The 56315-nt window shown below is 61.3% G+C and carries 54 protein-coding genes; 20 read left to right on the forward strand and 34 right to left on the reverse strand.

The window, feature by feature from the left end; translation table 11 throughout:
• Positions 1–59: 59 nt before the first annotated feature.
• From ASD32_RS15350 to ASD32_RS15370, 5 genes are all read right to left on the reverse strand, one after another.
• Positions 60–521 carry a GNAT family N-acetyltransferase gene (locus ASD32_RS15350; RefSeq protein WP_060638926.1) on the reverse strand — a complete coding sequence of 154 codons (462 nt, stop codon included), beginning with the start codon at positions 519–521 and terminating at the stop codon, positions 60–62.
• Between the two features lie 4 nt (positions 522–525).
• Positions 526–1254, reverse strand: a complete 729-nt coding sequence (gene pth, locus ASD32_RS15355) for an aminoacyl-tRNA hydrolase (RefSeq protein ID WP_060638976.1) — start codon at positions 1252–1254, stop codon at positions 526–528.
• Positions 1255–1370: 116 nt separating this feature from the next.
• Entirely contained in the window at positions 1371–2111 is a 741-nt protein-coding gene (locus tag ASD32_RS15360) for a transporter substrate-binding domain-containing protein (protein WP_082546784.1), read from the reverse strand.
• 22 nt (positions 2112–2133) lie between these two features.
• Entirely contained in the window at positions 2134–4515 is a 2382-nt protein-coding gene (locus tag ASD32_RS15365) for a bifunctional diguanylate cyclase/phosphodiesterase (protein WP_060638927.1), read from the reverse strand.
• A gap of 235 nt (positions 4516–4750) precedes the next feature.
• Entirely contained in the window at positions 4751–5365 is a 615-nt protein-coding gene (locus ASD32_RS15370) for a 50S ribosomal protein L25/general stress protein Ctc (RefSeq protein ID WP_060638978.1), read from the reverse strand.
• Between the two features lie 343 nt (positions 5366–5708).
• Here ASD32_RS15370 and ASD32_RS15375 point away from each other — a divergent pair, with 343 nt between their 5' ends.
• Positions 5709–7802, forward strand: a complete 2094-nt coding sequence (locus ASD32_RS15375; RefSeq protein WP_082546785.1) for a bifunctional diguanylate cyclase/phosphodiesterase — start codon at positions 5709–5711, stop codon at positions 7800–7802.
• A 6-nt stretch (positions 7803–7808) separates the two neighbouring features.
• Here ASD32_RS15375 and ASD32_RS15380 read toward each other — a convergent pair whose 3' ends face one another.
• The gene (locus ASD32_RS15380; RefSeq protein ID WP_060638979.1) at positions 7809–8987 is read right to left on the reverse strand and encodes a benzoate/H(+) symporter BenE family transporter; all 1179 of its coding nucleotides are present in this window, start codon (positions 8985–8987) and stop codon (positions 7809–7811) included.
• A 213-nt stretch (positions 8988–9200) separates the two neighbouring features.
• On the opposite strand from ASD32_RS15380, the gene ASD32_RS15385 reads away from it, so the two are divergent.
• The 3 genes from ASD32_RS15385 (at position 9201) to ASD32_RS15395 (ending at position 12440) form a co-directional block, all read left to right on the forward strand.
• Positions 9201–10148 carry a helix-turn-helix domain-containing protein gene (locus tag ASD32_RS15385; RefSeq protein ID WP_060638928.1) on the forward strand — a complete coding sequence of 316 codons (948 nt, stop codon included), beginning with the start codon at positions 9201–9203 and terminating at the stop codon, positions 10146–10148.
• Positions 10149–10327: 179 nt separating this feature from the next.
• On the forward strand, positions 10328–11836 hold the full coding sequence (gene adh, locus ASD32_RS15390; RefSeq protein WP_060638929.1) for an aldehyde dehydrogenase: 1509 nt from the start codon (positions 10328–10330) through the stop codon (positions 11834–11836).
• Positions 11837–12053: 217 nt separating this feature from the next.
• Complete coding sequence (locus ASD32_RS15395) at positions 12054–12440, forward strand: DUF779 domain-containing protein (RefSeq protein WP_060638930.1); 387 nt, start codon at positions 12054–12056, stop codon at positions 12438–12440.
• 50 nt (positions 12441–12490) lie between these two features.
• Here ASD32_RS15395 and ASD32_RS15400 read toward each other — a convergent pair whose 3' ends face one another.
• The 6 genes from ASD32_RS15400 to lgt all read right to left on the reverse strand — a co-directional run bounded on the left by ASD32_RS15400 (position 12491) and on the right by lgt (position 18724).
• Positions 12491–13423 (reverse strand): ribose-phosphate pyrophosphokinase, encoded by a 933-nt coding sequence (locus ASD32_RS15400; protein ID WP_060638931.1) that lies wholly within the window; start codon positions 13421–13423, stop codon positions 12491–12493.
• Positions 13424–13713: 290 nt separating this feature from the next.
• Positions 13714–14580, reverse strand: coding sequence for a hypothetical protein (locus tag ASD32_RS15405; RefSeq protein WP_060638980.1), 867 nt, complete (start codon positions 14578–14580; stop codon positions 13714–13716).
• A gap of 87 nt (positions 14581–14667) precedes the next feature.
• Complete coding sequence (locus ASD32_RS15410; RefSeq protein WP_060638932.1) at positions 14668–15819, reverse strand: Xaa-Pro peptidase family protein; 1152 nt, start codon at positions 15817–15819, stop codon at positions 14668–14670.
• Between the two features lies 1 nt (position 15820).
• Positions 15821–16615 carry a peptidoglycan editing factor PgeF gene (pgeF, locus tag ASD32_RS15415; RefSeq protein ID WP_060638981.1) on the reverse strand — a complete coding sequence of 265 codons (795 nt, stop codon included), beginning with the start codon at positions 16613–16615 and terminating at the stop codon, positions 15821–15823.
• A 169-nt stretch (positions 16616–16784) separates the two neighbouring features.
• Positions 16785–17879, reverse strand: coding sequence for a class I SAM-dependent methyltransferase (locus ASD32_RS15420; RefSeq protein WP_060638933.1), 1095 nt, complete (start codon positions 17877–17879; stop codon positions 16785–16787).
• Positions 17879–18724, reverse strand: a complete 846-nt coding sequence (lgt, locus tag ASD32_RS15425) for a prolipoprotein diacylglyceryl transferase (RefSeq protein WP_060638934.1) — start codon at positions 18722–18724, stop codon at positions 17879–17881. Before lgt ends, ASD32_RS15420 begins: the two co-directional genes overlap by 1 nt.
• Before the next feature lie 190 nt (positions 18725–18914).
• Here lgt and ASD32_RS15430 point away from each other — a divergent pair, with 190 nt between their 5' ends.
• The 5 genes from ASD32_RS15430 to ASD32_RS15450 all read left to right on the forward strand — a co-directional run bounded on the left by ASD32_RS15430 (position 18915) and on the right by ASD32_RS15450 (position 21869).
• A complete protein-coding gene (locus tag ASD32_RS15430; RefSeq protein ID WP_060638935.1) occupies positions 18915–19175 on the forward strand; it encodes an accessory factor UbiK family protein in 261 nt (86 codons plus the stop codon).
• Positions 19176–19610: 435 nt separating this feature from the next.
• A complete protein-coding gene (locus ASD32_RS15435; protein WP_037098689.1) occupies positions 19611–20111 on the forward strand; it encodes a YbjN domain-containing protein in 501 nt (166 codons plus the stop codon).
• Positions 20112–20113: 2 nt separating this feature from the next.
• Positions 20114–20932: a pyrroline-5-carboxylate reductase gene (gene proC / locus ASD32_RS15440; RefSeq protein WP_060638936.1), complete on the forward strand. Its 819-nt coding sequence runs from the start codon at positions 20114–20116 to the stop codon at positions 20930–20932.
• 15 nt (positions 20933–20947) lie between these two features.
• Complete coding sequence (locus tag ASD32_RS15445) at positions 20948–21289, forward strand: tRNA-binding protein (protein ID WP_060638937.1); 342 nt, start codon at positions 20948–20950, stop codon at positions 21287–21289.
• Between the two features lie 22 nt (positions 21290–21311).
• Positions 21312–21869, forward strand: coding sequence for a dual specificity protein phosphatase (locus ASD32_RS15450; protein WP_060638982.1), 558 nt, complete (start codon positions 21312–21314; stop codon positions 21867–21869).
• Here the strand turns inward: ASD32_RS15450 and ASD32_RS15455 are convergent, their stop codons facing one another.
• The 3 genes from ASD32_RS15455 to ASD32_RS15465 are packed head-to-tail and all read right to left on the reverse strand — an operon-like array spanning position 21870 to position 24473.
• The gene (locus ASD32_RS15455; RefSeq protein WP_060638938.1) at positions 21870–23249 is read right to left on the reverse strand and encodes an ATP-binding protein; all 1380 of its coding nucleotides are present in this window, start codon (positions 23247–23249) and stop codon (positions 21870–21872) included. It lies immediately after the preceding gene.
• A gap of 27 nt (positions 23250–23276) precedes the next feature.
• Complete coding sequence (locus ASD32_RS15460) at positions 23277–23978, reverse strand: response regulator transcription factor (RefSeq protein WP_060638939.1); 702 nt, start codon at positions 23976–23978, stop codon at positions 23277–23279.
• A gap of 45 nt (positions 23979–24023) precedes the next feature.
• Entirely contained in the window at positions 24024–24473 is a 450-nt protein-coding gene (locus ASD32_RS15465; RefSeq protein ID WP_060638983.1) for a MarR family transcriptional regulator, read from the reverse strand.
• Positions 24474–24779: 306 nt separating this feature from the next.
• On the opposite strand from ASD32_RS15465, the gene ASD32_RS15470 reads away from it, so the two are divergent.
• Positions 24780–25670, forward strand: a complete 891-nt coding sequence (locus tag ASD32_RS15470; RefSeq protein ID WP_060638940.1) for a branched-chain amino acid aminotransferase — start codon at positions 24780–24782, stop codon at positions 25668–25670.
• A gap of 102 nt (positions 25671–25772) precedes the next feature.
• On the opposite strand, the gene ASD32_RS15475 is transcribed toward ASD32_RS15470, so the two are convergent.
• Positions 25773–26042, reverse strand: coding sequence for a hypothetical protein (locus ASD32_RS15475; RefSeq protein WP_060638941.1), 270 nt, complete (start codon positions 26040–26042; stop codon positions 25773–25775).
• Positions 26043–26360: 318 nt separating this feature from the next.
• Here ASD32_RS15475 and ASD32_RS30285 point away from each other — a divergent pair, with 318 nt between their 5' ends.
• Together ASD32_RS30285 and ASD32_RS15480 are read left to right on the forward strand one after the other, a co-directional pair.
• Positions 26361–26525: a hypothetical protein gene (locus ASD32_RS30285; RefSeq protein ID WP_200953604.1), complete on the forward strand. Its 165-nt coding sequence runs from the start codon at positions 26361–26363 to the stop codon at positions 26523–26525.
• A gap of 108 nt (positions 26526–26633) precedes the next feature.
• Complete coding sequence (locus ASD32_RS15480; protein ID WP_060638942.1) at positions 26634–27275, forward strand: MBL fold metallo-hydrolase; 642 nt, start codon at positions 26634–26636, stop codon at positions 27273–27275.
• A 59-nt stretch (positions 27276–27334) separates the two neighbouring features.
• Here the strand turns inward: ASD32_RS15480 and ASD32_RS15485 are convergent, their stop codons facing one another.
• The 5 genes from ASD32_RS15485 to ASD32_RS15505 all read right to left on the reverse strand — a co-directional run bounded on the left by ASD32_RS15485 (position 27335) and on the right by ASD32_RS15505 (position 33126).
• Positions 27335–27781 carry a BA14K family protein gene (locus ASD32_RS15485; protein WP_060638943.1) on the reverse strand — a complete coding sequence of 149 codons (447 nt, stop codon included), beginning with the start codon at positions 27779–27781 and terminating at the stop codon, positions 27335–27337.
• A 144-nt stretch (positions 27782–27925) separates the two neighbouring features.
• Positions 27926–28141: a cold-shock protein gene (locus ASD32_RS15490; RefSeq protein ID WP_060638944.1), complete on the reverse strand. Its 216-nt coding sequence runs from the start codon at positions 28139–28141 to the stop codon at positions 27926–27928.
• Positions 28142–28788: 647 nt separating this feature from the next.
• Positions 28789–29937, reverse strand: coding sequence for a PQQ-dependent sugar dehydrogenase (locus tag ASD32_RS15495; protein ID WP_060638945.1), 1149 nt, complete (start codon positions 29935–29937; stop codon positions 28789–28791).
• Positions 29938–30041: 104 nt separating this feature from the next.
• The gene (locus ASD32_RS15500; protein WP_060638984.1) at positions 30042–30725 is read right to left on the reverse strand and encodes a class GN sortase; all 684 of its coding nucleotides are present in this window, start codon (positions 30723–30725) and stop codon (positions 30042–30044) included.
• Positions 30726–30750: 25 nt separating this feature from the next.
• Positions 30751–33126 carry a marine proteobacterial sortase target protein gene (locus ASD32_RS15505; RefSeq protein WP_060638946.1) on the reverse strand — a complete coding sequence of 792 codons (2376 nt, stop codon included), beginning with the start codon at positions 33124–33126 and terminating at the stop codon, positions 30751–30753.
• Between the two features lie 462 nt (positions 33127–33588).
• Between ASD32_RS15505 and ASD32_RS15510 the strand changes: the two genes are divergently transcribed.
• Positions 33589–34791: a pyridoxal phosphate-dependent aminotransferase gene (locus tag ASD32_RS15510; RefSeq protein ID WP_060638985.1), complete on the forward strand. Its 1203-nt coding sequence runs from the start codon at positions 33589–33591 to the stop codon at positions 34789–34791.
• Positions 34792–34985: 194 nt separating this feature from the next.
• Positions 34986–36185 carry an MFS transporter gene (locus ASD32_RS15515; RefSeq protein WP_060638947.1) on the forward strand — a complete coding sequence of 400 codons (1200 nt, stop codon included), beginning with the start codon at positions 34986–34988 and terminating at the stop codon, positions 36183–36185.
• Here ASD32_RS15515 and ASD32_RS15520 read toward each other — a convergent pair.
• Positions 36170–37063 carry a LysR family transcriptional regulator gene (locus tag ASD32_RS15520; RefSeq protein WP_060638948.1) on the reverse strand — a complete coding sequence of 298 codons (894 nt, stop codon included), beginning with the start codon at positions 37061–37063 and terminating at the stop codon, positions 36170–36172. The genes ASD32_RS15515 and ASD32_RS15520 overlap by 16 nt on opposite strands.
• A gap of 90 nt (positions 37064–37153) precedes the next feature.
• On the opposite strand from ASD32_RS15520, the gene ASD32_RS15525 reads away from it, so the two are divergent.
• Complete coding sequence (locus tag ASD32_RS15525) at positions 37154–38182, forward strand: NAD(P)H-binding protein (RefSeq protein WP_060638949.1); 1029 nt, start codon at positions 37154–37156, stop codon at positions 38180–38182.
• Positions 38183–38198: 16 nt separating this feature from the next.
• Here ASD32_RS15525 and ASD32_RS15530 read toward each other — a convergent pair whose 3' ends face one another.
• The 7 genes from ASD32_RS15530 to trxB form a co-directional block, all read right to left on the reverse strand.
• A complete protein-coding gene (locus tag ASD32_RS15530) occupies positions 38199–39140 on the reverse strand; it encodes a lytic transglycosylase domain-containing protein (RefSeq protein WP_156383197.1) in 942 nt (313 codons plus the stop codon).
• A 64-nt stretch (positions 39141–39204) separates the two neighbouring features.
• Positions 39205–39708, reverse strand: coding sequence for a GNAT family N-acetyltransferase (locus tag ASD32_RS15535; RefSeq protein WP_060638951.1), 504 nt, complete (start codon positions 39706–39708; stop codon positions 39205–39207).
• Positions 39709–39790: 82 nt separating this feature from the next.
• Positions 39791–40591, reverse strand: coding sequence for an aminoglycoside phosphotransferase family protein (locus ASD32_RS15540; RefSeq protein ID WP_060638952.1), 801 nt, complete (start codon positions 40589–40591; stop codon positions 39791–39793).
• 480 nt (positions 40592–41071) lie between these two features.
• A complete protein-coding gene (locus ASD32_RS15545; RefSeq protein ID WP_060638953.1) occupies positions 41072–42196 on the reverse strand; it encodes an alkene reductase in 1125 nt (374 codons plus the stop codon).
• A 63-nt stretch (positions 42197–42259) separates the two neighbouring features.
• Positions 42260–42553, reverse strand: a complete 294-nt coding sequence (locus tag ASD32_RS15550) for a metalloregulator ArsR/SmtB family transcription factor (protein WP_060638986.1) — start codon at positions 42551–42553, stop codon at positions 42260–42262.
• A 636-nt stretch (positions 42554–43189) separates the two neighbouring features.
• A complete protein-coding gene (locus ASD32_RS15555; RefSeq protein ID WP_060638987.1) occupies positions 43190–44086 on the reverse strand; it encodes a LysR family transcriptional regulator VtlR in 897 nt (298 codons plus the stop codon).
• Between the two features lie 113 nt (positions 44087–44199).
• Complete coding sequence (gene trxB, locus ASD32_RS15560) at positions 44200–45174, reverse strand: thioredoxin-disulfide reductase (protein WP_060638954.1); 975 nt, start codon at positions 45172–45174, stop codon at positions 44200–44202.
• A 324-nt stretch (positions 45175–45498) separates the two neighbouring features.
• On the opposite strand from trxB, the gene ASD32_RS15565 reads away from it, so the two are divergent.
• Complete coding sequence (locus tag ASD32_RS15565; protein WP_081927807.1) at positions 45499–45969, forward strand: Lrp/AsnC family transcriptional regulator; 471 nt, start codon at positions 45499–45501, stop codon at positions 45967–45969.
• A 29-nt stretch (positions 45970–45998) separates the two neighbouring features.
• Here the strand turns inward: ASD32_RS15565 and ASD32_RS15570 are convergent, their stop codons facing one another.
• Together ASD32_RS15570 and greA are read right to left on the reverse strand one after the other, a co-directional pair.
• Positions 45999–47060, reverse strand: coding sequence for a glycosyltransferase family 4 protein (locus ASD32_RS15570; protein ID WP_060638955.1), 1062 nt, complete (start codon positions 47058–47060; stop codon positions 45999–46001).
• Between the two features lie 90 nt (positions 47061–47150).
• On the reverse strand, positions 47151–47627 hold the full coding sequence (gene greA / locus ASD32_RS15575) for a transcription elongation factor GreA (RefSeq protein ID WP_037098620.1): 477 nt from the start codon (positions 47625–47627) through the stop codon (positions 47151–47153).
• A 301-nt stretch (positions 47628–47928) separates the two neighbouring features.
• Between greA and ASD32_RS15580 the strand changes: the two genes are divergently transcribed.
• The gene (locus ASD32_RS15580; RefSeq protein WP_060638988.1) at positions 47929–48282 is read left to right on the forward strand and encodes a hypothetical protein; all 354 of its coding nucleotides are present in this window, start codon (positions 47929–47931) and stop codon (positions 48280–48282) included.
• Between the two features lie 37 nt (positions 48283–48319).
• Complete coding sequence (locus ASD32_RS15585) at positions 48320–49300, forward strand: SDR family oxidoreductase (protein ID WP_060638956.1); 981 nt, start codon at positions 48320–48322, stop codon at positions 49298–49300.
• Here the strand turns inward: ASD32_RS15585 and ASD32_RS15590 are convergent.
• Positions 49294–49905, reverse strand: a complete 612-nt coding sequence (locus tag ASD32_RS15590) for a TetR/AcrR family transcriptional regulator (protein ID WP_060638957.1) — start codon at positions 49903–49905, stop codon at positions 49294–49296. The genes ASD32_RS15585 and ASD32_RS15590 overlap by 7 nt on opposite strands.
• A gap of 79 nt (positions 49906–49984) precedes the next feature.
• On the opposite strand from ASD32_RS15590, the gene ASD32_RS15595 reads away from it, so the two are divergent.
• On the forward strand, positions 49985–50620 hold the full coding sequence (locus tag ASD32_RS15595) for an NAD(P)H-dependent oxidoreductase (RefSeq protein ID WP_060638958.1): 636 nt from the start codon (positions 49985–49987) through the stop codon (positions 50618–50620).
• A 190-nt stretch (positions 50621–50810) separates the two neighbouring features.
• Entirely contained in the window at positions 50811–52184 is a 1374-nt protein-coding gene (locus tag ASD32_RS15600) for an MFS transporter (protein WP_060638989.1), read from the forward strand.
• 44 nt (positions 52185–52228) lie between these two features.
• Here ASD32_RS15600 and ASD32_RS15605 read toward each other — a convergent pair whose 3' ends face one another.
• Together ASD32_RS15605 and carB are read right to left on the reverse strand one after the other, a co-directional pair.
• Complete coding sequence (locus ASD32_RS15605) at positions 52229–52423, reverse strand: DUF2283 domain-containing protein (protein WP_060638959.1); 195 nt, start codon at positions 52421–52423, stop codon at positions 52229–52231.
• 260 nt (positions 52424–52683) lie between these two features.
• Positions 52684–56169 (reverse strand): carbamoyl-phosphate synthase large subunit, encoded by a 3486-nt coding sequence (carB, locus tag ASD32_RS15610; protein WP_060638960.1) that lies wholly within the window; start codon positions 56167–56169, stop codon positions 52684–52686.
• Positions 56170–56315: the final 146 nt, after the last annotated feature.

Consider the following 56315-nt stretch of genomic DNA (forward strand, 5'->3'; position numbering starts at 1 on the left):
GCCCTCTTCCTGACAAAAAATCCTTCCGGCAGAATGCGCCTCATTTATCGTACGAGGCTCTAAAGACCGGCTGGCCGTCTGATCTGAAAACCGGTCTTGTCCTGCAAGAACCCGCATCCCCTGTAGAATGCCAGCGTCGCTGCGTCCTTCGAGCCGGTCAGCAGCATGACCTTGTAACAGCCCCGTTGCCAGGCCGACGCGGACGCGTGACGGATCAGCGCCCCCGCATGGCCGCGCTTGCGGTAATCCGCGTGGGTGACGACATTTTCGATCAGCGCATAGGGCGCGCCGCCGCGCGTGAGGTTCGGGATCACCACCAGCGTCACGGAGGAGGTCAGGACGCCGTCCAGGAGGCCGATCAGCACGGTCATGCCGGGCTGGGCTGTGATTGCGGCAAAACGCTCGATGGCGATATCGGGCGCAATCTCCGGGTCATCCGCATTGAGATGGCGGTAGAGCGCCAGCAAGGCCGGCAGATCGTCCGGTTCTGCCGGGCGGATGTCGAGGGCGCCTGCTTGCATCTGTCTACTCGTCCTTGTTGCCGAACAGCTTTTTCAGCATGTCGGCCATCGGCCCGGTCGCCGGCAGGATTTTCGGCTGGGCGTTGTTGCGGGCCTGGCGGATATGGGAGTTTCCGGCTGGTTTGGTGGAGGCCGGTTTCGCTGCTGCCGGTTCAGCGTCCGGCTTGCCGCCGGTGGCAAGCGTCAGCTTGTTCAAAAACTGCGAATCCTCCGCTTTCACCAGCATCTCCGCATTGCCGGCAAGCGCCTCCAGCAGCGGCTCCAGCCAAACCTTGTCGGTCTTGGAAAAGTCGCCGAGCACATGATTGTGGACCCTTTCCTTGGATCCGGGATGGCCGATGCCGAGGCGCAGGCGGCGGTATTCGCGGCCGCAATGGGCATCCAGCGACTTGATGCCGTTATGGCCGCCATGGCCGCCGCCGGTCTTGATCCGCGCCTTGCCCTCGATCAGATCGAGTTCGTCATAGATCGCCAGAATATGCTTCGGCTCCAGCTTGTAGAAGCGCATGGCTTCGCCGACGGCCTCGCCCGACAGGTTCATGAAGGTCTGCGGCTTCATCAGCAGCACGCGTTCGCCGCCGATCTCGCCCTCCGAGATCAGTGCCTTGAATTTTTTCGACCAGGGCGAGAAATTATGGCGCCGCTGGATCGCATCGACGGCCATGAAGCCGATATTGTGGCGGTTGCCGGCATAGTCGGCGCCGGGATTACCAAGACCTGCGAAAATCAGCATGGACATATCTCTACAGTCGGACAGACCCGTCTTGCACCGCGTTGTCACGCGGATGTCAACCGTCTGGCTGAGGCATGCGCTATTTTATGAGCGGGTTTCGCCGTCGCCTTCTGATATCAGCGGTGCGAGCGAATTCCGTATTTGGCGAAGATCCGGTCCTGGGTGCCGTCGGCAATGAGCTTTTCCAGCTGCGTCTGCATGCCTTTTACCACTGTATCCGGCAGGGCAAGGTTGCAGGCAAAGCCGTAGAGCTTGCCCTCAAGCAGGAGGGCGGGTTCGACCGCCTTGCCCTCGTCGCGCATCGCCTCGAAGGTCTTTTCGGAGGTGACCATCAGATCGATGCGGTCTCCAAGCAGCTTCCTGAGCGTCGTTTCGATATCGGTCGCCAGGTCGATCTTTGGAAAGGCATGGTTCTCGAGAAAGGTGCTGGAGAAATCGCCGCGCTGCGTTCCGATGGTGAAGCGCTTGGCCTCTTCGATACCGGCGGGATTGATGCCCGAGCCGATCTTGCGCAGCATGACCATGCGATCGACCAGCAGCGGCTCCACCCATTTGAAACGCTTGTGCCGCTCCTCGTCATGCCCCGTCGTGAAGGCGCAGGTCCAGGGCTGGCTTTCAGCCAGTGACAGCGCCCGCGCCCAGGGAAGGATGTCCAGCGCATAGGGCGTGCCGAGCGCCTTCATGATCAGTTCGGCCTGCTCGACGGCGGCGCCGGTGATCACGCCATCCCTGGTGAAATTATAAGGCGGGTATTCCTCGGTCAGCAAGGTCAGCACTTGCGCATTTACCGCGCCGGCCGTGCAAGACAGAGCCGTGCCCGATAAAAGGAGAGCGAGTGCGAACGCGATGTGTTTCATGTCCGTTCTCCCGTCATGATCGTCATGCGAGGCTGGTGGCCTTTGCTTCCGATTCCATTTCCAGCATCAGCAGCATGTTCTCGATCGGCATCGGCCGGCTGAAGAGATAGCCCTGGCCATAGTCGAGGCCGAGCTTGCGCAGCAGTTCACACTGCTCCTTGGTCTCGATGCCTTCGGCCACCACGGTGCAGCCCATCTGGTGGGAGATCGTCCGGATGCCCTTGATCAGCATGCGGCTCTTGCGGCGCACATCGGCCGTCCCGGTCGTCAGGGAGCGGGTGAAGGACTGATCGACCTTGACGATATCGACCGGGAACCGGTTGAGATAGCTCAGCGACGAATAGCCTGTGCCGAAATCGTCGAGCGCGATACGGCAGCCGAATTCGCTAAGCTGCTTCAACACGGCATGCACATCGGGATTGTCGAGCATCAAGACTGCTTCGGTGATCTCGATGACGATGCGGGCCGGCGAGATGTGATGCTTGAGCAGCAGCGCCGCCAGCTTGTGCGGCAAGGTCTCTTCGAACTGCAGCGGCGAAAAGTTGACGGCGAGATAGGTTGTCTCCGTCCCCTCCAGCTTCGTCAGGCGGGCGAGGTGGCTGATCGCCTTTTCCAGCACGCGCTCGCCAATGCGGGCGATCGAACCGGTTTCCTCGGCAATGCCGATAATCTTGGCAGGCGGCAATATGCCCTTTTCCGGGTGGTTCAAGCGCATCAGCGCCTCAAAGCCGGCAATGCGGCCATCGCTGAGGCTGACGATCGGCTGCAGATAGGCTTCGAACCGGTCTTCCTTGAGGCCGGCCTCGATATTCTGTTCCATTTCATGACGTTCGCGGGCGGTGTCGAGCATGCTGGTATCAAAGAGCAGCATGCCGTTCTTACCGTCGCGCTTGCGCGCATACATGGCCATGTCGGATTTCAACAGCAGTTCCGCCGCGTTTGCCGCGTGATCCGGATAGAGCGCGATGCCGACGCTGGCGCTGACCGACAGTTCGGCACCCTCGACCAGGATCGGCTGGCGCAGGCTGGCGCAGATGCGGTCGCCGATTTCGCTTGCCAGCGCCTCGACATCCTCGGCGCTGACCAGGATGGCAAATTCGTCGCCGCCGAGCCGCGACATCGTATCGCTGGGGCGAAGCGTCGTGCGGATACGGGCAACCACCTGGCGCAGCACTTCATCACCGGCAGCATGGCCGAAATTGTCGTTGATCCATTTGAAGCGGTCGAGATCGATGAACAGGCAGGCGAGCTGCACCATGGTCTCGTCGGCCTGATGGATGCCCTCGTCGAGGGCGGCTTCAAAACCCTGGCGGTTGAGAAGGCCGGTCAGGTGATCGGTGATCGCCTGCGCGTGGTTGCGGCTTTCGGCCTGCTTCAGTTCGGTCACGTCGGTCATGACGGAGAGGGACAGGCCGCCGCGCTCGCCGCTCGCCGCACTTTTCATCTCAAGAATGAGAACGGTCATGGTTTCGCCGTCCGCCCTGATGAACGGAACGGTGACTTCGCAGATATTGGCATGGTGGGTGTTGCCGTTGCGGCGGCGTGCCCGGTAGGTTTCGTGCCAGTGCTCGTCGACGAAATCGGTAAAGACGCGGCCGATGACGTCGGAGCGGGCATAGCCGGTGGCGGTCAGCCAGTAGTCGCTGACGGCGGTCAGGCAATTGGCGGGATCCAGAGAAAACAGCATGGAAGGGGTGAGATTGTAGATGTCGGTGGCGCGGCTATGGGCGAGCTTCAGCTCGGTTTCCTCGCGCTCGAGCTTGCTCTGCATCTCGTTGAAATTATGGGCAAGCGTGCCCATCTCGTCGTCCGAGGTCCAATCGACATGATGGCGCGAGCCGAGCCGGCGCGTGGCCTCGATGGCTGCCGTCAGCCGCATCAGCGGCCGGATGACGGTCAGCCGGTTTCCGAGGATGGCCGCCGCAAAGACGATGGCGACGGCGACGATCAGGATGAAGAAGATGCTCAGCTCATCCTTGCTGAAACGCGACAAAAGGCCGGGTGTGGCGACCCAGAGTTCCAGAGTGCCGACGGTTTTTTGGCCGTCCTGCGAATTATAGAGAATGTCCCTGGTCAGAACCGTGTGCGGCAGGCTGGCATCCACGGGACCTTTCGGCAGCGTGACGGAAATCGAGTGGGAACTGTCTTTGACCTGCACGGACATGATGGCGGCATCGCCGATCAGCGATTTTGCAATCTGCTCGACACCATCCGTATCGAAATCCCACAGCGGCTTGGCAAGCGCCTGCGCACCGGCCTCCATGAGAACCTGCGTGTTTTGCAGGCTTTCACGCGCCACGCGTTCCGACGACAGGGTCAAAAACAGCACGATCAAGGGCGCGATGAAGACAAGCATCGCACCGCAGACGATCGCAATAAAACGATTTTCAACAGAGTGCATCACGCGATGCCCCCGGTTGTGTCACCACTTTCAAGTCTCATTAGGATTCTCGTACACTGAAGCCGGGCAATCCCCCAGCGGACAACACATCACGAAAATCTTAAATGTTGTTGAAACCTTGAGACGAAAATAAGCGAGCGGAAGGACGCCCTTGGGCGGCCGCTAGTGCCTTTGGCAGCAAAAAGCCCGCTTCACCGGGTGAAGCGGGCTTGAAATCCAGGCCGTCAGGCCGGAATCCTTATTCGGAAGCGGGTGCTTCTTCTTCTTCTTCTTCCGACGTCCCGCCAGCCGGCTGCGCGATCGTCGCAATCGTGAAGTCGCGGTCGGCGATAACCGGTGTCGCGTTTTCAGGCAGCGTGATGTTCGAAATGTGGATGCCGTCGCCGATCTTCAGGCCCGACAGGTCGGCCGTCAGGAACTCCGGAATGTCGTCGGCCGGAACAACCAGTTCGACTTCGTGACGAACGATGTTCAGAACGCCGCCGATCTTGATGCCCGGGGACTTTTCTTCGTTGACGAAGTGAACCGGAACTTCAACGGTAACGACGCTGCCCTTCGAAACGCGAAGGAAATCGACATGCATGGTGAAGTCACGGACCGGATCCAGCTGGTAGTCCTTCGGCAGGACGCGGATCTTCTCGCCGCCAACGTCGATCGTGGCGATGGTGGTCATGAAACCACCGGCGTGAATCTTCTTGGTAACTTCCTTCGTGGAGAGGGCGATGGAAATCGGAGCCTGCTTGTCACCATAGATGACTGCAGGAATAAGACCGTTGCGGCGAAGTTCACGGGAGGACCCCTTACCAACCCGTTCGCGCGTTTCGGCCTTGAGCTCATAGGATGCGTGGCTCATGGTCTTAACCTTTCTGGTGTTTTTGGAGAGCTCATCCGGCAATTTGCAAAGACAGGATGAACCGAGACGTTTGACCGTCTCATCCGCGTTTGCCTCCAAGGGTGTCTGCGCGGACGCGCGTCCATAACCGAGAACGCCCGCAATTGCAAGTAAAGCCGGGTTTTGCGGCACAAACGGATAATTCGTTTGAAAACCCGCCCAAAGGTAGCATTGCAACTCGACCTGCACGCGCAGCGTGATACCCTACAGAACTTGATAACCGTCGAATCAATGAAAACACGCGATGTTAATCTCTTTTTATTCTTGCATGGCAAATTGCGCCCACGTTTAAATCAGGTGTTCCATGATCAAGGTCCTCTCCTGCATCGCCATTGACCATCATTACGGTCTGCTGGCGCTTGCAACTCTCGTCTGCATTCTCGGCTCTGTCCTGACCATGCGGCTGTTTGCCCGTGTCCGGCGCACGGTCGGCGTGCAGAAGCTGAACTGGCTGTTTCTGGGCGGAACCATTGGCGGCTCGACGATCTGGACGACACATTTCATCGCCATGCTGAGTTTCAGGCCCTCGCTGCCGCATGCTTACGAGCCGATCCTGACCCTGGTATCGCTGGGTGCTGCGATCGTCATCACGACATTGGGCTTTTCGGTCACGGCCATGCGCAAGACGGGTCCGGCCATCGAGCTGGGCGGCGCAATCGTCGGCGCGGGCATCGCCATCATGCATTACATGGGCATGATGGCCTATCAGATCGGCGGTCGGGTGGAATGGGATTTCACCTATTATGCCGCGTCCATTCTTCTGGGCGTCGGTTTCGGCGCCCTGGCCACCAGCCGGGTTGCGCGCCCGGTCACGCGGTTTTGCAAATATGGCGGCGCCATTGCGCTTATTCTTGCGATCGTCAGCATGCATTTCACCGGCATGGCGGCCATCACCATCATTCCCGATCCGATGATCCAGCCCTCGGCGGCTCTCATCCCCGACAATCTGCTGATCATCATGGTCATGGCGATGATGTGCCTGATGCTCGGCCTTGGCGCCTCGACCTATATTATTGACCTGCATTCCAGCCATCTGGCCGCCGAACGGTTCCGCCACCTGTCGCTGCACGATCCGCTGACGGCCCTGCCGAACCGGGTTGCCTTCGGCGAACATCTGGACGACATCATCCGGCGGCAGAAGGACGATACGGCCCGCGTTGCGGTGCTGTCCTTCGATCTGGACCGGTTCAAGGATGTCAACGACGTCCACGGGCATGCGGCCGGCGATGCGGTTTTGCGGACGATTTCCGGACGCATGGCCAAGGTTCTGGGGGACGGCGAATATGTCGCCCGCATCGGCGGCGACGAATTCGTGGCGCTGACGTCCAATTTCTTCATGAAAAGCGATGCCAAGGCATTTGCCGCGCGGTTGGTTGCCGAGATCGGCAAGCCCGTCGAGTGGCAGGGCGCGACGCTTCTGGTCGGGACCAGCGTCGGCATCTCGCTGTTTCCCGTCAATGCCCGCACGCCGGAGGAGCTTTTGGCGCAGGCGGATCTTGCCATGTACCGCGCCAAGGCCGCCGGCTCGAACTCAATCCGGTTCTACGAGCCCTCGATGGACGATGCGGCCCGCAGCCGCAGCGTGCTGGCCATGGATATGCGCCAGGGGATCGAACGCAACGAATTCGAACTCTATTATCAATATCAGAACAACTCTCTGACGCGCGACGTCATCGGATTTGAAGTGCTGTTGCGCTGGAAACATCCGGTGCGCGGCATGGTGCCGCCGATGGAGTTTATCCCGATCGCCGAGAAGAACGGCTTCATCCACGAACTCGGTGACTGGGTGATTTTGAATGCCTGCCGCCAGGCGGCGTCCTGGGATAATCCCATCAAGATCGCCGTCAATGTCGCACCCGCGCAGCTCGCCGATACGAATTTCCCCACCCGTGTCAGTGAAATCCTGAAGGAAACCGGGCTCGACGCCGGCCGTCTCGAACTGGAGATCACCGAATCCGGCATCATCGCCGACCAGCAGCATGCGCTTCACATCATCCGTCAGCTGAAGCTGCTCGGCGTCAAGATCGCCATGGACGACTATGGAACCGGCTATTCGTCGCTCTCGACCCTGCAGAACTTCCCGTTCGACAAGATCAAGATCGACCGCGCTTTCATCGATGGCGTCACCAGCAACCGGCAATCGGCTGCGATCGTCCGCTCGACCATCATTCTCGCCCAGAGCCTGGATATCCCGGTGCTGGCCGAAGGGGTGGAGAACGAGGAACATATGGATTTCCTGCGCAGCGAAGGCTGCCTGCAGGTGCAGGGATATCTGTTTGGAAAGCCGATGCCGCTGAGCGCGATCGATCATGTCGTCAACAATACGCAGCCGGTGATCGCAGCCCCGGTGCCAGCGGATGATGACGCCGTGCGGGGCGGGCAGTCCGAAGCGGCCTGAGGCCCGTCAGCGTGATTTGGTGAAGCGGGCGAGAGCCAGCATCAGTCCCCCCGCCAGCAAACCCCAGAATGCGCCGGAGACGCCTGCGAAACTGACCCCGGATGCGGTGACCAGAAATGTCACGGCGGCGGCCTCGCGGCCGTCTGCCTCCTTGAAGGCGGCCATGGCAGATCCGGCAAAGGCGCTGATCAGGGCAAGGCCTGCGACGGCCTGGATCAGGACTGGCGGCGCAAGGCTGACGAAGGCCGTCACCGTCGCCGCCAGAAGTCCGAAGACGATATAGCCGGCACCGGCAACGATTGCCGACCAGTAACGCCGGGCCGGATCGCGATGTGCGTCTTCGCCCGCGCACATGGCAGCGGTGATTGCCGCCAGATTGACGGCATGGCCGCCGAACGGGGCGCTGAGGACCGAAAAGAGGCCCGTGGCGGCAAAGAGCGGCCCCGGCTGCGGCTCGTAGCCGTTGACCTTCAACACGGCAATGCCCGGAATGTTCTGGGATGCCATGGTGACGATGAACAGCGGCAGGCCGATGCTGACGAGGCCCGCGACCGTGAACGCCGGCGTGACCCATTCGATATGCGGCACCAGCGTTGTCGAAAGCCGCGTCATCGCATCGGCCGGCATCTCGACCCCGAAGGCCAGCACCAGAATGAAGGCGAGAAGAGCGGCGGGCACGGCAAACAGCCGGTTGATACTGCCGACGACGGCCCAGGCGAGCACGATCGGCAGGCCGAACAGCGGATTGAACGCGATGGCCTTGACCGGCGCAAAGCACAGCCCGATCAGCACCCCCGCCAGCATCGCATTGGCGAGAGCCGCCGGGATCGCGGCAACGGCCCGGCCCAGCGGTTTCCACAGGCCGGCAACGACGATCAGTGCGCCGCAGATCAGGAAGCCGCCGACTGCCGTGTTGAAGCCACCGGCCACGGCGCCGGAACTTGCGAGCAATGCACCGCCCGGGGTCGACCAGGCAATGGAGACCGGCATGCGCGTGGCAAGGCTGAGCACGATCGCGCACACGCCCATCGCCACCGACAGTGCCATCAGGCCGGACGCCGCCTGCGCCTCGCTTGCGCCAACGCCGGTCAGTCCGTGCAGCACGACGGCAAAGGAACTGGCAAAGCCGACAAACGCGGTGAGCAGGCCCATGAACAGGCTCTGAAGGGAGAAGTCACGTAACATTGCGCGGGGACCATGCTGGATGCGGGAATTTCGATCAGACGATTTGCCTATCATATCGTCATATTCGTGCAATAGCATGGACCTTGCACCGCCGGTCATCGGGTCCTGACGCGTCTTTGACCTTTGTCCAACTGGACGCCTGTCATCGAACCTTGATATTGCTGCCTTTGCATCTATGATGAGGTTTGCGTCTGCCCTCAGGGAGGAGAGCCGATGAAACATTCTGACCATGTTCAAGCCGTTGCGCATCACGTATCGGCAGCCGCCAGTTCGCCGGTTGCCGCGTCCTGGCGCCGTTGCCTGACCGTGCATGGGCTTTCGCCCGAGGATGCCCGCTCGCCGCTCAGACTGTCGGAACAGGAGTTCCGGGCTGCGCGCGAAAAATCCGGACATCTGATCGAGGAAGCGCAGGGCGAGCTGGACCGGCTGTTTTCGACTGTGGGCAAGGCTGGATGCTGCCTGCTCCTGACCGACGAAAACGGCATCGCGCTGGAGCGCCGCGGTGCGCCGGGAGACGACCACGATTTTCGCGGGCTTGGCCTCTGGTCGGGTACCGTGTGGAGCGAGGCCAGCGTCGGCACCAACGGCATCGGCACGGCGATCGCCGACGAGCGCGCCGTCGTGATCCAGCGCGACCAGCATTTCCTCAGCTGCAATACCGGGCTTTCCTGCGTGACCGCGCCGATCCGCGATCATCTCGGACGCGTCGCCGCCGCCATCGATATTTCCACCTGCCGCGACGATGCCGGGGAGATGGCGATGCTCCTGTTGTCGCAGGCCGTGCGCGATGCCGCCGCCCGCATCGAGGCCAACCTGTTCCACCGCGCCTTCAACGGCGCACGCATCCTTCTGGTACCGGCCGACGGCAAAAGCACGCCGGCGATGATCGCCATCGACCGCGACGATCTTGTGCTGGGTGCGACCCGCGCAGCCCGGTTGAAGCTCAACCTCGACGACCGGCGCATTGCCAACGGCGTCCCGGCCGCCGATCTCCTCAACGAGACGCCGGTGGGGCAGGGCGAGGATCTTCTCGACGCGGAACGCGCAGCCCTTCGCCGCGTCCTGTCGCGGGCGCAGGGAAATGTGTCTCTGGCTGCCGATACGCTGGGGATCAGCCGGGCGACGCTGTACCGGAAAATGAAGAAGCTCTCCGTCAATTGACGAGAATGTGTGCGGCGTGGTGCTGTTTGCCGCGCTGCAGCATGTTTGCTGCAAGTCACCTGTCGCACATCTGAAACACTTGGCGGCCTGCGCGGGCAGGGTGGCTCTACGCGTTCCAGGCATTCTGGCGCACCTTCCCTATCAGCAGATGTTGGAGTCTGTTCAGGAGGAGAAATCATATGTTGCATCAAAAGATTGTCGAGAACCCGTTCAAGCAGAAATATGGCAACTATATCGGTGGTGATTGGCGCGAACCCGTCAGCGGCCGCTATTTCGACAACACCACCCCGGTCACCGGCGGCGTGTTGTGCCAGATTGCCCGTTCGGAGGCTGCCGATATCGAGCTGGCGCTGGATGCCGCCCATGCCGCCAAGGAAAAATGGGGCCGCACGTCCTCGACCGAGCGCGCCAATATCCTGATGAAGATCGCCCAGCGGATGGAAGACAATATCGAGCTTCTGGCCAAGGCCGAGACCTGGGACAACGGCAAGCCGCTGCGCGAAACCATGGCCGCCGATATGCCGCTCGCCATCGACCATTTCCGCTATTTCGCCTCCTGTGTCCGCGCCCAGGAAGGCACGATCGGCGAGATCGACCACGACACGGTCGCCTATCATTTCCATGAGCCGCTCGGCGTCGTCGGCCAGATCATTCCCTGGAATTTCCCGATCCTGATGGCCGCATGGAAGCTGGCTCCGGCACTGGCGGCTGGCAATTGCGTCATCCTGAAGCCTGCGGAACAGACGCCGGCATCGATCCTCGTGTGGATCGAACTGGTGGGTGACCTTTTGCCGCCCGGCGTGCTCAACATCGTCAACGGGTTTGGTCTCGAAGCCGGCAAACCGCTTGCCACCAACCCGCGCATCAACAAGGTGGCCTTCACCGGTGAAACCTCCACCGGCCGGCTGATCATGCAATATGCCAGCCAGAACCTCATCCCGGTCACGCTGGAACTCGGCGGCAAGTCGCCAAACATCTTCTTTGAAGACGTCATGCGCGAGGACGACGACTATCTCGACAAGGCGCTCGAAGGCTTTGCGATGTTCGCGCTGAACCAGGGCGAAGTCTGCACATGCCCGAGCCGCGCGCTGGTCCATGAGAAGATCTACGACCGCTTCATGGAAAAAGCGATCCAGCGCGTCGCCGCCATCAAGCAGGGAAATCCGCTCGATATGTCGACGATGATCGGCGCCCAGGCCTCCAGCGAACAGCTGGAAAAGATCATGTCCTATATGGATATCGGCCGCCAGGAAGGTGCCGAGGTCCTGATCGGCGGCGAGCGCAACACGCTGGACGGCGAGCTTTCCGGCGGCTTCTATGTCAAGCCGACGGTGTTCAAGGGCCATAACAAGATGCGGGTGTTCCAGGAGGAAATCTTCGGCCCGGTCGTGTCGGTGACGACCTTCAAGACCGACGAGGAGGCTTTGGAAATCGCCAACGACACGCTCTATGGCCTGGGGTCTGGCGTGTGGAGCCGCGATGCCAACCGCTGCTACAATTTCGGCCGCAACATCCAGGCCGGCCGCGTCTGGACCAATTGCTACCACGCCTATCCGGCTGGCGCTGCCTTCGGCGGCTACAAGCAATCCGGCATCGGCCGCGAAACCCACAAGATGATGCTCGACCACTACCAGCAGACCAAGAACATGCTGGTGAGCTACAGCCCGAAAGCGCTGGGTTTCTTTTGATGCCGCTTGACCTCCCCCTTGAGGGGGGAGGTCGCAGCGAAGCTGCGGGTGGGGGTGATCAATCGGCTCGCGCCGAACATTGCCCCCACGCATTATTTCTCCAAGGAAAGGAGATGGCTGCCGATGAAAGCGCCGCTCTGGATGACCGTATGCGCGGCCGGGTCACCCCACCCCGCCGCTTCGCGCCGACCCTCCCCCTCAAGGGGAGGGTAAGCGCATGACCGACACGATCAACGGCGAACCGCGGGTGCTGGCCACCGATGCAGCGCTCGCCTTCATCAAGGAGATCCAGCAGGATCATCCCGACGTGCTGTTTCATCAGTCAGGCGGCTGTTGCGACGGGTCGTCGCCGATGTGTTATCCGGCCGATGATTACATCGTCGGCGATAACGACATCAAGCTGGGGGAGATTGGCGGCGTGCCCGTCTATATCAGCGCCAGCCAGTTCGAGGTCTGGAAACATACCCAGCTGATCATCGACGTCGTGCCGGGAAGGGGCGGGATGTTCTCGCTCGACAATGGCCGCGAACGGCGGTTTCTCACCCGCTCAAAGCTGTTTGCCGGCGGTGAGGCCTGCGCCATTCCGATCGTCAAACGAGCATAGGGCGGCGGTCCAAGCGTCTGGTCTGGCCGCCCATTGCGTTGATCAGCGGATCAATCGAACAGGCTGGAAACCGATTCTTCCTGGCTGGTGCGGTTGATCGCTTCGCCGATCAGGCTGGCGGTCGAGATGACGCGGATATTGTGGGCCGACTGAACCGCCGTGGTTGGCTGGATCGAGTCGGTGATCACCAGTTCCTTCAGCTTCGACGACGTCACGCGGGCCACGGCACCGCCCGACAGAACGCCGTGGGTGATATAGGCCGTGACGCTGGTCGCGCCGTTCTTCAACAGGGCCTCGGCGGCATTGCAGAGCGTTCCGCCGGAATCGACGATATCGTCGATCAGCAGACAGTCCTTGCCGGTGACATCACCGATCACGTTCATGACTTCGGATTCACCGGCGCGCTCGCGGCGCTTGTCGACGATGGCGAGCTGGCAGTCGAGACGCTTGGCCAGCGCCCTTGCGCGGACCACGCCGCCGACGTCGGGCGAAACGACCATGACGTTTTCAAGATTGTAGTTTTCCTTGACGTCGCGCGACAGGATCGGCACGGCGTAGAGGTTGTCGGTCGGGATATCGAAGAAGCCCTGGATCTGACCGGCATGCAGGTCGAGCGTCAGGACGCGGTCGGCACCGGCCTCGGTGATCAGGTTGGCCACCAGCTTGGCCGAGATCGGCGTGCGCGGACCGGGTTTGCGGTCCTGGCGGGCATAGCCGAAATAGGGAATGACGGCCGTGATGCGGCGGGCTGAGGACCGGCGCATGGCGTCGATCATGATCAGCAGTTCCATCAGGTGGTCATTGGTCGGAAATGAGGTCGACTGGACGAGGAAGACATCCTCGCCGCGCACGTTTTCCTGTATTTCCACGAAAATTTCCTGGTCGGCAAACCGTCTGACGGTTGCTTTGCCCAGGGGCAGGTTGAGATAATTGCAGATCGCTTCGGCCAGGAGCCGGTTCGAGTTGCCTGCGAAAACCTTCATCGATGGTCCGCCTGTGCTGGCGCGGGTTTTTCGTCCGCGCAATTCCGTAAGCCAGCCGGGGTCTCGATCGTCCCAAGCTTATGCGCGCTTCATAACGTCCTTGACTTTGAATGCAAGAGCATTGCCGCGTTGCAGCGTAGTTTATCCTAAAAAGATTTGCCCAAACGTGTCGAACTGGGAACATTTCGCCTCGAAGCGCGGATTCTCCCACAGGCTGTAAGCCCATCCGCTGCCGCCCGCGCGCCTTTCCGGCGTCGCCAGCGCGCCTCTGTCCGGCGTCGCCCGCGCGTCTACCCGGCGTTGGCGTCGCGCCAGCTCATATATTCGTTGATGGTCTTTGTGGCGATCGACTGCATCGTCTGCGCTGGCACGACCGACCAGAGATTGGGGCCGGTCGCGTTCACCGTGTCCTGGCCCTGGATGCGGTGCAGCCGGTTGCCGGAGCCGTCGAGCACATCCCAGACATAGACGACCGTTGTCTTGCCGCCATCGTTCAGCGCCGAGAAATAGCCTTTCAGGATATGCTGGCTGCTGGTGTCGGATGCGGCCTTGATTGTCAGGCCGTGCGAGCGCGCCTCGGCGCCCAGCTGTTTGGAAAGCGGGGTCACGACCTCGACCGGCGCACCGATGATGGGCAGGAAGCGGATGGTGCCGGCCGTTGCCGCAGGGGCGATGGCCGCAGATTTCTGCGGCGGCTGTTCCTGCGGTTCCTGCTCCGTCGCCTGCTGTTCGCGGACGGCGGTATCCTGGTCGTCGGTGTCTGCGGGCTCAGTGGTCTGGCGGCGCGAGACCTGCCGTTCCTGGACCGGGATCTGGCCTTGCTGCAGGCGGTTGGCCTGCGCCTCCAGCGATCCCGCCGGGTCGGTATAATCGGTATCGCCCTGCGCCATCACCGTGCCGCTCGGGCCTTCCGAAAAGCCTTCCTGTTCAGGTGCACCGCGTTCTGGGGCTGCGAGCTGCGTGCTCTGGACGGGTGTCGAGGCCTGCGGCGCGACATCGACCGTCTGCATGGAATCGAGATCGGCCTGGTTGACCGGCGGCGATGTGAACGTGCCGGCGCCGACATCGACCTGCGGGGTCAGGTCATCCATGCTGTTGCAGCCCGTCAGGGCTGCAATCATTCCAAGGCTCGCAAAAAGCATGATCAGCTTGTGCATCGTCCTACCGTCCGGTTCTTCGATGACGGAATGCCTGAAGGCCCCCACCTTCTTTCCGCCGTTCACAAGGACGATAGATCAATTTTCCTAAGCAGAGATGAAGTCCAGCCCATAGCGCGACAGCGCCTTTGGCGCGCCGTCCGTCGTCAGATAGGTCTGGCCGAGCGTCATTGCCGTGCCGCTGTCAGAATCCATGATGATCATGTGGACGAACAGCGACATGTCAGGCGCGATCTCCTGGGGATTGCCCATGTGGAACATCTGGTGCTCCATCCAGGACGGCGAGAAGCGGGCGCCGAGCGAATAGCCGCAGGCGTTCAGCCGGTGCCGGGTCAGGCCGCGCTCGTCCATGATCTTGGAATGCACGTCGAACACGGTACCGAACGTATTGCCGGGGCGAAGGACCATTTCGATGGCCTGGATGGTGTCGCGGCAGGCGCTGTAGAGTTCGCGGTGGCGGTTGGTCGGCTCGCCGATCACGACCGTGCGCATCATCGCGGCATGATAGTGTGCGCTGACACCGGCCCATTCCAGCGTCAGCTGGTCCTGCGCGTCCAAAGTACGGCGGCCCGCCTTGTAGCGGCAGAGCAGCGCGTCGGCGCCGGAGCCGATGATGAATTCATTGGCCGGATAATCGCCGCCGCCGGCAAAAACCGCCCCTTGCATTGCGGCCAGAATGGCGGCTTCGCTGCCGCCGGCATGGATCAGCGGAATAGCCGCATCCAGCGCGTCGTCGGCAAGGCTTGCGGCCTGTTCGACATAGACGATCTCGGCGGCGCTCTTGACCAGGCGCAGGCGGCTGACGAGCAGCGAGGCGTCGACCAGTTCGCCGAAGCTCGTCAGCTGCTGGTCCAGCAGCCGGGCAATGCGGCCGGTCATGCCATGGGTGTCATATTCGATGCCGATGCGCGCACCCAGCAGGTCGAGATCGCTGAGCAGGTTCTTCAGGTCCATCGTCGGATCGGCATTGACCCGGTCGACCCAGACCTCGACGCGCTCGATGTTGGATGTGTGCTTGGCCTGGCGCAGATCGGCCGAACGGGTAAGCAGGACCATCGAGCCGTCGGCCTTGACCACCAGCGTCTGGAAGAAGCAGTAGCCGAACGTGTCGTAGCCCGTCAGCCAGTACATGCTTTCCTGCGCAAACAGCAACATGGCAGAGAGTTTTTCTTCCTTCATCTTGGCCGTCAGCCGTTCCAGCCGCGCCGAAAATTCGTCCTGCGTAAAATGCAGTGCCATGTCATGCCTCCCGTAAGGATATTGCAGAAATCTGCCGGCCATAATCCGGCTCGCTGCGATGGGTTGTCCGGCGGTAGGAGAAGAAGCGCTCCTCGTCCGCATAGGTGCAAAGGTCGAGATTTTCCGCCGTCACGCCCGCATCCGTCAGCCGCCTCGTGGTCAGTCCCGGCAGGTCGAACATGGCGTGGCCCGCGCGCTCAGAAGGCGTGAAGAAGGCCGCGTAGCGTGCGTCCTTCTCGATAAACCGCTCGACGAATTCGGTGCCGACCTCGTAGTTGCGGCGGCTGATCGAGGGGCCGAGGCTGGCCGTGATCTGGTCGCGGCGGGCGCCAAGCGAGATCATCGCCGCGATCGTGCTTTCCAGCACGCCGGTCAGCGCGCCTTTCCAGCCGGCATGTGCCGCGCCGATCACGCCCGCTTGCGCATCGGCAAACAGGACGGGGCCGCAATCGGCCGACAGCACGCCGATGACGAGGCCGGGCGTGGCCGTCACCAGCGCGTCGGCCTCAGCGCGCGTCCCGTCATAGCCGGCATCGACGATGATGGCGTCGGGGGAATGGACCTGGTTGACCGTCGCCAGTTTTTGCGGCGCGGCGCCAAACCAGGCGCTGACGCGGGCACGGTTTTCCTCGACGCGGGCACGGTCATCGCGTGATCCGAGCCCGACATTGAGGCCGCGATAGATGCCATCCGAGACGCCGCCTTCACGGGTGAAATAGCCGTGTTGGACGGCATTTCCCGCGCGAGCGTTGAGAAGAGGGCTTTGCACAGGGGAGAGCAAGGCATCATCCTTCATCGGTTGTTTTGCCTTTTCGATATGCTGCAATGCGAGGGTTTTCCGGGCGGGCGGCTGTGGCAGCCCAGTGGCAGCCCATGAGTGATTTGGCCGGATGTTGGCCTTAAGGGCGGGTCCGTGTCAATCCACCGAAACGACAGGTGGCGTCGCCGCTGTTGCTTGGCAGGCGCTATTTCTGGAACGGCACAAGCGCCACATTCGGGCTGCTGACAACGAGAACCTTGAACAGTTCACCCATTTTTCCCTCGCCCGCACCGGCCAGCCGTTCGGCGTCCGCACGGATGTTTTCTTGCGTTTCGCGGCTCTTGTCGCGGCCAAGGGCTGCAGCGCGTTCGGCAAGGCCAAGCGCGATCAGAAAATCGCCCTGATAGGTCAGCCCGTTGATCTGCAGCCGTTCCACCACCGCACGCCGGGCCAGCTGCTCGAAATCCACATGGCTGGTGATATCGGCAAAGCCGGGATGGGCCAGCGGCGGATCGAACTGGTGATCGCGCACCGCCTGCAGCGTGTCGCCAAGACCCGTTGCCATATGGCCGTAGTCGATGATGACGGCGGTTCCGCCATGGGTGCGGATCCGTTCGCTGAGTGCGGCCATCACCGCATCGCGGGCGGGGGCAAGTTCGAACACCGTTCCCAACGGTGCCGCCGGCGCGGATGCCGGAAGCAGGTCCGGATCGATGCCCGCGACACCGGCTGCGAAGGAGAGCGCTCCAGCCGCATCGAGCCCGACCAGCCGTTCCTTAAACCCCTGCGCCGTCTTGACGAACTGGCGGATGGGGATGGCGTCAAACAATTCGTTGGCAGCTAGCAGCAGAAAGCCGTCCGGCAGGCTTTCGAAGCTGTCGTGCCAGGTGATCTTGAACTTGTGGGCAATCAGCGTTTGCTGCTGCACTTTCTGCAGACGTTCGCTGGTCTCGACCAGATGCACGCTTGCGGCTTCGTAGAGGGCCGGTGACAGCTTGGCGGCGACGCGCAGGATATCGGCCATCATCGTGCCACGGCCGGGGCCGATTTCGGCGATATGGACCGGACTTGGCTCGCCATGCCGCTGCCAGGCCTGGACGAGGAAGATGCCGAGCATCTCGCCGAACAGCTGGCTGATCTCCGGCGCCGTGATGAAGTCGCCGGATTGGCCGAAGGGCTCGCGGGTCTTGTAATATCCATGTTCCGGATCGGCCAGGCACAGGGAAAAATAGTCGGTCACGCTGATCGGGCCGTTGGCGAGAATGATGGCCTTGATCTTGTCGGCAAGCGGCGTGCTCATCACGCGGCTGCAGGCGCTGCGCGGCGGGCGCGCTGGATAGCCCAGAGGCCGATCAGCACCATGGGCACCGACAGGAGCATGCCCATGGTCAGCCAGCCGCCGAGCAAGTAGCCGAGCTGCGCATCCGGTTCGCGGAAGAATTCTACGAAAATGCGCGCCAAGCCATAGCCGGTGACGAAGACGCCGCAGACAAGGCCCGGGGTTTTCAGCGCATGGCGGTAATAGATCAGAACGGCCAGCACCGTCAGCAGCACGAGACCTTCGAGCGCTGCCTCATACAGCTGGCTCGGGTGGCGGGCAAAAGGGCCGCCGGTCGGAAAGATCACCGCCCAGGGCATGGACGACAGGCGACCCCAGAGTTCGGCATTGATGAAATTGGCGACACGGCCGAAGAACAGGCCGATGGGCACGACGGCGGCGACGATGTCGAACAGGCTCCAGATTGCGATCCGGTTGCGCTTCGCAAAGATCAGCATGGCGATCATCGTGCCGATCAGGCCACCATGGAAGGACATGCCGCCGTTCCAGATTTCCAGCGCGCGAAGCGGATTGGCGATCACGCTTTGCAGGTCGTAGAACAGGATATAGCCGATGCGTCCGCCGCCGACGATGCCGGCTGCCACCCAGAGCAGGAAGTCATCGAGCTGCGCTTCGGTGACGGCAGGCGATCCGTTGCGCCACAGCGCCGTGTTGCGCGCAATCCTGCGGGCATATTGCCAGCCGATCAGGATGCCCGCCACATAGGCCAGGCCATACCAATGGATCTGCAAGGGCCCAATGGAAAGGAGCACCGGATCGATTTCCGGAAAAGGCATGATCGAAAAAAGGGTCGCTATTGTTTCCAAGGTCTTGCTTCATTTCCGCCGGTTGTTTGCCGGAACATGACGCTGCGGCAAGGCAGGGTCAAGGCAAGCAGCGGTCACGAAAGGCTGACATCACCGGTATTTTTCCTTGCATCGGCCCGCCTGTGCTCCTACCTCCTCTGTCAAGCCCGTGATGACGGGCATTGGACGCTTGAGACCGGAGACCGAAACGATGAGCACAGGTGCAAACCGCATTCTGGATGATTTTGCCAAGTTGATGACGGACGCGGCAGGTGCAGCCCAGGGCGTGCGCAAGGAAATGGAAACGGTATTTCGCGCGCAGGGCGAACGCCTGTTGAATTCCATGGATATCGTCAAGCGCGAGGAATTCGAAGCCGTGCGCGAAATGGCGCTGAAGGCGCGCGACGAAAACGACGCGCTTCTGGCCCGCATCGCAGCGCTTGAGGCGCGGCTCGCCGAAACCGGCAAGTAAAGAGAATCAACGCGGTGGCGCATGCCGCGCCGCCGCGTTTGACCGGGTTTTGGGGCAGGTGTCCCGAACCGGTACAGGGGCGCTGGATTTCAGGCGCTCAAGCATGGCAGTTTTCATAAATCTTTCACCCTGTGGACACTGGCGAAAAACGCTTATGGCAGAGTCGTTTAAGAACGGGTGCTGAATCAATTTGAGAGAGCCTATCCACAACCACCGGCGCTATTTTTCACGCAGGGGGCTTTCATGCGGACTCGGGCATTATACACTGATTTTAAATGATGATTCGAAACGGATCACGCAAGCTCCAGGCAGGGTATGTCAGCCAGGATGGTCGTGTTTCCGGTAATCATAAGTGTTTGTTTCTGGTGTTTGAGTTTGCAGCCTTGTGTGTGAACACGATGTCGCATGTCTGCGCCAGGACTTTTGGGGTGATGCATGAGCCTGATGGAACTGGAACTTGAGCGCCAATCGAACCCGGTCGATATGATCGAGTTCGTCGCTGCCAACAATGATTGGTCCTTCGAGCGCTCTGGCGAGGATGAAATCGCCATGACGGTGGAAGGGAAGTGGACCGATTACCACGTCTCCTTCTCCTGGATGGAGGAGTTCGAAGCGCTGCATCTGGCCTGCGCTTTCGACATCAAGGTTCCCGAAAGCCGCGTCAACGAAGTGATCCGGCTGCTCTCCCATATCAACGGCCAGGTGCTGATGGGCCATTTCGATCTCTGGCGCCAGGAAGACGTTGTGATCTTCCGCCAGTCGCTGCTTCTGGCCGGTGGCGCCGAACCGACCAACCAGCAGGTCGAAGTGCTTCTGTCCAGCGCGCTTGAAGCATGCGAATCCTATTTCCAGGCTTTCCAATTCGTTGTCTGGTCCGGTGTCGATGCGCAGAGCGCGGTCGAAGCCGTGATGTTTGAAACCGTCGGAGAGGCGTGACGATGGCTGTGCAGGCATCGGGTCCGATCGTTCTGATCGGTGCAGGCAATATGGGCGGCGCCATGCTCGCCGGCTGGCTAAAGAGCGGCATTTCCGGTGACGATCTGCTGGTGATCGATCCCGGCCCGCCACCTGTTATGGCCAAGCTGATTGCCGATAACGGCGCGCGCCACGCAACATCCGCGCCCGCAGATCTCAAAGCCGGCGTTCTGTTTCTCGCGGTCAAGCCGCAGATGATGGCCACGGTGCTGCCGCCTCTGAAGGGGCTCGTCGGTCCGGACACGGTGGTTGTGTCGGTTGCAGCCGGAACCACGCTGTCCTTCATGCAATCGCATCTGGGCGATGCCGCCATGGTACGGGCGATGCCGAATACGCCGGCGATGATCGGCCGTGGCGTGACCGGCGCCTTTGCCAATGGTGCGGTCTCGAGTGCGCAGCGCGATCTCGTCCATAATCTTTTGAAAGTTTCCGGCCCGGTCGAATGGGTGGAAACCGAAGCCGATATCGATGCTGTCACCGCCGTGTCCGGCAGCGGCCCGGCCTATGTCTTTTATCTCGTCGAGTGCATGGCAGAAGCTGGCCGCAAGGCCGGTCTTCAGGCGGACCTTGCCATGCGGCTCGCACGGGAAACCGTCGCGGGGGCTGGTGAACTCCTGCACCAGTCCCCCGATGACGCCTCCAAGCTTCGCCAGAACGTGACGTCTCCGGGCGGCACCACGGCGGCGGCGCTCAACATTCTCATGGCCGACGACGGCATGCAGCCGCTGTTCGACAAGGCGATTGCCGCAGCCCGCAAGCGGGCGGAAGAACTGGCCGGATAATTCGGGACCTTTTCCATGACCGAGACCATCACCTACGCCGATTTCGAGCGCGTCGATATTCGAACCGGCACGATCATAGAGGCGTCGCCTTTTCCCGAAGCGCGCAAGCCGGCGATCAAGATCGTCATCGATTTCGGCCCGGAAATCGGCCTGAAGAAATCATCGGCGCAGATCACCACCCATTACACGCCGGAAAGCCTTGTCGGCCGCCAGGTGCTCGGCGTCGTCAATTTCCCGCCGCGCCAGATCGGTCCGTTCCGCTCTGAAGTGCTGACACTCGGCTTCGAGGACGAGGCCGGCGCGATCGTGCTGGCCGCCACGGACAAGCCGGTGCCGAACGGCAAAAGGCTTCTTTAAAAACGCCGATAGGAACATGGTCATGGACCTGAGTGCCGTTCCAGACTTCGTGCGCGTCACCTGCCTGCGCGATGCGGCAATGGTCGCTGACGACTGGCAGGCCTCGCATGTCGTTTCGCTGCTTGATCCAGAACTTGCCGAGGAACACGTACCGCGCATTGCCGGTGCAAAGCACCATGTCGTGCGGTTGCGCGATCAGGAAAATGCGCTGGCAACCGGCCATTTTCCGGACGCCGTCGCGGCCTTCTTCGATGCCGTCCTTCCCGCGATCGAACAGCAGGACAGCCGCATCCTCGTCCATTGCCACGCAGGCGTCAGCCGCTCCACCGCCTTTGCCTACGGCATTCTCGCTCATCGTTTTGGCGCAGGCCGAGAGGAAGAGGCTTTTGCCGCCCTCCTGTCGATCGTCAATAAACCCTGGCCGAACCGCCGCATCATCGAGATTTGCGACGCGCAGTGGAAAAGGCAAGGGCGGCTTCTCGCCCCGCTCGACACCATGCGGGCAAAACACCCCAGGCGTATCGACGCCTGGCATCGCTTCAACGAACGGCGTGGGATGATCGGCACCTATTCGCGCTGATCAAGCGGGAACCCGGACCACCGCCCGCAGGCCGCCCATCGGGCTATCCGACAATGTGACATTGCCGCCATGGCTTCTGGCGATGTCGAGCGCGATCGCGAGGCCGAGGCCGGTGCCGGAGCTGTCGAGATTGCGGGCCTCGTCGAGGCGGAAGAACGGCTTGAACACATCTTCGCGCGAGCGTTCGGGAATGCCGGGGCCATCGTCGTCGACGGTGATCGTCAGCCATTTGTTGCTGTGCCTGGCATCGATATGGACGGTGTTGGCATAGCGGTAGGCGTTGGAGGCGAGATTGGCGATCAGCCGGGTAAAGGCATTCGGGCGCACGCGAATATTGTCGTTGCCCTCGACCGATGTCGTGACCGTCTTTTCGTGCAGTTCGCCCTCGAGCGTCAGCCGGTTCATCAGGTCGCTGAGCTTCAGCTGTCCGACATCTTCCTCCGCTTCGCCGCGCGCGAAGGCGAGATAGCCCTCCAGCATGCTCTGCATGTCCTCGACATCCTGGTTGAGACTGTCGAGATCGGCGCTGTCGCCGGCCAGCGCCAGTTGCAGCTTGAAACGGGTGAGGATGGTTCGAAGATCGTGGCTGACGCCGGTCAGCATCGCCGTGCGCTGCTCGATCTGGCGCTCGATGCGCTCGCGCATCTGGATGAAGGCAAGGCCGGCGCGGCGGACTTCCTCGGCCCCGCGCGGGGAAAAATCGTCGATCTTCTGGCCTTTGCCGAAACTCTCGGCAGCCTTGGCAAGCGCGAGGATCGGCCGGATCTGGCCGCGCAGGAACAGGATGGCGATGGTGAGCAGGACCAGCGAGGCGCCGACCATCCAGACGATGAAGATATGGGTATTGGAGGCATAGGCCTGGCTGCGGCGCGCATAGACCCTCAGGATGCGCTGGTCATCGAGCTTGATGCGGACTTCGACAAGATCGGAATTGCCGACGGTGTCAATCCAGAACGGCTTGCGAATCTGCTGGGAAATCTCCTCGCTGAGGATCTGGTCGAGGATTTCAAAGAAGGGTTTTGGGCGCGGCGCCGGCAGCTCGCCGTCGGGCTCGATGGAAATGCGCAGGTTGAGCCGGTCGCGGGCGATCTGGATGACATCGTCATAATCGCTGGCGGGCATTTTATCAATGAGATCGATGACGGCGGCGATATCGCCGGTCACGGCCGCCGACAGCCGTTGCGTCACCAGCTGCCAGTGCCGCTCCATGAAGACGAAGGCGACGACCGACTGCAGGAGCACCATGGGGATGATGACGATCAGGAGCGAGCGGGCGTAAAGCCCCATCGGCAAGCGCCGCCGCAGCCAGCGGGCCGTGCGTTTCCAGGCCGTATCGGCCGCCGGCGCGCGGCTGCGCCGCAGGATGTCAAAGCTTGCCATGGATATCCAGCCGGATGCTCATAGGGACTAATCCACGCTCAGCCGGTAGCCGATGCCGCGCACGGTCTGCAGGAAGACGGGATTGGAGGGATCGTCCTCGATCTTGCGGCGCAGGCGGTTGATCTGTACGTCGATGGTCCGTTCGCCGACCTCGGCCTCGTCGCTGACCAGCTCATGGCGCGGAATGGTTTCGCCGGCGCGCTGCGAAAACAGCATCATGATTTCCTGCTCGCGGTCCGTCAGCCGGATATGGTCGGCACCGCGCCGCAGTTCCTTGCGCACCACAGAGAAGGTGAAGGGTCCGAAAATGACCTGTTCCACCTTGGGGGCCTTTGCCGGCGCATTGCGCCTGAGGATATTGTTGATGCGCAGCACCAATTCGCGCGGATCAAACGGCTTGGGCAGATAATCATCGGCGCCGGCCTCCAGGCCCTCGATACGGGCATTGGATTCGGCAAGTGCGGTCAGCATGATCACCGGCACGGTCTTGATCTTGCGCAGGCTCTGGGTCAACGAAATGCCGGTCTCGCCCGGCATCATCACATCGACGATCAGAAGATCGTAGTCGATGCCTTCGAGCTTGCGCCGCGCTTCATCGGCATCGGCAGCCGTGGTGACGCGAAATCCCTTTTCCATCAGATAGCGATTGAGAAGATCACGGATCCGGCGGTCGTCATCCACGACCAGCAGATGGGCGGCATCGTCATCGATCCTGATCGTCTTCGTCATTCGTAGGCCCTGTCATCTCGCAGTGCCGGCCGTGTCTGCCGGGTGTCAATTATCGCCGGCATTCTTCATGCCGGAAAGGAAGCGTTTGACCAGTTCGCGTGCGCCAGGCCCGGTTTTTTCCATGGCCTCGGCGATGCGCCGCGATTGTGGCTCGGCCAAGGCTCTTGCGAGCGTCTTGCCTTCCTTCGTTGTATAGAGCATGCGCTGCCTGCGATCCTCCGGCCCGGCAACTTGATGAATATACCCTGAATCGATGAGTTGTTTCAAAACACGCGCCAGGCTCTGCTTGGTGATGCGCAACGTTTCGAGCAGATCCGCCACCGTCATGCCCGGTTCGCGATCGACAAAATGCAGGACGCGGTGATGCGCACGCCCGAAACCGCGCTTTTCGAGAATCACATCGGGGTCGGAGGTGAAATCCCGATAGGCAAAGAAGAACAGCTCGATGATCTCGAAATCAACCGCGTCCGTGTTGTCTGCAGTCGCAGACGCCATGTCGTTTTCGGCTTTCTGGTTCGCCTGTCCTGCCACGCAGTCTTTTCCTTTCAATTCCGGTGCATTCTACGAAACATTCGAAAAAATATGTCAGCTATATTGACATATTTTTTCGCGGTTGGTAAGTCTTTAACTGCAGAAGGGCGAACACCCGACGCTAGTCCTATCCTTGAAGATAGGCCGCGCCGCGCCGATCGCCAATTCAAAATCACCATAGCGGATTTCCCTCGTTCACGTTTGCCGATAAATGGGAGCAGGGGAGACAATCAACATAAGAATGGCGCGCGGACGCCAAGGGATGAGACGATGGCAGCAGTTCCTTTTGATCAGTTGGACGGTCAGATCTGGTTCAACGGCGAATTTGTCGATTGGAAAGACGCAAAGATCCATGTGCTGACCCACGGACTGCACTATGCCAGCGCCGTCTTTGAAGGCGAGCGCGCCTATGGCGGCCGGGTTTTCAAGCTGACCGAACACAATCAGCGTCTGCACAAGTCGGCCGAAATCCTCGGCTTCACCATTCCCTATTCGGTTGAGGAGCTGGATGCCGCGACGGTCGAGCTTTTGAAGCGGCAGGGCTTTTCGGAGGCCTATGTCCGGCCGATCGCCTGGCGCGGCTCGGAAATGATGGGCGTTTCGGCCCAGAACAACCGCATCAATGTCGCCATCGCCATCTGGCAATGGGGCAGCTATTTCAATCCGGCCGAAAAGCTGAAGGGCATCCGCCTCGATATCGCCGAATACCGTAGGCCCGATCCGAAGACCGCCCCTTGCGCCTCCAAGGCCGCCGGCCTCTACATGATCTGCACCATTTCCAAGCATGCTGCGGAAGCCAAGGGTTACGCTGATGCCATGATGCTGGATTATCGCGGCCAGGTGGCGGAGGCGACCGGCGCCAACATCTTCTTCGTCAAGGACGGCGTGATCCACACGCCGGTACCGGACTGCTTCCTCAACGGCATCACCCGCCAGACGGTGATCGAGCTTGCCAAGCGCCGCGGTTACCAGGTGGTCGAGCGTGTGATCATGCCGGAAGAGCTCCCGGACTTCTCCGAGTGCTTCCTCACGGGGTCGGCCGCCGAAGTCACGCCGGTCTCCGAGATCGGCCCCTATACGTTCAAGCCGGCGACGATCTCCGAGACGCTGATGAACGACTACATGAAGGAAGTGTATCCGGTCGCGGCAGCTGCCGAGTAACCGGCGGCTTAGACCCATAAGAGAAAGGCGGCCGGTGAGCCGCCTTTTTTATTGTTGGGTTCACTGGCTTCATGCGACCGGGTCCTGGCCGCATTCCGTTTTTCAGGCTTTGCGTGCGCCCACGACGAGGCCGGCAAGGCCGGCCAGCACGCCACCGCCTGCAATCCCGCCGATGGCTTGTGCGATCAGTCCGGCGGCTGCGGCGTCGCCGCCCAGCATCTGAACGAGAAACCCGCCGCCCAGGCCGCCGATCGCGCCGACAATCGTGCGGGCGACGACGCTCAGCGCCTGTTGCTTGAGAACCGCACCCACCGCGTTTCCACCCGCTGCGCCGGCAATCAACTGCGTAATGATAGGCAATAATGCTTCCATTGCTCGCTGCTCCCCTGTCCGCCATCGGCGTCCGGCCCCCCAGACTCACCTGGCACGCCGCTCGTGCGGCCTATGCAGGGTGAGACGAAAATTCATATGAGTCAATTTCGCAACTGCGAAACGATCAAGAGCCTAGGTATCGCGGCATAGTGGAGGGAAGGGGCCGTTATCGGCTTTCCGTTCTGTCGATTGGCGTTCACCCTGTTGTTCCCGCTGGAACAGCGAATATCTCGAAATTGTAAAATACTGAATTCGTTCTGCTTCCCGGAACTTTTGGACAATTCCGGTGTTTAGACGCCAACAGAGAGGGTTACGACCATGCAAACGACGATTTCCGAGGATTCCTATTCGACAGCACGCCAATTGCGTCCTGTCGTCATAACCGTTGTCGCCGCCAAGCTTGCGGTCTTTGCTCTCCTGATGACGACGATCAATTTCCAGGTGCCGGTACCGGCAGCCGTGGAACTGGCAGAAGCGCGATAAGCCGCGCATCCCGCCGCAGCTTTCTGTTTCAATTGCCTTTTGCCGTTTTCATTGTCCTGCGTCCATCCTATATGCTGTCCAGTGAGTGAGACAGCGAGGCAGGGCCATATGTTACAGGCGGGCATTATCCCGGTTACCCATTTCCAGCAAAATTGCACGGTTTTGTTCGATACCGACACCAAGGAAGGCGTGATCGTCGATCCCGGTGGCGATGTCGATGTGATCCTGCAGACCATCAAGGAAAACGGCATCACGCTGAAGGCGATCTGGCTGACCCATGGTCATATTGATCACGCCGGCGGCGCCAAGGAACTCAAGGAAGCGCTCAACCTCGACATTATCGGCCCGCACCGGGACGACCTGCCGCTGCTTGAAAAGCTGGAGACCCAGGCTGAAAAGTTCGGTCTGGCAATGAAGGTCGAAAATGTCGTGCCGGATCAGTGGCTGGAGGACGGCGATACCGTATCCTTCGGCGCGCATGTGTTCGAGGTGCTGCATTGCCCCGGCCACGCACCCGGCCATGTCGTCTATTTCAACCGCGCCCAGAGTTTTGCCCATGTCGGCGACGTGCTGTTTCGCGGCTCGATCGGCCGCACCGATCTGCCTGGCGGCAACCATCAGCAGCTCTTGGATTCCATCCGCGACAAGATCCTGCCGCTTGGCGATACCGTCGGCTTTATCTGCGGCCATGGCCCCGGCGGCCAGATCGGCGAGGAACGCCGCACCAATCCTTACCTGCGCGGCTTGTAATTAAAAAAAGGCACGTGCCGGTGGGCACGTGCCTTTTCCATGAAGTCTGACTGTTTGACTCAGCCCGCCTGGCAGAAATAGTCGCGGCCGTCATAGCCACGGAATGTGCCGGATTGGGCATCGAACGAGCGGTAACGCTGCGAGCAATAACGGTACCAGCCGGGTGTCCAGGGCTCCAGGCCGCCGTAATTCTGCACGACAACGGGACGGGGACGGCGATAGACCGGGCGCGGCTCGTAATATTCGGGCTCCGGATCAATATAGACCCGTTCCTGGTAGCGCGGCTGGTTGGCGATTGCGCCGCCGATGATGACGCCGGTGGCAAGACCCAGCGCGCCGAGCGCCACGGCGTCGCCATTGTTGTGGCGGCGATAGTCCCTGTCGTGACCGCCATGGCGATAATAGCCGCGGCGGCCCCAGTCTTCAGCCTGGGCGGACGAGACTGTCGGGATGACCGTCGCTGCGGTAGCGAGGGCAAGAACGGCAGCTTTGATAACCTTGTTCATTGATTCGATCCTGTTTTCGGCCGGACAATTTAGTCCTTGATGATGAAGACAGATTAATATGGCGAAACTGAACGCAGGCTGAATGAAAAACCCGGCAACGGGGCCGGGCTTCAACGTCAATCGGTTTGCAGAAACTGCGGCGGCTTAGCTGGAAACCTGCAGGTTGACGGCCTTTGGCCCTTTGCCGCGGCGATCCGGTTCGGTGTCGAAGCTGACCTTCTGATTTTCGGATAGTCCGTTCAGGCCCGAGGCCTGGACTGCGGAAATATGCACGAAGATGTCGGCGCCACCATTGTCCGGCTTGATGAAACCAAAGCCCTTGTCGGTGTTGAAGAATTTAACAATGCCAGTCTCGGCCATGCGTCAGGTCCTTTTTCCTCTGCCCGGATGCAGCGGGCAGCATTACAATATTTTGCTCCAGGGAGCGTGCGGCAGGCAGTTCTCGACTATGAGGAAAGGGTCCTGTTATTGCAGCCAGTCATCGAAAAACTCCGTCTTTGCCCGACTGCCCGGAACATTTTGCGTGTCCGGCGCGCATTAATATAAAGGTCTTCCCGTGTTCGCAAATTGCCCGAACACAGTAAGCTTGCTGTGTTTATTTTAAATTGGCAAGCAAAAGTTTTTTGAAACAAGTGTGCCGTTTTGGTTTGTTTAAAAAGCAATCAACTGCCGAAAAATGCGGTTCTTCAGCTGATATACTGTAAGCTATTGAAAATATTGAATTTCGCCTGCTGTGCACCGATTTTCGAGCCATTTGTGGCTGCGAGTGCCTGAGAATGCCAAGGCAACGCCGGCGCGTTGCACTGCGTGTTTTAAATATTAACCGTTTGATAAAACTTGTCACTGGCCGCAATGCGAATGCAACGGGCAGGGATGCCGGTCGCGAAGTCCCGTTGCCAAGGATTACCCCTGATATTGCACTGGGATCTTGCAGCAGCGCGCCCAATAGTCATCAAAACCGGGGGACATCTGTATCAATTTGCGGCAGTCGTGCGCTTGACGTGATGTCAGCTCCGGTTCGATGCGGACACCCGCAACAGCGCGCCGTCGTCTCCGTCGGTGACCATCAGGATTGCGCCATCAGGGGCGACCTTCACATCGCGGATGCGTCCGAACTCGCCTTCAAACAGCCGCTCCTCGGCGGTGACAGCGCCGCTCTCATCCCGCTCCAGCCGTGACAGAAGCTCGAATTTCAAGGCTGCGACCAGAACGCTGCCGTTCCATTGCGGGAACATATCGCCGCGATAGACGTCGAGGGCGCCGGGCGCGATCGAGGGATCCCAATAGTGGAGGGGTTGCTCGTAGCCGTCGGCGCTCTGCCCGACGCCGATTGCCGCGCCGGAATAATCCTTGCCGAAGGTAATGACCGGCCAGCCGTAATTCTTGCCCGGCTCCGGCGCGTTGATCTCGTCGCCGCCACGCGCGCCATGTTCGACGGTCAGGAGCTGGCCATTCTCGGGATCGATGATAATCCCCTGCGGATTGCGGTGACCTTTCGACCAGAGCTCGGCAAGCCCGGCCTTGCCGTCGGCATAGGGATTGTCTGCGGGGATGCTGCCATCCGGCTTGATACGCAAGACGGCGCCCGCATGGTCCTGCATGTCCTGCGCCCGGTCGCGTTCGCCGCGATCACCGATGCCGAAGAACAGGTTGCCATCCGGCGCAATCACGATCCGCGAGCCGAAATGCTGGCCCTTGCCGGTAAACTTGTTCATACGGAAAATTTCCTGAACCTGCGCCAGACTCTGTCCATCGTCCGAGAGTGCCGCGCGCACGATCGCCGTTCCGTTGCCATTGCCATCCGCCACGGACATGGAGAGGAACAGCGTGCGGTTTTCAGAAAATTTCGGATCGAGCGCCACATCGAGCAGGCCGCCCTGGCCCTGGCGCGCCACCTCCGGTACGCCGCTGATCGGCTCCGATGCCTTGCCGTCCCGGATGATGCGCAGCGTGCCGCTAAGCTCGGTGACGATGTAAGCGCCATCCGGAAGCACTTCGACGGACCAGGCATTGTCGAGGCCGGATGCGATCGTATCCACCTGCACGGCGGCTTTCTCGGTCGCAAACTGTTTGGCGTCCTGCGCAAAGGCAGGGGCGGCAGTCAAGGCCGATAGCAGTCCGGCGGATTTCAACAGGTTTGAAAATGTCGTCGTCATCGCGTTCTCCCAGAGCATGCCGATCAGCGCCTACCGATCAGTGAATACCGATTGAAGCTGGGCGTTGAAGGCTGCGTTTCAAGGCTCAGAACGGCCTTTTGCGATCAAAAGGATTTGACCGGGAGTTTACCGGACATATCTTGCGCGGCGAGCGTCGATGGGCCTGCATCGTCAACAAGTTCGGCATTGACGATGTAGCGCAGCGGGCCTTGCTCGGTGGCGTCGAATGGCCAGCAGGTGGCGAGCGCCAGATTGCGGCCGGGCGCATCGGCGTTGATGCCGCTCTCGTCCCAGCGCGCGATGCGGCTGGTGCCGGCGCGGAAGGTGAGGTTCGTTCCGTCCTTGCGGGTGATGACCAGAAGATCGCCTTGTTTGACGTCCTTCAACCAGCGGAAATGCGTATCGCGATGGGCGGCAATGACAGACGTGCCGGGTTCGCCCGGTGCCGGCGTGTTGGCAAGACGGGCTGGGCCGAAAGCCAGGGCCTCGCCGCTTGCGCCGGACAGCACGACTGCGGTTTTGCCGATCCGCAGGGCGGTGATTTCGGCTTCGGTGGAAAAGTCTGCCCAGGGCCAGGGTTTGGCATTGGTCTCGCCGTGCAGCTGCGCTGCAAAGCTGCGCTTCAACAGCACCTGTGACACCTCGGCCTTGGCCTTCATGTAAAAGCCTTTGCCGACCAGCATGACGCCGGCAAGCGCCACCAGAAGAATTCCGGCCAGAACCACCGTTTCCAGCGCATTGAGACGCGCCAGAAATCCGGCGCGTCCTTCCGTGTCCTGATCTGAAATGTCCAGGCTGGTTTCATTGCCGGGCTTATCGGACACGGTTGCGGCCCTCCAAAACCAGACCGCGCAGCTGCCAGCGCCACAGGCTGAATGTGGTCGCCGCCATCACGGCAAAGGCAAGCAGCATAAGGCCGATCAGGATATGCCGGTCGGCGAGCGTGGCCGTCTGCGGCAGATTGACCTGCTTGCCGGCGTCGGCGATCATGCTGGCGGCACGCGCCGTCGGGGCTGCGGCCATCCGGTCGGCGACCAGCATGGCCTGCTGCTCGCTCTGTTGCAGCTGCGCCTTGCGCTCCCCTTGCGGCATCGTTGGCTGCGGCTCTTCGCCGAACACCTTCTCGAAATCCCAGCCTTCAGGCAAGTTGAGCGGCAGATCGGTGCTGACAACGGGTTCACCCGCCGGGCGCGACGGCGTCACATCGACGGCCACCAGGCTGGTGACCCGGGAGACGAGGTGATTGGCGAGCGCCACCGTCTCGATCTGCTTGTCGAGCGCTGCGGCATCGTTCACCGCATAAGCATTGGCTTCCAGGTCGTCGATCTTGCGGCGGGCCCAGAGCTTGGCGATACCCTTGCCCTGAGAGGCCTTGGCCACGTCCATCTCGATGCGCCAGGGCTGAGTGCCGCTCTTGCCGGTGATCTGTAGCTTGCCTGTCGGCGTTGCGCCCTCAAGCTGCGCCGTCAGCACCACCGGCTCGCCGCGATAAAGGTCCGGCATCGGGTTCGGCGTGATGTCCTGCGCATTGGCGCCGTCGAATGAGACGGCGATATCGGTCATGACAGGATTTTCCAGCTTGGCGAACAATTCGCCCATCCGCGCTGCCACCTGATCTTCAGAGCCGATCAGCGTGAAGGTGCCCCGGCCGATTTCGGCGGCCTTGGTCATGAAATGGGTGTTGGGGGCCGAACCGATGCCGACGGTGAAGACGCGGGCGTCGCCACGGTTGCTGGAGATTTCCTCAAACAGCTGCGCCTCGTTGCCGATCGCGCCGTCGGTGAGGAACACCACCTGCCGCAGGGCGCCGGAGGCCACCGGCCCCTGGGTGCGCAGAGCCGCTTCCAGCGCCGGCAGCATTTCGGTGCCGCCATCGGCGGTGAGCCCGCGAACGAAGGCGATAGCGTCCTCGCGCCTGTCCGGCGTCGCCTGAACCAGCGTCGGAAAATGCACTTCCATCGTGTCGTCGAAGCGCACGACGTTGAACTTGTCCTGCGGCCGCAGCTTGGAGATGGCCAGCGCCAGGCTGTCGCGCGCCTGCTCGATCGACGGTCCGGCCATCGAGCCGGAATTGTCGATGACGAAGACGACCTCGCGGTCCGGAGCGGTTCCGTCTGTGGCGCCCTGCGCCGGCGGCGTGACGAAGCCGAGCAGATAGGTCTTGCCGTCCTGGGTTTCGCGGAAAAGGCCCGCATTCGGCATCGCGCCGGCAACAGCGTTCCAGCTCAGCTCGAAATCCTTGTCGGCCGGCACGCTGGCGTTCTTCAGCGCCGGCACGCTGGCGCTCTTTAGCGAGATCTTGCGTGCGGTGCCATCGACCGTTTGCATGTCGATTTGATGGAACGGGGAGGTGACGGTGCCGAGCGGGAAGCCGGCATTGAGATTGACCGTCAGCGTCACCGGATTGATTTTGGCGTTTTCTGCGGGGTTCAGCACGGGGGACGTGATCTTGTCGCGGTCGGGAACCGGATCGTTGACGGCATAACCGGATTTCGGATCGAGATCGACAGTCTGGACGATCGGATCGGGATTGTAGCGCGGCGCTACCACCATGGGGAAGCGCAGCGAGAATTCGCCGCCCGACTGATGCACGCTGCTCTGATATTCGATCTGCACGACAATGGTTTCGCCGGGACCGATATTGGCGACCTGGTTGGTGAAGATGTTGGGGCGCTGCTGTTCGAGAAGCGCTGTCTTCTTGCCTTCGGCCTTCGCCTGCTCATAGACCTTGCGGGCCTCTTCGCGCGCCTTGATCTCGCCCTCGATGAAACGGTCGCCGATCTGCATCTTCAGCGTATCGACGGCGGAATTTTCCGGCAGCGGGAACACATAGGTGCCCTCGACCCAGCCCTTGCTCGGGTTCTCGAAGCGCTGGGTGACGCGGGTGCGGATGATCGGGCCGTTGACGTCGATGACGACGTCGGTCGCTAGCCTCGGCGCTTCCACGAAGGAACCGGGCTCCTTGGATGGGAAGAGCAGGGCACCTGTGCCCATGTCGTTGGGGCGGACGTAACCGGCAAAACGCTGCGGCTTGCTGCCGTTGGTCTCCGCCATCGCATGGGAAAAGAAGCCCATGAAGAACAGGAGGGAAAGCGTGACCGCGATGAGTGCGGCGACGATCAGATATTCGATCTGCCGCCCGCTCATGCGGCTGACCGGCTTGGCCGTGTTTTCGGTGTTCAGAAGCATTGCGGGCCCCCTCGGCGCACATGGATTCGTGTGATGCCAGAAAAGGCTCCGAAATCGGCCGCACAAGGACAGAATTGCGGCAGGCCAAGGCATTTGTTGTGACCAAATCAAGGCGTTGCGGAAATCAGCCAAAACCTTTGTTTTTGATGAATAAATCCAGGTGGAGAAACGTTCTTGGCCGTCGCTCTCCGGCGCCTGGCGGGATCAAGCATTTTTCATGAGCCGGGTTCGAAAAAGCAGAGTCGTTTCAGCCCTCTGCGCAGCAAAGCCCACAAAGTGATTCATCCGATCCGTTGATGTCACTGATGAAACATTGTCATGGGTACGCATTTTGCCGCGTTTCTTGGCTCTTTGCGCTTGAAACCGGGGCGGTCTTTCGACATACACCTAACCGCTATGGAGCCAGGCAGAGCCCGCTCCATTGGCCGCATGCTGTTTCAACCTGATCAGGACAAACATATCATGGCCTTTCTTGCCGACGCCCTTTCCCGTGTAAAGCCATCCGCCACCATCGCCGTTTCCCAGAAAGCCCGGGAACTGAAAGCCAAGGGCCGCGATGTCATCGGGCTTGGCGCCGGGGAGCCGGATTTCGATACGCCGGACAATATCAAGAAAGCCGCCATCGACGCGATCAACCGCGGCGAGACGAAGTACACGCCGGTTTCGGGCATCCCGGAACTGCGTGAGGCGATCGCCAGGAAGTTCAAGCGCGAAAACAATCTCGACTACACGGCCGCCCAGACGATCGTCGGCACCGGTGGAAAGCAGATTCTTTTCAACGCCTTCATGGCGACGATCAATCCGGGCGATGAAGTCGTCATCCCGGCCCCTTACTGGGTGTCCTATCCGGAAATGGTGTCGATCTGCGGCGGCACGCCGGTCTTTGTCGAAGCGACCCAGGCCAACAATTTCAAGCTGACCGCCGAGGATCTCGACAAGGCGATCACGGACAAGACCAAGTGGTTCATCTTCAACTCGCCGTCCAACCCGTCGGGTGCTGCCTATAGCCATGCCGAACTCAAGGCGCTCACCGATGTGCTCCTCAAGCATCCGCATGTCTGGGTCCTGACCGACGACATGTACGAGCACCTGACCTATGGCGACTTCAAGTTCGCCACCCCGGTGGAGGTCGAGCCGAAGCTTTATGATCGCACGCTGACCATGAACGGCGTCTCCAAGGCCTATGCCATGACCGGCTGGCGCATCGGCTATGCGGCCGGCCCGCTGTCGCTGATCAAGGCGATGGACATGATCCAGGGTCAGCAGACCTCGGGCGCCTGCTCGATCGCCCAGTGGGCGGCCGTCGAGGCGCTGAACGGCACGCAGGATTTCATTCCGGAAAACAAGCGGATCTTCGAGGGCCGCCGCGATCTGGTCGTGTCGATGCTCAACCAGGCCAAGGGCATCGAGTGCCCGTCGCCGGAAGGCGCATTCTACGTCTATCCGTCCTGCAAGGGCCTGATCGGCAAGACCGCACCCTCGGGCAAGGTCATCGAGACGGATGAGGATTTCGTGTCCGAACTGCTCGAAACCGAAGGTGTCGCCGTCGTCCACGGCTCCGCCTTCGGCCTCGGCCCCAACTTCCGCATTTCCTACGCCACCTCGGAAGCCCTGCTCGAGGAAGCCTGCAAACGCATCCAACGCTTCTGCGGCGCCTGCAAGTAAGGTCGCGCGATCGACCATGACGAACCCGCCGGAAACGGCGGGTTTCGTTTGGGCTCTAAACTCTTGCATTGCATGTCCACGCCCCCAAGTAGCGACATCTAGCCACCGTCTGAAAATCACGGCGTCGATCACGCCGGACGGCTTCCGCTCTAACGCAAATGCCGGTACACAACGGCCTTTCGAGGAGCCCAGCCATGATCATCGCGCCGCATCACAGGATCTATACCTGTTTCTTCCTGTTTGCCGTGTCGCTCGGTGCGCTGCTCGCCCGCATGCCGGATCTGCAGGTGACGCTGCGGGTCAATAAGTCGGAGCTGGGGCTAACGCTGATCGGCATGGCGATCGGGGCGCTGATTTCGCTGACATTTTCCTCGCCGCTGATTGCGCATCTGGGTGCGCGCGCAACAGCCTTTATCACCATTCTCGGCACGGCTGCCGCGTTTGCGGTCGTTCCGTGGGTCGGGGCAGCACCGCTGGTATTCTGCGTTCTGTTCATTGCGGGCCTGCTTGCCGGTGCTCTCGAAATCAATCTCAATGTCGAGATCGACCGGCTGGAGGCGCGGCTTGGGCGGGGGATCATGAACCGGGCGCATGGTTTCTGGAGCCTCGGCTTTTTCGTGACCGCGCTGATTGCCTCGTTCGTGCGCCAGGGGCAAATCTCGATGCAGCTGCATCTGGCCGTGACCTTCGCCGTGGTGCTTGCGGTCGGCCTTATCGCCATTTCTGGCATTCGCAACGCGCCGGCCCGCGCCGTGTCGCATGAGGCAAAAGCGCCGCTTCTGGCGGTGCCGACGCTGGGCCTCCTGCCGCTCTGCATTATCGGCGTCGCCGCCTTTCTGGTCGAAGGTGCGGGGATCGACTGGTCGGCGATCTATATGCGCGACGTGTTTGCGGTCGAGCCCTTCATCGGTGGCCTCGGGCTGACGCTGTTCACCTTCTTCATGGCGATGGCACGGCTGTTCATCGATCCGGTGGTTGACCGTTTCGGCGCCCGCCATGTCGCGTCGGTGCTTCTGGTGCTGTCGGCCATCGGGCTGACGGCCGTCTGGCTGGCGCCGCATGCCTATGTCGCCCTGTTTGGCTTTGCGCTGATGGGGGGTGGATGCAGCGCCGTCTATCCGCTGGCGGTCTCGGCCGCCGCGCAGCGTATCGACCGGCCGGCGCAGGTCAATGTCGCGGCGCTTGGGCAGGTGACGTTCATCGTGTTCTTTCTGGCGCCGCCGCTGCTCGGCTTCGTGGCCGAACATCTGGGCATCCGCACATCCTATCTCGTCTGCCTGCCGCTCATTCTCTATGCGCTGTTTTCCGTCAAGGCGCTGGCGCCGCGGCGGGATGCGCGCGATGCCGTACCGGCGCCCGCCGGCGGTTTGCCGTCCGATCACCTGCCGATGTAGGCCAGCAATCCTTCCACCAGCGCATCGTAAGCGACCCGGCAGCGCGGCGTGGTCTTCAGGTTCTCGTGCATGACCACGAAGGTTTCGAGCGGCAGCTCGAACTCGGTTTCGAACAGCCGCATGAGATCCGGGTCGCGCTTTGCAAGCGCCACCTGGCAGACGCCGATGCCGAAGCCTGCGCGAATGGCCGCCAGCTGCGCCAGATTGCTGTCGGCGCGGAAGGAAGGGCGCATCAGGTCGATCAACGGTACGCGCTTGCGCACGGACCGCACGAAGGCGCTTTCGCGGTCAAAGCCGATGGTGCGGTGCTGGCTCAAGTCCTCCAGCGTTTCCGGCGTGCCGTGCGTGTCGAGATAGCGCCGGTGCGCGTAGAGCCCGAGCGGTATGCCGCCGATCCGGCGGGTGATCAGTGCGTCCTGCTCGGGTGCCACCATGCGCACGGCGATATCGGCTTCCTGGCGCAAAAGGTCCTCGACGGCATCCGACAGCGACAGCTCGATGACGAGGTCCGGGTGCCGGTCGGCAAGCGCCGTCAGCATGGGCGGCAGCACCTCGATGCCGATCACCTCGCTGGCGCTGATGCGCACCGTGCCGCGCACACCGCCGCCCTGTCCGGTCGCCGCCTTGAGCAATGCCGCAGCGTTCGCGGCCAGCTGCTCGGCATGCGGTTTCAGGTCGATTGCTGCTTCCGTTGGCATCAGCCCCTGCGGCGAGCGGATAAAGAGCTGGAAACCGATCATGGTCTCCAGCGCATCGATATGCCGGCCAATGGTCGGCTGCGTCAGTCCCAGCTCGCGCGCGGCAGCGGAAAGGGAGCCCTCCCGCAGCACGGCGAGGAAAGTCCGGTAGAAATCCCAGCTCGGTTCACTCTTGTTCATCTATTTTTGTATAACAGGTATATCAATTTCCTCAACTCCGTTTAATTGGAAAGCGTTCAGAATGATCTCCAACGCAACAGGAGATCAGACATGACCGAACAGGCAAAACAGATCGCTCTCATCCTCGGCGCCACCGGCGGTATTGGCGGCGCGGTGGCTGGAAACCTCAAAGCCCGCGGCTGGACGATCCGCGCGCTTCATCGTGATCCTGCCAGGGTGCGTGCGAAAAACCCGGATTTCGACTGGGTATCGGGCGATGCCATGACGGCAAACGATGTGCTCGCCGCAGCTGAAGGCGCAAGCCTGATCGTGCACGCCGTCAACCCGCCAGGATACCGCAACTGGGGCACGCTGGTGCTGCCGATGATCAGCAATACGATTGCGGCGGCCAAGGCAAGCGGAGCCATGGTGCTGCTGCCCGGCACGATCTACAATTTTGGCCCGGATGCGTTTCCGCTGCTGCACGAAAAATCGCCGCAGAACCCGGTGACCGCCAAGGGCAAGATCCGCGCCGACATGGAGCGCCGCCTGGAGGCAGCGTCGCAGGAGGGTGTGCGTGTCATCATCGTAAGGGCAGGGGATTTCTTCGGTCCGGGGGCAGCCAATAGCTGGTTTTCGCAAGGCATGGTGACGCCCGGCAAGCCGGTGACCCGCATCACCTATCCGGGCGCAAGGGGCATTGGCCATCAATGGGCCTATCTGCCCGATGTAGCCGAGACGATGGCGCGCCTTGTCGATCGCCGCGCGGCGCTTCCGGCATTCGCCGTGTTCCATATGCAGGGGTTCTGGGATGAGGACGGCACGCGTCTGGCCGCTGCGATCCGCCGCGCCAGCGGTAATCCTAGCGTCAAGGTCAGGTCCTTTCCGTGGTGGCTTTTGCCCTTCGCCGCCCCCTTCGTGCCCTTCTTCAGGGAATTGAGAGAAATGCGCTATCTCTGGCAGGAGCCGCTGCGCATGCCCAATGACCGGCTGGTTGCCGCAATCGGTGCCGAACCGTGGACCCCGATCGACGAGGCCGTACGCGCCTCGCTTGTCGACCTCGGCTGCGTGGCCGCAGAGCCGGCAAAACGGGCTCTCCCTGCACCCCGGCAAAGCGATGCCGGTGACGTGACGGCGTGAAGCGTTCGGCCGTCCCTCAGTTCTTGAAGACGATGCAGGCGCCGCCGGTCTTGCGGACCTGCGTGCAGACCGCATCGGCCTCGGCCCGCGTCTCGCGGCCGATGCGGGCGGTGTAGCGCAGCCGGTTGCCGAAGGCGCGGTTGCGCTCGCGCTGGATCAGCGGCTTTTCCGCATTGAGTGGCGCGGGCATGCGGCTCACCGTCGCCAGAAACAACCGCTGCGCCACGCTCTTTTGAAAATGCGCCGAGAGCTGCGCGCCCCAGGGCGCAAAGGTGCCTTCGCCTTCGAACTCGACCTCGTTCAGGCGCCGCTTGTCGGCAAGGGCGGTGCAGGCATCGTAGAAGGATTTCTCCTTGTCGAGCCTGAGATCAAGCGCCTCCGGCGGATTGTCCTTCCATTCCTCGATCGAGTGGGCGGTGATGGCAAGCACATAGGCGCGGGTCTCTGACGGCAGGTTTCCGGTTGCCAGAAAGCTGCTCAACCCACCTTCACCGGCATTGTAGGCGGCTGCGGCAAAGCCGAGATTGCCGAAGCGGTCGCGCAGCGCATCGAGATATTCGGCGGATTTTCCAAGCGCCTCCAGCGCGTCGAAACTGTTGTTCAAGCCGCGCAACCTGGCGGTCGAGGGGATGAACTGCGCAATGCCCTCAGCACCTTTGGGGCTGACCGCATTTGGCCGGAACAGGCTTTCCTTCCAGATCAGCCGGGCAAAGAAATCGGGCGGTAGTGCGTTGGTTTCAGCAAAATGGCCAAGGGCGGTGCAGATATCGCGGCTATAGCTGCGCGCCCGCACGCAAAGCGTCGTGTCTGCAGTGCTGGCCGAATAGACGCAGGGCGGCGCGCGCCATTCCGGCTGTGCACGGGCGATGGCGCCTTGCGAAAACAGTCCGGCGACCAGGGTGGTGACAGCCAATGCCGCAACCCAAGCCCCGCAATGCCGCCGTGTCTGATCTTTCATGCGTTCAGGACCATACATTTCATGAGGCCCTTGATAGCATCGATCGGGTGAAACCGGGAGGAACCTATGGTTTTTCCGGCAGGGTCAGTTGCATGAAGGTGAGGTCCAGCCAGCGTCCGAACTTGGTGCCGACTTCCTTCATCTGGCCGGTGATCTCGAAGCCGAGCTTTTCATGCAGCCGGATCGAGGCTGCATTGTTGGCTTCGATGCCCGCCACCATCACATGCTTGCCGCAGGCCGCCGCCCGCTCGATCAGGGCCTGCATCAGGAGCTTGCCGATCCCGCCGCCGCGCTGGTTCTTTTCGACATAGACGGAATGTTCGACAGTGTGGCGATAACCGTCGAAGGCGCGCCAGTCGCCGAACGAGGCATAGCCGGCAATGATGCCGTCATCCGTCACCGCAACCAGGACCGGATAGCCGAGACGCCTGCGATCTGCAAACCATGCGGCGCGGTTTTCCAGATCCACCTGCGTGTCGTTCCAGATCGCCGTCGTGTTGAGCACGGCGTCATTGTAGATATCGCGGATGGCGGGCAGGTCGGTCTCTTCGGCGTCGCGCAGATGCATCAATGTCTCCAGCAGTGTGCCGAAGCTCTAAGCCGTGCAATAGGCGTTGTACAGCGGCTAAATCATCGATCGGAAAAACGGTTCAGATGCCGCCGCCAAGCTCTGCAGCGGCGATTTCGGCGACATGAAGTGCGGGCGCCGGATCGCCCTCATCCTCGAGAAACCAGGCTGCGGACAGTCCGGCATAGGCGATGACCCAGCGTAGCAGCCGCTCCGGTGCAAGCCCCGATACCTCCGCCACGATGGGAAGCTGGCGGCGAAGCCTTGCAGCGTCTTTTGTTGCGGGCAGGTCCGGATTGCAAAACAGGTTGGCATAGTCATAGCCGCGCTCGCCGAGCAGACCCTTCGGGTCGATCGCCAGCCAGCCCCGGTCTTCAAAGTCGAGAATATTGCTGTGGTGGATATCGCCGTGCAGGGCGCCGGTCTCAAGCGGCCCATCGAGCAGGGTTTTGGCAACCGCATGCGAGGTGGCGAAGGCTCCGCCGTGGATTGTGGATGCCGTCTCAAGGGCGCGAAACCAGATGTCGAGGGGAACAAGCTCGGGATAGGGTTTTGTGTGTGGCCGGTGCAGGGTTTGCACCGTACCGCAGATGATCCGGCTCGCGGCATCATCGTCGCCGCTCATCGCCATGGAGAGCAGCGATAGCTTTCCGTGCGCCCGCTCAAGCAGAACGGCATCATCGTCGTTTGCATAGACCTTGGCCGCACCTAACCCATCCCACCATTGCATCAGCAACGCACCGCGCTTTTCCTCGCTTACGGTGGCAACCTTCAGCATCGCAGGCAGGCCCTGCCAGCGGACGGGAAGGAGATGGCTGGAATGGGTGACGACAGGACTTCCGTCTGGCACGAGGTCAAAGGCCTGAATGTAACGGTCAAACATTGCGCGTCTTTCATTAACCTCCCCCTTGAGGGGGGAGGTCGCCGCGACGCGGCGGGTGGGGGTGACCCACCGCGAGCACCATAGCCTATTGTATACGCCGCAGCTCACCCCACCCCGGAGCTTCGCTCCGACCCTCCCCCTCAAGGGGAGGGTGGATTTCACGCGCCTGTCCTTTCACCTCCCCCTTGAGGGGGGAGGTCGCCGCAACGCGGCGGGTGGGGGCGACCGACTGCGAACACTATTGCCGATTGTATCCGCCGCAGGTCACCCCACCCCGGCACTGCGTGCCGACCCTCCCCCTCAAGGAGAGGGTGGATGGTCAGGCGCCTGCCCTTTCACCTCCCCCTTGAGGGGGGAGGTCGCCGCGCCGCGGCGGGTGGGGGTGACCCACCGCGAGCGCCATGGCCTATTGTATACGCCGCAGCTCACCCCACCCCGGAGCTTCGCTCCGACCCTCCCCCTCGAGGGGAGGGTGGATGGTCACGCCACCTGCTGTTCCAAGACCGGGTAATCCGTGTAGCCCTTGGCGCCGCCGCCGTAGAAGGTTGCCTGGTCCGGGGTGTTGAGCGGGGCATTGTCTTTCAGCCGCTGGACCAGGTCCGGATTGGCGATGAACGGCTTGCCGAAGGCGACGAGGTCGGTCCTGCCGTCCTTGACGGCCTCGATGGCGAGGTCGCGGTCGTAGCCGTTGTTGGTCATCCAGGCGGCCTTCCCGCCGGCCTTTTCATAGGCTGCGCGCAGAGCTGCGTAGTCGAACGGCGTGTCGCCTTGCTGGAAGTCGCGCGGGCCGCCGGTGGCACCCTCGATGACGTGGATGTAGGACAGCTTGTACCTGGCAAGGCCCTCGACGACAAAGGTGAAGAGCGTCTGCGCATCCGGGTCGGACGAATCGTTGGCGGGCGTGACCGGGGAAATGCGGATGCCGGTGCGGCCCTCGCCGATTTCCTTGGTGATGGCATCGACGACCTCGAACAGGAAGCGGGCGCGGTTTTCGATCGGGCCGCCATAGGCGTCGGTGCGGACATTGGAGCCCGACCGCAGAAACTGGTCGATCAGGTAACCGTTGGCGGCATGGATCTCGACACCGTCAAAGCCGGCATCGACAGCGGCGCGGGCGGCCTTGCGATAGTCCTCGATGATGCCGGGAATTTCGGAAAGTTCCAGCGCGCGCGGCTCGGAGGTTTCGGCAAAGGTGCCGGTACCGTCGGCATTGACGAGGTAGGTCTTCGATTTCGCCTGTATGGCCGAGGCCGAGACCGGCTTGCCGCCGTCCGGCTGCAGCGTGGTGTGGGAGATACGGCCGACATGCCACATCTGCACGACGATCTTGCCGCCGGCCGAATGCACGGCGTCGGTCACCTTTTTCCAGCCGTCGAGGGCTTCTGCGGTGTAGAGGCCGGGAACGTCGGCATAACCCTGGCCCTGATGGGTGATCGCGGTCGCCTCGGTGATCAAAAGACCGGCCGATGCGCGCTGTTCATAATAGGTGACGTTGAGCGTGTTCGGCACGGCGCCCGGCGAACGGTTGCGCGTCAGCGGTGCCATCACGATGCGGTTGGCAAGCTCGATGTCGCCGATCTTGATCGGGTCGAAGAGGGAAGTCATGGGAAGTCCTTTTCAATGACTGCGGTTATGTCTTGGGAGGATGAGGTTCAGGCAATGTGGCTGTCAGAGCGTCTTGCCGATATCGGTCAGGAACGCGGCGATCGTGTCTTCGTTCCGCTTGTAGAAAATCCACTGGCCAACACGTTTGGTGGTGACGAGATCGGCGCGCTGCAGGATCGACAGATGGCCAGAGACTGTCGATTGCGACAGGCCGCAGCGTTCGAACTGGCTGGCGCAGACCCCCATGTCCAGCGGATGATGCTGGGTGGAAAAATGCGCTTCCGGCTCCTTCATCCAGCCAAGCATCTCGATGCGCTTGGGATGTGCCAGGGCTTTGAGGATTTCGTCTTTGTCCATCACCGTTTCTGTATCGCTAAATTCCGATGTACCGATATGTAAATCGGCCAAAGCCGATATTCAAGTCACGACTTCGTGAAAAATGCATCACTGGAAATTTGGGCAAAAAAAGAGGGCCACTGAAGAACAGGGCCCTTTGAGATGTGAAGGTTAAAACCTCCAGAGGGGAACAGCTGCTGCGATGGTACTGGGAGGAAGAAGACCATCATGTGCATCAGCTGGATTGGATATGGGAAAGCGCCGCCGGAACGTCAATGGCTCGCGCCAAGAATTATTGCAACTATAGGTATGTCTTTGAAATCTGGGCAAAAAAAGAGGGCCACAAGAAAAACTTGGGCCCTTTATAGTTATGAAGGTAATTAAACCTCCAGAGGGGAACAGCTGCTGCGGTGGCACTGGGAGGAAAAAAGCCACCAAGATGCATCAGCTGCAGTCGGTATGATGGTTTTTTGGGCCGTTCGCAATCATTTAATATGCATGACAGCCATGTGCCGTACGCACCCCTGCGCAATTTTCAGGCGATTTCAGGTTGTTGCATCCCCCGCAAAACTGGGGATTTGGCAAAAAATCAGTTAAAACAACAGTTTGTCTAGAAGAAAAGTGAAGAACATTTTTTGTGCAGGTGCGAAGGCCGTATCAGAAGGCCCAGTTGCGGGCCTTTGCAACGATGAAATCACGGAAGACTTTCAGCTTGGCGGCGTTCTTCATCTCGTCGGGATAGCAGAAATAGGTGTCGAAGGACGGAATCTCCGCACCGATCGGAAGTTGAATCAAGCCCGGATCGCGGCCGACGATATAGTCCGGCATCATGGCAATGCCGATGCCGAGCAGGCAGGCGCGCTTGATCGAGGTCTGGCTGTTGATCTGCAGGTGCGAGGGGCGGGGATTGTCGGAATCCCGGCCGGCGATCTCCAGCCAGTTGACGTCGAGCAAATAGTTGGGTGCCGGTTCCCCGAAGGTGATGATGCGGTGGTTGTCGAGATCCTCGATCGACTGCGGCTCGCCATACTTGTTGATATAGGAGGGGGCCGCGTAGACATGCATGTGCACAGTGAACAGCTTGCGCTGGATGAGATCGGACTGTTGCGGCTGGCGCAGCCGGATGGCGCAGTCGGCATGGCGCATGTTCACGTCCAGCTCCTCGTTGTCGAGGATCAGCTGGACCTGCATGTCGGGATAGAGCGACAGGAATTCCTGCACCTTGTCGGTCAGCCAGCCCTGGCCGAGGCCCACCGTCGTGGTGATGCGCAGCTTGCCGGACGGCTTGTCGGTATTCTCGGTCAGCTGAACCTTGACGCTTTCCAGCTTCATCAGCACTTCATGGGCGGTTCGATAGAGGATTTCGCCCTGTTCGGTCAGGATCAGGCCGCGGGCATGGCGATGGAACAGCTTGATGCCGACATCCTGCTCCAGCGACGAGACCTGGCGGCTGATGGCCGATTGGGAAAGGTGCAGCTTGTCGGCCGCATGGGTGAACGATCCCGCTTCCGCCGCCGCATGGAAAATGCGCAGTTTGTCCCAGTCTAGCGGCATGGTGTCCCCCAATAGGTGCTCGTGGCGGAAAACGGCCTCGTGTTTTCCGCCATAAGGCTGATTGTCTGTTCCCACTCAGAAGCGGCTTTGACCGCTCCCATTCTTCGCGGCTTCTATTCGGCCGCAATTGCGACAGGCATATGGCCCGCCAGATATTTTTCGGCTTCAAGAGCGGCCATGCAGCCCATTCCGGCAGCGGTGATCGCCTGGCGGTAGATATCGTCGGTCACGTCGCCGGCGGCGTAAACGCCAGCCACGTCGGTGGCCGTCGAATCCGGCGCCGTCCATAGGTAACCGTTCGGCTTCAGGCGCAGCTTGTCCTTGAAGAGCTCGACCGCCGGCGCATGTCCGATTGCCACGAACACGCCGTCGATCGGCATGTCGCTGACGGTACCCGTCCTGGTGTTGCGCAGCTTGACGCCGCTGACGGAAGCCGGCATCGGGGGCTTGGCCGGGCTACCTGTATATTCCGTCACTTCATGATCCCAGATGATCTTGACGTTCGGTTTGGCAAACAGCCGCTCCTGCAGGATCTTTTCGGCGCGGAAATGATCACGGCGATGCACCACCGTCACGGTCTTCGCAAGGTTGGACAGGTAGAGTGCTTCCTCGACGGCCGAATTGCCGCCGCCGACCACGATCACGTCCTTGTTGCGATAGAAGAAGCCGTCGCAGGTGGCGCAGGCCGAAACGCCGAAACCCTGGAAGGCCGGTTCGCTTTCGATGCCCAGCCATTTCGCCTTGGCGCCGGTGGCGATGATCAGGACGTCGGCGGTCCAGTCGGTGCCGCTGTCGGTCGTGAGCTTGAACGGGCGCACCGACATATCGACATCGGTGACGAGGTCGTTGACGATCTCGGCGCCGACATGCTGCGCCTGCTTGAGCATCTGCTCCATCATCCACGGGCCCTGGACCGGATCGGCATAGCCCGGATAGTTCTCGACATCGGTGGTGATCATCAGCTGGCCGCCCTGTTCCATGCCGGCGATCAGAACCGGATTGAGCAGCGCGCGCGCCGAATAGATGGCGGCGGTATAACCGGCAGGTCCTGAGCCGATGATGAGAACTTTGGTGTGTCGGGCAGTCATGGTCCGGGTCCTTCGATCACCACAGCGGTATAAAGCCGCGCAGCATCGTCCTTCGTTGAGAAAATCCCCTCTAGTCTAGGGATTCTGGCGGCCTTGTTTCAAGGGCAGGGTGGCCGATACACACAGATGTGTTGCTCCATTGCCCCGATTTTGCGAGGTTTTTGTGCATGACACACAAACTCGCTCTCGTTTTTCCATCTCAATACGTGTTACCGACGAGCCTTTCATCCGGCTTGACCGGCCGTCTGGTTTCTGGCGTGCCGGGCCTCTTCGCAATAACAGCTTTGATCCAATATAACGAGAAGAACAACGGGAAGCTCTACCATGGTGATACGCGTCGAACTTGATGCTATCGATATGAAAATTCTGCGCGAACTGCAAAATGACGGACGCATGACCAATGTCGAGCTGGCCGAGCGTGTTGGCATCTCGGCACCGCCCTGCCTGCGGCGCGTGCGCAAGCTCGAAGAGGCCGGCATCATCCGCGGCTATCGCGCCCTTTTGAATGCCCCGGCGCTGGGTTACGATCTGGTCGCGTTTTGTATGGTCGGCCTGAAACATCAGTCGGATGCCAATCTGAAGGCATTTGCCAAGCAGACGGCCAACTGGCCGCTGGTGCGCGAAGCCTGGATGGTGTCGGGAGAATCCGATTTCCTGCTGCAATGTGTGGCTGAAAACCTGGCAGGCTTCCAGGATTTCGTGATCGAGGAACTCACGGCCACCGAGAATGTGGATACGGTCCGCACCATGCTGACCATCCGCCAGGTCAAGGATGTCAGCCTGATCGAGATCTAGATGTGGAGCCTCATTGATCGTACGAGGTTCTAACTCTTAGACAGAAGCGTCTCGTAAACCGCGCCGATCTTCTCCGCTTCTCCCTTGATGCTGAAACTCTCAACGGCGCGCAAAAGCCCGCGCTTGCCGGCGCGCTGTGTCCGTTCCGGATCGTCCATGAACAGAGCCGAAGCCTCCGTCATCTCAGCAAGAGACCCTGCCGCAATGAGAATGCCGGTCTCGTCCGCACCGGTGACGAGCAGTTCGGAAAAGGCGCCGACATCGGTCGCCACGACCGGTACCTGCGTTGCCATCGCTTCGAGCGGGGTGAGGCCGAAACCTTCCCAGCGCTGCGGGGCGACAAAGAGGTCGAGGGCCCGGTACCAGTCGGGAATATTCGTATGTTCGCCGACAAACAGGATGCGTCCGGCAAGGCCTGCCGATTTCACCTTTTCCTTCAATTCGGTCTCGAAGGCCTGATGCGACGGCGTGGCGCGGCCGGCGATGATGGCGATCCAGTCCGGCCGCTGCGGCAAAAGGGCAATCATGCTGTCGACGAAGAGGTCGGTGCCCTTCTGGTGGCGCACGCGGCCAAAGCAGCCGGCGATCTTTTTGTCCGCCGGCAGGCCGAGCGCCGTCTTGGCATTGGCCTTGTCTTCTGCCGGAAAGAAGCGCTGCGTGTCGATGCCGTGCATGATGGTGGTGCTCGCCACCTCCAGATAGGCCGCCGTGCGGTTGCTGGTGGCGATCACCGCGTCCATCTTCCGCACAAGGAATTTGGTCCAGCCGGAATGCTTGCGCTGCGAGGCGGAGGTGAAGACGATCTTGAGTTTCATCCGCAGGAGATCGCGCAGCACGATCGCCGGCAGCATCTCGATGTTGCGCCGCGCATGCCAGACGCGCAGCGCCCGGTTTTTCGGGCGGCGCCAAAGGGCAGCGAGCGCTGTGTAGCCGATATGCGGCAGGCTGGCGGGAAGGCCAGGGCCAAGGACCGCGACCTTCTGGCCAAGCGCACGCTGCACCGGGATCAACTGGATGATCGTCGAGGTCACGCCGGACAGGCGGTGCTTGAAGTTCGGCGCTATGATCTCGACGTCGCTGATATCGTCCACGCTTGCCAGCTCCCGTTCTTCATCTCACAGAAAAAGCCCGGAGGCAGCTTTGCGCGCCGTCCGGGCTTTTCAATAGCAACAGGCCGGGGATCAGCCCCAGTTGATGGCGAGGATTTCGTAGGCCTTCGAGCCGCCGGGCGCAACAACCTCGATGGAATCACCGACTTCCTTGCCGATCAGCGCGCGGGCAATCGGCGAGGAGATCGAGATCCGGCCCTGCTTCACGTCGGCTTCCTGGTCGCCGACAATCTGGTAGGTCTTGTTTTCTTCGGTGTCCTCGTCGATCAGCTTGACGGTGGCGCCAAACTTGATCTTGGATCCGGACATCTTCGACAGGTCGATGACTTCGGCGCGCGCGACGTAATCCTCGACTTCGCCGATCCGGCCTTCATTGTGGCTCTGGGCTTCCTTGGCCGCATGATATTCGGCGTTTTCCGAGAGGTCGCCATGGGCGCGCGCTTCGGAAATCGCTTCGATGATCCGCGGGCGCTCTTCCTGCTGACGCCACCGCAGTTCTTCCTGCAACTTGGCGAATCCGCTTTGAGTCATCGGTACTTTTTCGACCATTTCACTGTCCTTCATAGTCCATGCATGGCCCGCTCAGGCAGGCATCAGCACAAAAGAAAACGGTCACCGGAGCGTTAACCCCGGAACCGTCGGAAACATTTGAACAACGCTTATAGCAGATAGCGCGGTGCAAAAGCCAGATTAATCGGCGCTCGCCGCAAGTGCCGCAGCGTCTCTGCGGCGCTGCCCGCGAAGAAAGCGGAACAATTCACCGGTGGCTCCGTTCGGTCTTGGAGACGAAAGCCAGATGAAGCGGCCGTTTAAGGCTCGTGGATCAGGGCAGACAAGCGAGGACCAGATGATGCAGGAAAACAACCATCCACAGGAGCGATTGAAGCTTTACCGGCTGGTGCCGGTTGCCCGCGCCGGCGATCCGAATTGGGACAGTGCCGACAATCAGGGAGAGATCATCGTACGCGCGCTGTCGCCCGCCGACGCGCGGATCACGGCGGCAGAGGCGGAGCTTGATTTCACCGAGATCGATGCCAGCCCTGCAGAGGGCAATTCGACGCGCGATGCCAGCGCCTTCCGCAACGAGCGGCTGTATGCCGTGGTCGAAATGCTCGATCAAAACGGCGTGGCCGCCTCCGGCCCGCGCGGCGTGGTGGAAGGTATCGTGTCTGTCGGCACAATCAAGCCAACCCAGATTTCCTAAAGACAACCAATTTCAGAGACAAACAAGGAGAATGACCATGGCCGCACGGCCCAGCCCAGCCGCCACGACTGCGGAAAAGCAGCGTGATATCCAGGACCAGGTCGCCAAGGCCGATGCCGGGGACAAGGCACAAAAGCCGAAGGAATCGAAAGCCATGCAGGCGGGTGCGCGGGTCTATCCCGTCCCGCCCTTTCCCAAACAGCATCAGCCCAAGCCCGGCGCCGAACACAAGCTCGATCCGGCCCCGCTCTACGAGGCGCCCTATTACAAGGGGTCTGGAAAGCTTGAGGGCAAGGTGGCGTTGATCACCGGTGGCGATAGTGGCATCGGGCGTGCGGTTGCGGTTTTGTTTGCCCGCGAGGGCGCCGATGTCGCAATCCTGCATCTGGCCGAAGGCCGGGATGCCGACGATACCGTCAAGGCGATCGAGGCGGAAGGACGCAAGGCCATGACCTTCGCCGGCGATGTGAAAGACCGGGCGTTTTGCCAAAAGGCGGTTGCCGCCGTGGTCGAGGTGTTCGGAAAGCTCGATATCCTCGTCAACAATGCCGCCTTTCAGGTCCATACCGCCGATGTGCTGGATTTGACGGAAGAGCATTTCGACGAGACGCTGAAGACCAATCTCTATGGCTATTTCTTCATGGCGCAGGCGGCGGTGCCGCACATGAAGGAGGGTAGCGCGATCGTCAATACCGGGTCGATCACAGGGATCGACGGCAGCAAGCAGCTCCTGGATTATTCGATGACCAAGGGCGGCATTCATGCCTTCACCAAGGCCCTGTCGGCTCAGCTGATCGACAAGGGTATCCGCGTCAATGCCGTGGCGCCCGGTCCCGTGTGGACACCGCTCAATCCCTCCGACAAGGATGCGGATGATGTCGCAACGTTCGGAGCCGATACGCCGATGAAGCGGCCGGCCCAGCCGGAGGAGATTGCACCGGCCTATGTCTTCCTCGCCTCGCCGCAATGCTCCAGCTACATTACCGGCGAGATCCTGCCGATTATCGGCGGTTACTGACCGGCATTACGGCCCACCATCGACAGGATGGTCTGGTAAAGCTCGTCTTCGGCCTGACCGGCGGTGATATCGCCGGTCGCGGCAGCAAAGGAGAGGGACTCGGCCGCGCCGAGCATCCCCCAGAGACCGGCAGACGCGATCGTGCCGCTGCCGGAAAAGGGCGCAAGCGTTGCGCGGCATTTCTCGATGAACACCGTTTCATAGTCGCGCTTGACCTTTTCAAGCTCCGGCGAGCCCGCGAGAGCCGCGCTGATCCCCGGAATTTCGCGGCCCTGCTTGAGCACGCAGGCGACATAGGCGGATGCAATCACCTCCGCCTTGCCTTTGAGCGTGGGCTCGCTCTTGTCGAGGGCCTCCTCCATCAGCGCCGTCTGGCGAATGTCGTAATCCCTGTAGAGCGCGGCAAGCAGGCCAGCCCGTGTGGTGAAATGATCGTAGACCACGGGCTTGGTCACCCCGGCCTGTTCCGCCAGGTGCCCAAGCGTCAACGCTTCCGTTCCTTCGTCGCGGATGATCGTCCAGGCAACATCCAAAAGCTGGCGCTGCCGGTCATCGCGCGTCAGGCGGCGGCGTGTGGGCGGGGCTCTAGTTTCCATGCTTGACATCGCTATATACCAAAAGTAACTTACTAAAAGTATATAGCGAGCGGCTTTCGCCCGCAACTGCTGAACAGGAGTTTTCGACATGCATGCACTCATCGTTGTCGCCCATCCCGATCCAGAGTCGCTGACCCACAATGTCGCCCGGCATCTGGCCGAAGGGATCACACAGGCGGGCGAGGGACGTTCCTATGAGATCGCCGACCTCACCGACGAAGGTTTCGATCCGAGATTCCAGATGACCGATATCGCGTCGCATCGCGGCCGGGCGCCGATTGCGCCGCAAATTACGGCCGAACAAGCGAGGATCGACCGGGCCGATGCGCTTGTGCTGGTCTATCCCGTCTATTGGTGGGCAATGCCGGGACTTTTGAAGGGGTGGATCGACCGGGTCTTTTCCAATGGCTGGGCCTATGATGACAGCCAGGGCGACAAGGTCGTCAAGAAACTGCAGCACCTGAATGTCCATCTCGTCGGTATCGGCGGTGCCGACGCTCAGACCTATGCGCGGCGCGGTTACGATACCGCCATGAAGACGCAGATCGACCACGGCATTTTCGACTATTGCGGCGCGCCCGTCGTGACCTCAGAGCTTTTGCTGCAATCGGACGGCCCGGATGGGGCGCTGCATCTGCAGACAGCTGGCCGCATCGGCCGCGACGTTTTCAAGGACAGCGCGGGTGAAGCCAAGGCCAAAAATGTGTCCGCCGGCGCAAAATAGCGCTTTACCTCAACAGCGCTTGAGGTTGTAACAGTCGTGCTTTCTGACTGGAGACGAAAGCATGACGACTGACACGATCCCGCATAGAGACGAACTGGGAGACGAACTGGCGGGCGATATATCCGGCGTATTTGAAGGCGGCGCGGCATCGGCAGGGGGCGCTGAACTGGCTGGCGGATGGGGCGAGCTGATGCGGCCGCGCTATCTGGTCTCGACGATAACGCTGTGCCTGGGCGTCGCCCTGTTCGCCTTCAATGAGTTCTTCATCTCCACGGCCTTGCCGACGGCGGTGGAGGAACTTGGCGGCGCCTCCCTCCTGTCCTGGGCTTTCACCCTCTATCTGGTCTTTGCGATCATCGGCGGCCTTGTCTCTGCCAATCTCAAACAGCGGTTCGGCGCCCGCAACACGCTGCTTGCCGCAGCCGCCATCTTCGTTGCCGGCACCGTTCTTGCCACCTCCGCCACCGCAATGACCGAGGTTTTGGCCGGGCGGTTGCTGCAGGGTGCAGGCGAGGGCGTTGTCGCCGCCTTGTGCTACGCGCTGATCCCCGAACTTTTCCCGTCGCGCCTCGTGCCGAAAGTGTTTGGCGCGGAGGCGATCGTCTGGGCCATGGCGGCGTTTTCCGGACCTCTGGTCGCGGGCGGGCTGACCGAGCATTTCTCCTGGCGCGCCGCCTTCTTCGTCAGCATTCCCGCTGCCGCCATTTTCATCATCCTCGTTCTTGCCATCGTGCCGCGCGGCGTGGCCGGCGGGACCCAGGCGCCGGCCATTCCGTTCGCGCGCCTGATGGCCGCAGGCGCTGGCATCCTGATGATTTCGCTGTCGGGCGTTGCCGGTGGCATCCTGCCAATGTCGGCGCTCCTGGCCGGGGCGGCCGTGGTGCTGGTGACGGTGGTTTACCTCGACCGGCGCGCGCCCAACCCGGTTCTGCCAAGGGCCGCCTTCACCGCGAACAAGGCGCTTGGCACGGGATTATGGGTGATCCTGCTGATGCCGCTGTCGCAGGCGGCAGGCTCGGTCTTCCTCGTCTATAGCCTGCAGCATCTCTGGCATCTCGGCCCGACCGCAGCCGGTGCGCTCAGCGCCGTCATGGCGATATCCTGGAGCCTGTCTGCCATCGGCGTTGCGAGCCTCAGGTCGCTGGCATTGCGCAACCGCATCATGCTGGCAGGCCCGGTGCTGCTGACGATCGGGCTCGCCTTCGTGGTCATCGCCATCGGCACGGACATGATCTGGTTCATCCTGCCGGGGCAGGCGATGATCGGCGCCGGGTTCGGCATTTCCTGGGGCACGCTCAGCCAGCTGATGATGGACGTCTCCACCGACGGCGAACGCGACCGGACCTCGGCCATGCTGCCGACCCTGCAATCGGCCGGCTACGCCATCGGCGCCGCCGTCTTCGGCCTTGCCGCCAATGTCATGGGCTTCGGCGCCGCCGCACCGGCCGAAACCATGCGCCACGCCATGCTCGTGGTCTTCGGCAGCGGCTGCGTGGTCGCTGTCTTGGCCGTCGTCCTGGCGATGCGCACGGCGGGGTTGGCGCGGGCGCAGCAGCCGGTTTGATTTTGGGAAGTATGAAAAGAACGGCGCCCCTTGATCGGGCGCCCTCAGGCCGCTTCGTTCAACGTCTTTGGTGAAAGATGCTGGCGGGCGTCGAGCACTTCCATGCCGACAATATGGCCGTGCTCATCGTAATCCATGATGATACCGGCAGAAATCTCTTCGCTTTCCAGAATTGTCTCGCTGGAGAAACGGATATAGGCCGCGTTTGCCGCCGCATCATATTCGATCAAGGGTTTCATGCTGGCTTGATAGCTCCACGGTCCAGAAATGCCGATATTATACGGATTTCAAAGTCGTCTTCAACGCACGCAACCCGCATCATGCGCGAGCCGCGCTGAGGAACCGGGCCAAAACGCCGTTCCACCGCCGGATCTCGCGGATCCGGCGCCGTCCACAAGGGCGTGCGAGCAACAGTTTCCACCCAAGTTGCATCAAGCCCACGCTCCCGCATCACTGTCAAAGCATGTGCGGAAAAGCGTAGGGGCTTTTGCATTTCGTCTCAGAAATAGCTCTGCAGCGTGCGCACTTCCAAACTGCCGGCCTTGAGCGCCTTGATCGCGCGGGCTGCCGCTTCCGCGCCTGCCATCGTCGTATAATACGGCACTTTCTGCATCAGCGTCGCGCGGCGCAGCGATTTTGAGTCCGAGATCGCCTTGTTGCTGTCCGTCGTGTTGATGACGAGATGGACCTGGCGGTTGCGGATGGCGTCCTCGATATGCGGACGGCCTTCCTGGACCTTGTTGATCTTGATGGCCGTGATACCGTTTTCGCCAAGGAAACGGGCAGTGCCGCCGGTTGCCATGACTTTGAAGCCGATCTCGGTGAGGATTCTGATGGCGGGCAGGACCCGTTCCTTGTCCTCGTCGCGCACCGAAACGAAGACCGTGCCTTCGCGTGGCAGATCGACGCCGGCGCCAAGCTGGGCCTTGGCAAAGGCCAGCGCGAAATCGGTGTCGAGGCCGATGACTTCGCCGGTCGAGCGCATTTCCGGGCCGAGCAGGATATCGACGCCGGGGAAGCGGGCAAACGGGAAGACGGCTTCCTTGACGGCGATATGGTTGAGGTTGCGCGGATCCGGCTTCTTGCCATAGGCGGCGATGGCGTCGTCGAGCTTTTCACCGGCCATGATGCGGGCGGCGATCTTGGCGATCGGCGCGCCGATGGTCTTGGCGACGAAGGGCACGGTGCGCGAGGCGCGCGGGTTGACTTCGAGCACGTAGATCGTGCCGTCCTTGATGGCATATTGCACGTTCATCAGGCCGCCGACCTTCAAGGCCTTCGCCATCGCCTTGGTCTGGCGCTCCAGCTCGTCGACGATCTCGTCCGACAGCGTGTAGACCGGCAGCGAGCAGGCGCTGTCGCCGGAGTGAATGCCGGCTTCCTCGATATGCTCCATGATGCCGGAAACGAAGACGTTCTCGCCATCCGACAGGGCATCGACATCGACTTCGACGGCGTTGGTCAGATAGCTGTCGAACAGAAGCGGGTTCTTGCCGAGCAGGGTATTTATCTGGCCGGTCTTGTCGTTGGGATAGCGCTGCTTGATATCCTCGGGCACCAGTTCCGGCACCGTGTCGAGCAGGTAGGTCTGCAGCATCGATTCCGAATGGATGATCTGCATGGCGCGGCCGCCCAGAACATAGGACGGGCGCACGACCAGCGGGAAGCCGATTTCCGACGCCACGAGGCGGGCCTGTTCGACCGAATAGGCGATGCCGTTGTTCGGCTGGTTGAGGTCGAGCTTCATCAGAAGCTTCTGGAACCGGTCGCGGTCTTCGGCCAGATCGATCATATCCGGTGCTGTGCCGAGGATCGGAATGCCGTTCTTTTCCAAAGCTTCGGCCAGCTTCAGCGGCGTCTGGCCGCCGAACTGCACGATGACGCCGTGCAACTCGCCGTTTTCCTGTTCGGCCCGCAGGATCTCGATCACGTCTTCGGCCGTCAGCGGCTCGAAATAGAGCCGGTCGGACGTATCGTAATCGGTCGATACGGTTTCCGGGTTGCAGTTGATCATGATCGCTTCATAGCCGGCATCCTTCAGCGCGAAGGCGGCGTGGCAGCAGCAATAGTCGAACTCGATGCCCTGGCCGATGCGGTTGGGACCGCCGCCGAGGATGACGACTTTCTTGCGGCCGGAAATCTGGGCTTCCGAGCGGGCAGCGCCATTGAACGGCGTCTCGTAGGTCGAATACATATAGGCGGTCGGCGAGGCGAATTCGGCAGCGCAGGTGTCGATGCGCTTGAAGACCGGACGCACGTTGAGCCGGTTGCGCAGCTCGGCCACTTCCTTCGGGCGGCTCTTCGACAGCGTCGCAAGGCGGGCGTCGGAAAAGCCCATGGCCTTCAGCATGCGCAGGTTTTCGGCATCCTCGGGCAGGCCGTGCTCGCGCACCCGGGCTTCCATGTCGACGATCGCCTTGAACTGGGCGATGAACCACGGATCGATCTTGGAGCCGTCATGCACATCGGCTTCCGACATGCCCATGCGCAGCGCCTGGGCGACCATGCGCAGCCGGTCCGGCGTCGGCGTGCCGATGGCGGCGCGGATGGCATTGTGGTTGTCGCCGGAATCTTCAAGGCCGGGGATCTCGATCTCGTCGAGGCCGGTCAAGCCGGTTTCAAGGCCGCGCAGGGCTTTCTGCAGCGATTCGGCAAAGGTACGGCCGATCGCCATGACTTCGCCGACAGACTTCATCGCCGTCGTCAGCGTCGTGCCTGCGCCGGGGAATTTTTCAAAGGCAAAGCGCGGGATCTTGGTGACGACATAGTCGATCGAGGGTTCGAACGAGGCGGGCGTCGCGCCGCCGGTAATGTCGTTGTCGAGTTCGTCCAGCGTATAGCCGACGGCAAGCTTGGCGGCGATCTTGGCGATCGGAAAGCCGGTAGCCTTCGAGGCAAGCGCCGACGAGCGCGACACGCGCGGGTTCATCTCGATGACGACGAGGCGGCCATTCTCGGGATTGACGGCAAACTGCACGTTCGAGCCGCCGGTCTCGACGCCGATCTCGCGCAGAACCGCGATCGAGGCGTTGCGCATGATCTGGTATTCTTTGTCGGTCAGCGTCAGGGCAGGGGCGACCGTGATGCTGTCACCGGTATGCACGCCCATCGGATCGATGTTTTCGATCGAGCAGATGATGATGCAGTTGTCCGCGGTGTCGCGGACCACTTCCATCTCGTATTCCTTCCAGCCGAGCACCGATTCTTCGATCAGCACTTCCGTCGTCGGCGAGGCATCGAGGCCGGAATTGACGATCTCGAAGAATTCCGAGCGGTTATAGGCAATGCCGCCGCCGGTGCCGCCCATGGTGAAGGACGGGCGGATGATCGCAGGCAAACCAATGGTGTCGAGCGCCTGCGCGCCGATCGCCATGGCATGGCTCATATAGCGCTGCTTGCGGTCGGTCTCGCCGAGGTTCCAGGTGTTTTCCAGCGCGTCGAGCGCCTTGTCGAGGTCGGCGCCCGAAAGCTGTGCCTTCAGCTTGTCGCGCTCGGCAACGTGCAGCTTGCGATCGACATCCTTGATTTCGGTGGCGTTGGCGAGCAGCGATTTCGGGGTTTCGAGCCCGATGCGCGACATGGCCTCGCGAAACAGCGCACGGTCTTCGGCCATGTCGATGGCTTCCGGCTTGGCGCCGATCATTTCGACATTGTAGCGGTCGAGCACACCCATGCGCTTCAGGGAAAGTGCGGTGTTGAGCGCGGTCTGGCCGCCCATGGTGGGCAAAAGCGCGTCCGGGCGTTCCTTGGCGATGATCTTGGCGACGACCTCCGGCGTGATCGGCTCGACATAGGTCGCGTCCGCCATGTCGGGGTCGGTCATGATCGTGGCGGGGTTGGAGTTGACCAGGATGACCCGGTAACCTTCTTCCTTCAGCGCCTTGCACGCTTGCGTCCCGGAATAATCGAATTCGCAGGCCTGGCCGATGACGATCGGTCCCGCACCGATGATGAGGATCGATTTGATGTCTTGGCGCTTTGGCATGGTCTCTATCCGCTTTTTCCGGCTGCGCAAAAAACCGGCCAGGGTGGGAGATCACCGGTCGGGGCGCGCAGGCTTGGTCTTTTCAGGCTAGAAGCGGCTTATAGGGAAATGTGGCCCGTAGCGAAACCCCGAAAATTATGGAATCG

Origin of the sequence: Rhizobium sp. Root483D2 (assembly GCF_001426685.1) — a bacterium.
Taxonomy (GTDB): domain Bacteria; phylum Pseudomonadota; class Alphaproteobacteria; order Rhizobiales; family Rhizobiaceae; genus Pararhizobium; species Pararhizobium qamdonense.

Coding starts and splice junctions, on each gene's coding strand:
- ASD32_RS15350 (WP_060638926.1), bottom strand. CDS start 521: ATGCAAGCAGGCGCCCTCGACATCCGCCCGGCAGAACCGGACGATCTG.
- pth (WP_060638976.1), bottom strand. CDS start 1,254: ATGCTGATTTTCGCAGGTCTTGGTAATCCCGGCGCCGACTATGCCGGC.
- ASD32_RS15360 (WP_082546784.1), bottom strand. CDS start 2,111: ATGAAACACATCGCGTTCGCACTCGCTCTCCTTTTATCGGGCACGGCT.
- ASD32_RS15370 (WP_060638978.1), bottom strand. CDS start 5,365: ATGAGCCACGCATCCTATGAGCTCAAGGCCGAAACGCGCGAACGGGTT.
- ASD32_RS15375 (WP_082546785.1), top strand. CDS start 5,709: ATGATCAAGGTCCTCTCCTGCATCGCCATTGACCATCATTACGGTCTG.
- ASD32_RS15380 (WP_060638979.1), bottom strand. CDS start 8,987: ATGTTACGTGACTTCTCCCTTCAGAGCCTGTTCATGGGCCTGCTCACC.
- ASD32_RS15385 (WP_060638928.1), top strand. CDS start 9,201: ATGAAACATTCTGACCATGTTCAAGCCGTTGCGCATCACGTATCGGCA.
- adh (WP_060638929.1), top strand. CDS start 10,328: ATGTTGCATCAAAAGATTGTCGAGAACCCGTTCAAGCAGAAATATGGC.
- ASD32_RS15395 (WP_060638930.1), top strand. CDS start 12,054: ATGACCGACACGATCAACGGCGAACCGCGGGTGCTGGCCACCGATGCA.
- ASD32_RS15400 (WP_060638931.1), bottom strand. CDS start 13,423: ATGAAGGTTTTCGCAGGCAACTCGAACCGGCTCCTGGCCGAAGCGATC.
- ASD32_RS15405 (WP_060638980.1), bottom strand. CDS start 14,580: ATGCACAAGCTGATCATGCTTTTTGCGAGCCTTGGAATGATTGCAGCC.
- ASD32_RS15410 (WP_060638932.1), bottom strand. CDS start 15,819: ATGGCACTGCATTTTACGCAGGACGAATTTTCGGCGCGGCTGGAACGG.
- pgeF (WP_060638981.1), bottom strand. CDS start 16,615: ATGAAGGATGATGCCTTGCTCTCCCCTGTGCAAAGCCCTCTTCTCAAC.
- ASD32_RS15420 (WP_060638933.1), bottom strand. CDS start 17,879: ATGAGCACGCCGCTTGCCGACAAGATCAAGGCCATCATTCTCGCCAAC.
- ASD32_RS15430 (WP_060638935.1), top strand. CDS start 18,915: ATGAGCACAGGTGCAAACCGCATTCTGGATGATTTTGCCAAGTTGATG.
- ASD32_RS15435 (WP_037098689.1), top strand. CDS start 19,611: ATGAGCCTGATGGAACTGGAACTTGAGCGCCAATCGAACCCGGTCGAT.
- proC (WP_060638936.1), top strand. CDS start 20,114: ATGGCTGTGCAGGCATCGGGTCCGATCGTTCTGATCGGTGCAGGCAAT.
- ASD32_RS15445 (WP_060638937.1), top strand. CDS start 20,948: ATGACCGAGACCATCACCTACGCCGATTTCGAGCGCGTCGATATTCGA.
- ASD32_RS15450 (WP_060638982.1), top strand. CDS start 21,312: ATGGACCTGAGTGCCGTTCCAGACTTCGTGCGCGTCACCTGCCTGCGC.
- ASD32_RS15455 (WP_060638938.1), bottom strand. CDS start 23,249: ATGGCAAGCTTTGACATCCTGCGGCGCAGCCGCGCGCCGGCGGCCGAT.
- ASD32_RS15460 (WP_060638939.1), bottom strand. CDS start 23,978: ATGACGAAGACGATCAGGATCGATGACGATGCCGCCCATCTGCTGGTC.
- ASD32_RS15465 (WP_060638983.1), bottom strand. CDS start 24,473: ATGGCGTCTGCGACTGCAGACAACACGGACGCGGTTGATTTCGAGATC.
- ASD32_RS15470 (WP_060638940.1), top strand. CDS start 24,780: ATGGCAGCAGTTCCTTTTGATCAGTTGGACGGTCAGATCTGGTTCAAC.
- ASD32_RS15475 (WP_060638941.1), bottom strand. CDS start 26,042: ATGGAAGCATTATTGCCTATCATTACGCAGTTGATTGCCGGCGCAGCG.
- ASD32_RS30285 (WP_200953604.1), top strand. CDS start 26,361: ATGCAAACGACGATTTCCGAGGATTCCTATTCGACAGCACGCCAATTG.
- ASD32_RS15480 (WP_060638942.1), top strand. CDS start 26,634: ATGTTACAGGCGGGCATTATCCCGGTTACCCATTTCCAGCAAAATTGC.
- ASD32_RS15485 (WP_060638943.1), bottom strand. CDS start 27,781: ATGAACAAGGTTATCAAAGCTGCCGTTCTTGCCCTCGCTACCGCAGCG.
- ASD32_RS15490 (WP_060638944.1), bottom strand. CDS start 28,141: ATGGCCGAGACTGGCATTGTTAAATTCTTCAACACCGACAAGGGCTTT.
- ASD32_RS15495 (WP_060638945.1), bottom strand. CDS start 29,937: ATGACGACGACATTTTCAAACCTGTTGAAATCCGCCGGACTGCTATCG.
- ASD32_RS15505 (WP_060638946.1), bottom strand. CDS start 33,126: ATGCTTCTGAACACCGAAAACACGGCCAAGCCGGTCAGCCGCATGAGC.
- ASD32_RS15510 (WP_060638985.1), top strand. CDS start 33,589: ATGGCCTTTCTTGCCGACGCCCTTTCCCGTGTAAAGCCATCCGCCACC.
- ASD32_RS15515 (WP_060638947.1), top strand. CDS start 34,986: ATGATCATCGCGCCGCATCACAGGATCTATACCTGTTTCTTCCTGTTT.
- ASD32_RS15520 (WP_060638948.1), bottom strand. CDS start 37,063: ATGAACAAGAGTGAACCGAGCTGGGATTTCTACCGGACTTTCCTCGCC.
- ASD32_RS15525 (WP_060638949.1), top strand. CDS start 37,154: ATGACCGAACAGGCAAAACAGATCGCTCTCATCCTCGGCGCCACCGGC.
- ASD32_RS15530 (WP_156383197.1), bottom strand. CDS start 39,140: ATGAAAGATCAGACACGGCGGCATTGCGGGGCTTGGGTTGCGGCATTG.
- ASD32_RS15535 (WP_060638951.1), bottom strand. CDS start 39,708: ATGCATCTGCGCGACGCCGAAGAGACCGACCTGCCCGCCATCCGCGAT.
- ASD32_RS15540 (WP_060638952.1), bottom strand. CDS start 40,591: ATGTTTGACCGTTACATTCAGGCCTTTGACCTCGTGCCAGACGGAAGT.
- ASD32_RS15545 (WP_060638953.1), bottom strand. CDS start 42,196: ATGACTTCCCTCTTCGACCCGATCAAGATCGGCGACATCGAGCTTGCC.
- ASD32_RS15550 (WP_060638986.1), bottom strand. CDS start 42,553: ATGGACAAAGACGAAATCCTCAAAGCCCTGGCACATCCCAAGCGCATC.
- ASD32_RS15555 (WP_060638987.1), bottom strand. CDS start 44,086: ATGCCGCTAGACTGGGACAAACTGCGCATTTTCCATGCGGCGGCGGAA.
- trxB (WP_060638954.1), bottom strand. CDS start 45,174: ATGACTGCCCGACACACCAAAGTTCTCATCATCGGCTCAGGACCTGCC.
- ASD32_RS15565 (WP_081927807.1), top strand. CDS start 45,499: ATGGTGATACGCGTCGAACTTGATGCTATCGATATGAAAATTCTGCGC.
- greA (WP_037098620.1), bottom strand. CDS start 47,627: ATGGTCGAAAAAGTACCGATGACTCAAAGCGGATTCGCCAAGTTGCAG.
- ASD32_RS15580 (WP_060638988.1), top strand. CDS start 47,929: ATGCAGGAAAACAACCATCCACAGGAGCGATTGAAGCTTTACCGGCTG.
- ASD32_RS15585 (WP_060638956.1), top strand. CDS start 48,320: ATGGCCGCACGGCCCAGCCCAGCCGCCACGACTGCGGAAAAGCAGCGT.
- ASD32_RS15590 (WP_060638957.1), bottom strand. CDS start 49,905: ATGTCAAGCATGGAAACTAGAGCCCCGCCCACACGCCGCCGCCTGACG.
- ASD32_RS15595 (WP_060638958.1), top strand. CDS start 49,985: ATGCATGCACTCATCGTTGTCGCCCATCCCGATCCAGAGTCGCTGACC.
- ASD32_RS15600 (WP_060638989.1), top strand. CDS start 50,811: ATGCGGCCGCGCTATCTGGTCTCGACGATAACGCTGTGCCTGGGCGTC.
- ASD32_RS15605 (WP_060638959.1), bottom strand. CDS start 52,423: ATGAAACCCTTGATCGAATATGATGCGGCGGCAAACGCGGCCTATATC.
- carB (WP_060638960.1), bottom strand. CDS start 56,169: ATGCCAAAGCGCCAAGACATCAAATCGATCCTCATCATCGGTGCGGGA.